The organism is Streptomyces sp. NPDC107581, assembly GCF_055657175.1.
In genome coordinates, this window is record NZ_JBVKBH010000003.1 from 1 (window position 1) to 54,864 (window position 54,864).

The 54,864-nt window shown below is 71.3% G+C and carries 52 protein-coding genes, 1 tRNA gene and 3 pseudogenes (1 of these 56 only partly in view); 31 read left to right on the forward strand and 25 right to left on the reverse strand.

Annotation, left to right across the window (positions count from 1 at the left end; genetic code table 11):
* The 6 genes and pseudogenes from ACZ7P3_RS06770 to ACZ7P3_RS06795 form a co-directional block, all read left to right on the forward strand.
* On the forward strand, positions 1-507 hold a 507-nt coding region (locus tag ACZ7P3_RS06770), incomplete at its 5' end, for an IS3 family transposase (protein ID WP_472079446.1).
* Between the two features lie 99 nt (positions 508-606).
* A tRNA-Ser gene (locus ACZ7P3_RS06775) sits at positions 607-685 on the forward strand.
* A gap of 163 nt (positions 686-848) precedes the next feature.
* Complete coding sequence (locus tag ACZ7P3_RS06780) at positions 849-1,337, forward strand: hypothetical protein (protein ID WP_472079448.1); 489 nt, start codon at positions 849-851, stop codon at positions 1,335-1,337.
* A gap of 347 nt (positions 1,338-1,684) precedes the next feature.
* Positions 1,685-2,749: an IS110 family RNA-guided transposase gene (locus ACZ7P3_RS06785; protein ID WP_472079450.1), complete on the forward strand. Its 1,065-nt coding sequence runs from the start codon at positions 1,685-1,687 to the stop codon at positions 2,747-2,749.
* Between the two features lie 98 nt (positions 2,750-2,847).
* Positions 2,848-3,438, forward strand: a pseudogene (locus tag ACZ7P3_RS06790) (site-specific integrase); the annotation flags it as partial.
* Between the two features lie 201 nt (positions 3,439-3,639).
* Positions 3,640-4,881: a hypothetical protein gene (locus tag ACZ7P3_RS06795; protein ID WP_472079452.1), complete on the forward strand. Its 1,242-nt coding sequence runs from the start codon at positions 3,640-3,642 to the stop codon at positions 4,879-4,881.
* 176 nt (positions 4,882-5,057) lie between these two features.
* Here the strand turns inward: ACZ7P3_RS06795 and glnA are convergent, their stop codons facing one another.
* Positions 5,058-6,419, reverse strand: a complete 1,362-nt coding sequence (gene glnA, locus ACZ7P3_RS06800) for a type I glutamate--ammonia ligase (RefSeq protein ID WP_472079454.1) — start codon at positions 6,417-6,419, stop codon at positions 5,058-5,060.
* Positions 6,420-6,846: 427 nt separating this feature from the next.
* The gene (locus ACZ7P3_RS06805) at positions 6,847-7,290 is read right to left on the reverse strand and encodes an Rrf2 family transcriptional regulator (RefSeq protein ID WP_472079456.1); all 444 of its coding nucleotides are present in this window, start codon (positions 7,288-7,290) and stop codon (positions 6,847-6,849) included.
* Positions 7,291-7,427: 137 nt separating this feature from the next.
* On the opposite strand from ACZ7P3_RS06805, the gene ACZ7P3_RS06810 reads away from it, so the two are divergent.
* The 3 genes from ACZ7P3_RS06810 to ACZ7P3_RS06820 all read left to right on the forward strand — a co-directional run bounded on the left by ACZ7P3_RS06810 (position 7,428) and on the right by ACZ7P3_RS06820 (position 10,891).
* Positions 7,428-8,114 carry a DUF3105 domain-containing protein gene (locus ACZ7P3_RS06810; protein WP_472079458.1) on the forward strand — a complete coding sequence of 229 codons (687 nt, stop codon included), beginning with the start codon at positions 7,428-7,430 and terminating at the stop codon, positions 8,112-8,114.
* Positions 8,111-8,740: a DUF305 domain-containing protein gene (locus tag ACZ7P3_RS06815; RefSeq protein ID WP_472079460.1), complete on the forward strand. Its 630-nt coding sequence runs from the start codon at positions 8,111-8,113 to the stop codon at positions 8,738-8,740. The genes ACZ7P3_RS06810 and ACZ7P3_RS06815 overlap by 4 nt, the downstream gene beginning before the upstream one ends.
* A gap of 207 nt (positions 8,741-8,947) precedes the next feature.
* Positions 8,948-10,891 carry a S53 family peptidase gene (locus ACZ7P3_RS06820; protein WP_472079462.1) on the forward strand — a complete coding sequence of 648 codons (1,944 nt, stop codon included), beginning with the start codon at positions 8,948-8,950 and terminating at the stop codon, positions 10,889-10,891.
* 237 nt (positions 10,892-11,128) lie between these two features.
* Here ACZ7P3_RS06820 and ACZ7P3_RS06825 read toward each other — a convergent pair whose 3' ends face one another.
* The 4 genes from ACZ7P3_RS06825 to ACZ7P3_RS06840 all read right to left on the reverse strand — a co-directional run bounded on the left by ACZ7P3_RS06825 (position 11,129) and on the right by ACZ7P3_RS06840 (position 15,962).
* The gene (locus tag ACZ7P3_RS06825) at positions 11,129-12,343 is read right to left on the reverse strand and encodes an MFS transporter (protein ID WP_472079464.1); all 1,215 of its coding nucleotides are present in this window, start codon (positions 12,341-12,343) and stop codon (positions 11,129-11,131) included.
* 91 nt (positions 12,344-12,434) lie between these two features.
* On the reverse strand, positions 12,435-13,403 hold the full coding sequence (locus tag ACZ7P3_RS06830) for an endonuclease/exonuclease/phosphatase family protein (RefSeq protein WP_472080287.1): 969 nt from the start codon (positions 13,401-13,403) through the stop codon (positions 12,435-12,437).
* A gap of 268 nt (positions 13,404-13,671) precedes the next feature.
* Positions 13,672-14,301: a TetR/AcrR family transcriptional regulator gene (locus ACZ7P3_RS06835; protein ID WP_472079466.1), complete on the reverse strand. Its 630-nt coding sequence runs from the start codon at positions 14,299-14,301 to the stop codon at positions 13,672-13,674.
* A gap of 74 nt (positions 14,302-14,375) precedes the next feature.
* A complete protein-coding gene (locus tag ACZ7P3_RS06840) occupies positions 14,376-15,962 on the reverse strand; it encodes an MFS transporter (protein WP_472079468.1) in 1,587 nt (528 codons plus the stop codon).
* Between the two features lie 199 nt (positions 15,963-16,161).
* Between ACZ7P3_RS06840 and panB the strand changes: the two genes are divergently transcribed.
* The 3 genes from panB (at position 16,162) to ACZ7P3_RS06855 (ending at position 19,112) form a co-directional block, all read left to right on the forward strand.
* The gene (panB, locus tag ACZ7P3_RS06845) at positions 16,162-17,040 is read left to right on the forward strand and encodes a 3-methyl-2-oxobutanoate hydroxymethyltransferase (RefSeq protein WP_472079470.1); all 879 of its coding nucleotides are present in this window, start codon (positions 16,162-16,164) and stop codon (positions 17,038-17,040) included.
* 228 nt (positions 17,041-17,268) lie between these two features.
* Positions 17,269-18,294: an ATP-binding cassette domain-containing protein gene (locus ACZ7P3_RS06850; protein ID WP_472079472.1), complete on the forward strand. Its 1,026-nt coding sequence runs from the start codon at positions 17,269-17,271 to the stop codon at positions 18,292-18,294.
* Positions 18,291-19,112, forward strand: a complete 822-nt coding sequence (locus ACZ7P3_RS06855; RefSeq protein ID WP_472079474.1) for an ABC transporter permease — start codon at positions 18,291-18,293, stop codon at positions 19,110-19,112. Before ACZ7P3_RS06850 ends, ACZ7P3_RS06855 begins: the two co-directional genes overlap by 4 nt.
* Positions 19,113-19,249: 137 nt before the next feature.
* On the opposite strand, the gene ACZ7P3_RS06860 is transcribed toward ACZ7P3_RS06855, so the two are convergent.
* Positions 19,250-22,513, reverse strand: coding sequence for a BTAD domain-containing putative transcriptional regulator (locus ACZ7P3_RS06860; RefSeq protein ID WP_472079476.1), 3,264 nt, complete (start codon positions 22,511-22,513; stop codon positions 19,250-19,252).
* Between the two features lie 251 nt (positions 22,514-22,764).
* Here ACZ7P3_RS06860 and ACZ7P3_RS06865 point away from each other — a divergent pair, with 251 nt between their 5' ends.
* The gene (locus tag ACZ7P3_RS06865; RefSeq protein WP_472079478.1) at positions 22,765-23,565 is read left to right on the forward strand and encodes a site-2 protease family protein; all 801 of its coding nucleotides are present in this window, start codon (positions 22,765-22,767) and stop codon (positions 23,563-23,565) included.
* Here the strand turns inward: ACZ7P3_RS06865 and ACZ7P3_RS06870 are convergent.
* Genes ACZ7P3_RS06870 through ACZ7P3_RS06880 form a run of 3 tightly spaced genes read right to left on the reverse strand, consistent with a single transcriptional unit; the run spans position 23,555 to position 25,655 of the window.
* Positions 23,555-23,773 carry a hypothetical protein gene (locus tag ACZ7P3_RS06870; RefSeq protein WP_472079480.1) on the reverse strand — a complete coding sequence of 73 codons (219 nt, stop codon included), beginning with the start codon at positions 23,771-23,773 and terminating at the stop codon, positions 23,555-23,557. The genes ACZ7P3_RS06865 and ACZ7P3_RS06870 overlap by 11 nt on opposite strands.
* Positions 23,774-23,829: 56 nt before the next feature.
* Positions 23,830-24,543 (reverse strand): NADPH-dependent F420 reductase, encoded by a 714-nt coding sequence (gene npdG, locus ACZ7P3_RS06875; protein WP_472079482.1) that lies wholly within the window; start codon positions 24,541-24,543, stop codon positions 23,830-23,832.
* A gap of 38 nt (positions 24,544-24,581) precedes the next feature.
* On the reverse strand, positions 24,582-25,655 hold the full coding sequence (locus tag ACZ7P3_RS06880) for a sialidase family protein (RefSeq protein WP_472079483.1): 1,074 nt from the start codon (positions 25,653-25,655) through the stop codon (positions 24,582-24,584).
* Between the two features lie 210 nt (positions 25,656-25,865).
* Here ACZ7P3_RS06880 and ACZ7P3_RS06885 point away from each other — a divergent pair, with 210 nt between their 5' ends.
* Together ACZ7P3_RS06885 and ACZ7P3_RS06890 are read left to right on the forward strand one after the other, a co-directional pair.
* The gene (locus ACZ7P3_RS06885; protein WP_472079485.1) at positions 25,866-26,462 is read left to right on the forward strand and encodes a hypothetical protein; all 597 of its coding nucleotides are present in this window, start codon (positions 25,866-25,868) and stop codon (positions 26,460-26,462) included.
* A gap of 422 nt (positions 26,463-26,884) precedes the next feature.
* Positions 26,885-28,198 carry an MFS transporter gene (locus tag ACZ7P3_RS06890; RefSeq protein ID WP_472079486.1) on the forward strand — a complete coding sequence of 438 codons (1,314 nt, stop codon included), beginning with the start codon at positions 26,885-26,887 and terminating at the stop codon, positions 28,196-28,198.
* Here the strand turns inward: ACZ7P3_RS06890 and ACZ7P3_RS06895 are convergent, their stop codons facing one another.
* A complete protein-coding gene (locus tag ACZ7P3_RS06895) occupies positions 28,199-28,438 on the reverse strand; it encodes a hypothetical protein (RefSeq protein ID WP_472079488.1) in 240 nt (79 codons plus the stop codon).
* Positions 28,439-28,496: 58 nt separating this feature from the next.
* Between ACZ7P3_RS06895 and map the strand changes: the two genes are divergently transcribed.
* Both map and ACZ7P3_RS06905 read left to right on the forward strand, forming a co-directional pair.
* A complete protein-coding gene (gene map / locus ACZ7P3_RS06900) occupies positions 28,497-29,354 on the forward strand; it encodes a type I methionyl aminopeptidase (protein ID WP_472079490.1) in 858 nt (285 codons plus the stop codon).
* A gap of 158 nt (positions 29,355-29,512) precedes the next feature.
* Positions 29,513-30,160 carry a biliverdin-producing heme oxygenase gene (locus ACZ7P3_RS06905; protein WP_472079492.1) on the forward strand — a complete coding sequence of 216 codons (648 nt, stop codon included), beginning with the start codon at positions 29,513-29,515 and terminating at the stop codon, positions 30,158-30,160.
* Positions 30,161-30,196: 36 nt separating this feature from the next.
* Here ACZ7P3_RS06905 and ACZ7P3_RS06910 read toward each other — a convergent pair whose 3' ends face one another.
* Positions 30,197-31,708 (reverse strand): monooxygenase, encoded by a 1,512-nt coding sequence (locus ACZ7P3_RS06910; RefSeq protein WP_472079494.1) that lies wholly within the window; start codon positions 31,706-31,708, stop codon positions 30,197-30,199.
* A 104-nt stretch (positions 31,709-31,812) separates the two neighbouring features.
* Here ACZ7P3_RS06910 and ACZ7P3_RS06915 point away from each other — a divergent pair, with 104 nt between their 5' ends.
* Entirely contained in the window at positions 31,813-32,484 is a 672-nt protein-coding gene (locus ACZ7P3_RS06915; protein ID WP_472079496.1) for a TetR/AcrR family transcriptional regulator, read from the forward strand.
* 27 nt (positions 32,485-32,511) lie between these two features.
* Here ACZ7P3_RS06915 and ACZ7P3_RS06920 read toward each other — a convergent pair whose 3' ends face one another.
* Positions 32,512-33,156: a PhzF family phenazine biosynthesis protein gene (locus tag ACZ7P3_RS06920; protein ID WP_472079498.1), complete on the reverse strand. Its 645-nt coding sequence runs from the start codon at positions 33,154-33,156 to the stop codon at positions 32,512-32,514.
* Positions 33,149-33,343, reverse strand: coding sequence for a hypothetical protein (locus tag ACZ7P3_RS06925; RefSeq protein ID WP_472079499.1), 195 nt, complete (start codon positions 33,341-33,343; stop codon positions 33,149-33,151). Before ACZ7P3_RS06925 ends, ACZ7P3_RS06920 begins: the two co-directional genes overlap by 8 nt.
* Positions 33,344-33,729: 386 nt before the next feature.
* Between ACZ7P3_RS06925 and efeO the strand changes: the two genes are divergently transcribed.
* From efeO to ACZ7P3_RS06945, 4 genes are read left to right on the forward strand one after another with little or no spacing between them, the layout of a single operon-like run.
* Positions 33,730-34,866, forward strand: coding sequence for an iron uptake system protein EfeO (gene efeO, locus ACZ7P3_RS06930; RefSeq protein ID WP_472079500.1), 1,137 nt, complete (start codon positions 33,730-33,732; stop codon positions 34,864-34,866).
* Positions 34,867-34,877: 11 nt separating this feature from the next.
* On the forward strand, positions 34,878-36,131 hold the full coding sequence (efeB, locus tag ACZ7P3_RS06935) for an iron uptake transporter deferrochelatase/peroxidase subunit (RefSeq protein WP_472079502.1): 1,254 nt from the start codon (positions 34,878-34,880) through the stop codon (positions 36,129-36,131).
* A gap of 3 nt (positions 36,132-36,134) precedes the next feature.
* On the forward strand, positions 36,135-37,007 hold the full coding sequence (gene efeU / locus ACZ7P3_RS06940; protein WP_472079504.1) for an iron uptake transporter permease EfeU: 873 nt from the start codon (positions 36,135-36,137) through the stop codon (positions 37,005-37,007).
* Positions 36,967-37,959, forward strand: a complete 993-nt coding sequence (locus tag ACZ7P3_RS06945) for an SCO2278 family lipoprotein (protein ID WP_472079506.1) — start codon at positions 36,967-36,969, stop codon at positions 37,957-37,959. The genes efeU and ACZ7P3_RS06945 overlap by 41 nt, the downstream gene beginning before the upstream one ends.
* Before the next feature lie 15 nt (positions 37,960-37,974).
* Here the strand turns inward: ACZ7P3_RS06945 and ACZ7P3_RS06950 are convergent, their stop codons facing one another.
* The 5 genes from ACZ7P3_RS06950 to ACZ7P3_RS06970 form a co-directional block, all read right to left on the reverse strand.
* Positions 37,975-38,712, reverse strand: a complete 738-nt coding sequence (locus tag ACZ7P3_RS06950) for a bifunctional DNA primase/polymerase (RefSeq protein WP_472079508.1) — start codon at positions 38,710-38,712, stop codon at positions 37,975-37,977.
* Positions 38,713-38,861: 149 nt separating this feature from the next.
* The gene (locus tag ACZ7P3_RS06955; RefSeq protein ID WP_472079510.1) at positions 38,862-39,482 is read right to left on the reverse strand and encodes a TetR/AcrR family transcriptional regulator; all 621 of its coding nucleotides are present in this window, start codon (positions 39,480-39,482) and stop codon (positions 38,862-38,864) included.
* A gap of 20 nt (positions 39,483-39,502) precedes the next feature.
* Positions 39,503-40,513: a small ribosomal subunit Rsm22 family protein gene (locus tag ACZ7P3_RS06960; RefSeq protein ID WP_472079512.1), complete on the reverse strand. Its 1,011-nt coding sequence runs from the start codon at positions 40,511-40,513 to the stop codon at positions 39,503-39,505.
* Between the two features lie 45 nt (positions 40,514-40,558).
* Positions 40,559-41,734, reverse strand: coding sequence for a serine hydrolase domain-containing protein (locus ACZ7P3_RS06965; RefSeq protein WP_472079514.1), 1,176 nt, complete (start codon positions 41,732-41,734; stop codon positions 40,559-40,561).
* Positions 41,686-42,978 (reverse strand): multidrug effflux MFS transporter, encoded by a 1,293-nt coding sequence (locus tag ACZ7P3_RS06970; RefSeq protein ID WP_472079516.1) that lies wholly within the window; start codon positions 42,976-42,978, stop codon positions 41,686-41,688. Before ACZ7P3_RS06970 ends, ACZ7P3_RS06965 begins: the two co-directional genes overlap by 49 nt.
* A 223-nt stretch (positions 42,979-43,201) precedes the next feature.
* Here ACZ7P3_RS06970 and ACZ7P3_RS06975 point away from each other — a divergent pair, with 223 nt between their 5' ends.
* Positions 43,202-43,960, forward strand: coding sequence for an SDR family oxidoreductase (locus tag ACZ7P3_RS06975; RefSeq protein WP_472079518.1), 759 nt, complete (start codon positions 43,202-43,204; stop codon positions 43,958-43,960).
* 355 nt (positions 43,961-44,315) lie between these two features.
* Here ACZ7P3_RS06975 and ACZ7P3_RS06980 read toward each other — a convergent pair whose 3' ends face one another.
* Positions 44,316-45,548: a D-alanyl-D-alanine carboxypeptidase family protein gene (locus tag ACZ7P3_RS06980; protein WP_472079520.1), complete on the reverse strand. Its 1,233-nt coding sequence runs from the start codon at positions 45,546-45,548 to the stop codon at positions 44,316-44,318.
* A gap of 200 nt (positions 45,549-45,748) precedes the next feature.
* Between ACZ7P3_RS06980 and ACZ7P3_RS06985 the strand changes: the two genes are divergently transcribed.
* Positions 45,749-47,215 carry an ABC transporter permease gene (locus ACZ7P3_RS06985; RefSeq protein ID WP_472079522.1) on the forward strand — a complete coding sequence of 489 codons (1,467 nt, stop codon included), beginning with the start codon at positions 45,749-45,751 and terminating at the stop codon, positions 47,213-47,215.
* 175 nt (positions 47,216-47,390) lie between these two features.
* A complete protein-coding gene (locus ACZ7P3_RS06990) occupies positions 47,391-48,092 on the forward strand; it encodes an ABC transporter ATP-binding protein (RefSeq protein ID WP_472079524.1) in 702 nt (233 codons plus the stop codon).
* A gap of 197 nt (positions 48,093-48,289) precedes the next feature.
* On the opposite strand, the gene ACZ7P3_RS06995 is transcribed toward ACZ7P3_RS06990, so the two are convergent.
* Positions 48,290-48,616, reverse strand: a complete 327-nt coding sequence (locus ACZ7P3_RS06995) for a nuclear transport factor 2-like protein (protein ID WP_472079526.1) — start codon at positions 48,614-48,616, stop codon at positions 48,290-48,292.
* A gap of 126 nt (positions 48,617-48,742) precedes the next feature.
* Here ACZ7P3_RS06995 and ACZ7P3_RS07000 point away from each other — a divergent pair, with 126 nt between their 5' ends.
* The 3 genes from ACZ7P3_RS07000 (at position 48,743) to ACZ7P3_RS07010 (ending at position 50,362) form a co-directional block, all read left to right on the forward strand.
* A complete protein-coding gene (locus ACZ7P3_RS07000; protein ID WP_472079528.1) occupies positions 48,743-49,288 on the forward strand; it encodes a DoxX family membrane protein in 546 nt (181 codons plus the stop codon).
* A 194-nt stretch (positions 49,289-49,482) separates the two neighbouring features.
* Positions 49,483-49,959: a hypothetical protein gene (locus ACZ7P3_RS07005; RefSeq protein ID WP_472079530.1), complete on the forward strand. Its 477-nt coding sequence runs from the start codon at positions 49,483-49,485 to the stop codon at positions 49,957-49,959.
* Between the two features lie 49 nt (positions 49,960-50,008).
* Positions 50,009-50,362 (forward strand): MazG-like family protein, encoded by a 354-nt coding sequence (locus ACZ7P3_RS07010; RefSeq protein WP_472079532.1) that lies wholly within the window; start codon positions 50,009-50,011, stop codon positions 50,360-50,362.
* Positions 50,363-50,450: 88 nt separating this feature from the next.
* Here the strand turns inward: ACZ7P3_RS07010 and ACZ7P3_RS07015 are convergent, their stop codons facing one another.
* A complete protein-coding gene (locus ACZ7P3_RS07015; RefSeq protein ID WP_472079534.1) occupies positions 50,451-50,951 on the reverse strand; it encodes a universal stress protein in 501 nt (166 codons plus the stop codon).
* Between the two features lie 4 nt (positions 50,952-50,955).
* A pseudogene (locus tag ACZ7P3_RS07020) lies at positions 50,956-51,504 on the reverse strand (ArsB/NhaD family transporter); the annotation flags it as partial.
* 119 nt (positions 51,505-51,623) lie between these two features.
* Here ACZ7P3_RS07020 and ACZ7P3_RS07025 point away from each other — a divergent pair.
* Both ACZ7P3_RS07025 and ACZ7P3_RS07030 read left to right on the forward strand, forming a co-directional pair.
* Positions 51,624-51,926, forward strand: coding sequence for a hypothetical protein (locus tag ACZ7P3_RS07025; RefSeq protein ID WP_472079536.1), 303 nt, complete (start codon positions 51,624-51,626; stop codon positions 51,924-51,926).
* A 266-nt stretch (positions 51,927-52,192) separates the two neighbouring features.
* Positions 52,193-52,576, forward strand: a complete 384-nt coding sequence (locus tag ACZ7P3_RS07030; protein WP_472079537.1) for a hypothetical protein — start codon at positions 52,193-52,195, stop codon at positions 52,574-52,576.
* 136 nt (positions 52,577-52,712) lie between these two features.
* On the opposite strand, the gene ACZ7P3_RS07035 is transcribed toward ACZ7P3_RS07030, so the two are convergent.
* Positions 52,713-53,636 carry a tyrosine-protein phosphatase gene (locus tag ACZ7P3_RS07035; protein WP_472079539.1) on the reverse strand — a complete coding sequence of 308 codons (924 nt, stop codon included), beginning with the start codon at positions 53,634-53,636 and terminating at the stop codon, positions 52,713-52,715.
* A gap of 458 nt (positions 53,637-54,094) precedes the next feature.
* Between ACZ7P3_RS07035 and ACZ7P3_RS07040 the strand changes: the two are divergent.
* Positions 54,095-54,337: pseudogene (locus ACZ7P3_RS07040) on the forward strand (helicase); the annotation flags it as partial.
* Positions 54,338-54,404: 67 nt separating this feature from the next.
* On the opposite strand, the gene ACZ7P3_RS07045 reads toward ACZ7P3_RS07040, so the two are convergent.
* On the reverse strand, positions 54,405-54,864 hold the end of the coding sequence (locus ACZ7P3_RS07045) for a DEAD/DEAH box helicase (protein WP_472079541.1). The gene runs 1,739 nt beyond the window's last position; 460 of the gene's 2,199 nt are visible here — the last part of the coding sequence; the start codon falls outside the window, past its right edge; its stop codon occupies positions 54,405-54,407.

Here is a 54,864-nt window from a genome sequence, read left to right on the forward strand (position 1 = left end):
TGCGCGAACCGGCTGTGGCTCGCCGACATCACCGAGCACGCCACCGGCGAAGGCAAGCTCTATCTCTGCGCGATCAAGGACGCCTTCAGCAACAGAATCGTGGGCTACTCCATCGACGAGCGGATGAAGTCCCGCCTGGCCGTGGCCGCCCTGGACAACGCCGTGGCCCGGCGTGGAGACGTCGACGGGTGCATTCTGCACAGCGATCGCGGATCGCAGTTCCGCTCCCGGAAGTTCGTCCGGGCGCTCGACCGCCACCGGATGGTCGGATCGATAGGGAGGGTCGGAGCTGCCGGCGACAACGCGGCCATGGAGTCGTTCTTCAGCCTGCTGCAGAAGAACGTCCTCGACCGCCGGAGCTGGGCCACCCGCGAAGAACTCCGGATCGCGATCGTGACCTGGATCGAGCGGACCTACCACCGGCGCCGCCGACAAGCCTCACTCGGCCGGCTGACACCCGTCGAATTCGAGACCGTCACGACCACACCAGCCCTCCAGGCCGCGTGACCGAACCTGTCACCCGAACCTGCAGCAGACCCGTGTGGCCATCCTCTGGCCAGGGCACTGCCAGCTAGCCTCGCGTTCTTGGAGAATGACTAGGTCACGAGCCCAGCCGGATGCGATCGTTGGGCGGTCTTGAAAACCGTCGTGGCGCAAGTCACCGTGGGTTCAAATCCCACACCCACCGCAGTGGTTGAGGGCCTCTGACCAGCAGGATCGGTCGGGGGCTCTCCTCGTTGCTCCTCGCTGTGAGCGACCGTTGTTCCCGTGGTTCCCCGCCTGATCGGGCACGGGAGGGGCACGGATATTCCGAGCATGAGCAGGTGGAGGGGTCGCATACTGGCGTCATGCTCTCGCCATCGCGGTTCCGAGACGCTCGGCACACGAAGTACCACTTCATTGACCATGTGCTCGTGCGCTGTCCGAAGTGCGCTGGGATTGCCCATGTTGCCCCGGTGGCGCCTACGGCTGATGGCTCGGCCCCCTCGGTGTTCGCGCGCCGCCGTCTCGTCTGTCGGGCGTGCGGTCTGTCGCGGGATGCGGCCGGGAAAGGGTTTCGCCTCTTCCGGGGGCATCGTGAAGCCATAGATCCCTACTTCGGGCTGCCGTTGTGGCTGCAGGCGGAGACGCGGCACGGCTGGCTGTGGGCCTACAACCCGGAGCACCTGGAGCTGCTCCGGCAGTTCGTACAGGCGCCGCTGCGTGAAAGAGCCCCATGGGATGCGCAGGTCAAGAAGATGACGGTTGTCGCGCGGCTACCAACTTGGATCAAGAGTGCAAAGAACAGAGGTGAGGTCCTGCGTGCCGTCGACCGGATCCGTTCGACGCTCGCCTGACCACCTCAACCCCACACCTACCCCAGCTCCCATCCCGTCCGCCGTCGACCCACACGTCTGTGGAGCGGGCGTGGTTCATGGCGTCCAGGTGGAGCGCGCCACTGTACGAACGACTGTGAGGATTGATCACGGCGCCGCTCGGCAGGCCTGACCCACCGAACGATTGACGCTTCGAGCTGTCCTCTCCAGGAATCGTCGGCCGGCTGAGGGGCGCCTTTGCACGCGGCCGGTCGGGCTCCTGTGACCTCATAGGAGCCCGGCCAAAGGTCCCACCACAGTCTTGTCCAGCCGCCCGGCCGGCCCGTGCGACCCCTCGCGCATCGCACGGAAGGACAGCAATACACAGCATGGCAGACCAGATCGTGGTGGTCGGCGGCGTGGACACTCACACCGACTTCCACCAGGCCGCGGTGATCGACTCCATCGGCCGACACCTTGCCACCGCACCGTTTCCCACCACTCCCGACGGCTACCGGAGCCTGTTGGAGTGGCTGCGCTCGCACGGTGATGTGCTCGCTGTCGGGGTTGAAGGGACTGGCGCCTACGGCTGCGAACTCGCCCGGTTCCTTCGGGCGAACGAGGTCACCGTCGTCGACGTTGACCGCCCCGACCGCAAGGCCCGGCGGGTCAACGGCAAGTCCGACCCCGTCGATGCCTACGCGGCCGCGACCGCCGTCCTGTCCGGCCGCGCGAACGGCCGGCCTAAAACCCGCGACGGCATCGTGGAGGCCATCCGATCCTTGCGGGTCGTGCGGCGTTCGGCCATCAAGGCCCGCACCCAGACGATCAACCAGATCCGTACGCTCATCGTCTCAGCCCCTGCCGAGGTACGTGAACGCCTACGTGGCCTGCCCACTTACCAGCTGATCTCGCAGCTCGCCCGCTCCCGCCCGGGCACCGATCTCGCCGACCCGAGCTGCGCGGTGAGAATCGCGCTGCGGCGACTGGCTCGCCGCCACCAAAACCTCACCGAGGAGATAGCCGAGGCTGACGCGGAACTCGAACCCCTGGTCGTACAGGCGGCTCCGGGGCTATTGGAACTGATCGGTGTCGGCACCGAGACGGCCGCCCAGCTCCTGATCACCGCCGGCGACAACCCCGACCGTCTGAAATCCGAAGCCTCCTTCGCTCACCTCTGCGGGGCAGCCCCAATCTCCGCAAGCTCCGGCCGGACCAACCGCCACCGCCTCAACCGCGGCGGCGACCGCCAGGCCAACCATGCCCTCCACACGATCGCCCTCGTGCGAATGCGCTACGACGCTCGCACACGGCTCTACGTCGCACGCCGCACAACCGAAGGCATGTCAAAGAAGGACATCTTCCGCTGCCTCAAACGCTTCATCGCGCGCGAGGTCTACAAACGCCTGACCAGCACGAACATCCCACAGGCACAACTCCTACAGGCTGCTTGACGATCTATAGGAGCTTCCTGGACGCCATGGGCCGCGTCTGCTCGGCTTTGCCTGGGTCGATGGCGGACGGGATGGGAGCCCACCACGTTCGCCACGGAGGTGAGATCTTCGGACTTTCTGTCGAAGAAATCGGCTTCGACTCCGGGTGGCTGAACATCGCGAATCAGGTGAAGGTGACGAAGCAGGGACTCGTGTTCGCCCCACCAAAGCGGAACAAGATCCGCGACGTCCCCATGCCGGACCGCGTGGCGCACGTCCTCAAGCAGCACATGGAGGCGTTCCTCCCGGTAGAGATCACCCTGCCCTGGCTTCGGGTGGATGGCCCGCCCGTCACGAAACGGCTGCTGTTCACCCGTCTCGACGGCTCGGGTGCGGTTCGCCGCACCGACTTCAACGACCGTGCTTGGAAGCCCGCTCTCGTCGCGGCTGAGGTGATCCCACAGCCGAAGCCAGGCGAGCGTCACCAGGCTGCCCGCGAACACGGTATGCACGCCCTCAGGCACTTCTACGCTTCCGTGCTGCTGGACGCTGGCGAGAACGTCAAAGCGCTGAGCGCCTACCTCGGACACAGCGATCCGGGATTCACGCTGAGGGTCTACACGCATCTCATGCCGAGTAGCGACGCGCGGGCTAGAAACGCCGTGGACAGCCTGTACCGGGGTGTCGTTTCGACGCCAGACACTCCTTGACTGCCTCTGCCCTCCAGGAGCAGCCGTCGCTCGGCCGACGGCTGCTCCTGGGGCAACTGAGGGCTCGGATCGCGCTGGAGCATGTGTCCGCATAGCGTGGAGATGTAGGGCAGAGTAAGCCCGGGTTGGAAGGGGCTGACAGTGTCGCTACCAAACTCAGATCTGAGCGTTCGGGCTGTCTACTACCCATTTTCTCGTAGCTTGAGCGAGCAGACGCTCAAGCGCGCAATGCTCCTTTACGACGAAGTACTTTTCATCGATCCCAAGACTCCCAAAGTGCGTGCCGGACTGTACTCGGTGGAGAACCATCAGCCATTCCTTCCCGACGATGCAGCCTATCGCTTGAGCCAGGAGTGGACAGAGGTCGCCAACCGGTATGCGCTACTAGAGAGAGAAGGAGTGGTGCGATTCGTCGACCCGACTCCTCTTTTGGAAAATGCGTCGGTCGACGCTATTGTCACTGGTGGCCTTCAAGCAGACATGGCCGATCAAAGCATCATCGATCTGTTCGCAAATCACCCCCCTACTTGGAGCATGCTCCGCAGCCGAATCCCACCCAGCGCATTTTCCTTTCTGCATCATCAGTACACTTGGCGCGTCCTGTATGAGGGAAATACGCGCCATGCCTTCCACTTCCTTGAACAGGGAGATGAGACGCCCGTCGCCCATGCGCTTTTCGCTGACGGACGCCCCGATCAACAGTACTCATCTCCGGGTTGGGGAAAGTCTGAACCGCGTACCGATGGCGAGTACGCAGCGGTAGTACCCTATTACCTCGGTTCCTCGCTGGCTACGAGTACGGCACTTGCGATAGCTCTTGAAAATCATGCCGTACCTTTGACCGACAGTGACCCTCATTTTCGCCTGCTATCGGCTCGGTTTACTCGAGCCGCCGACGAGGGCAAGCTTGCAACAGCACTGCCAGGTCTAAGGCCTCCAACATTCACCGGATCTGCCGCGCAAAAGCGACAGCTAGTCGAGCAGAGACTCGTAGACTCGATATTGCGCCCTGCAGACCTGGATGCATTGTCACTGGAGGATTGTCTACGGTATCGAGAAAGGACGGCAGAGGACCGGGCCAATTATCGGGCCCACCTGAACGCCATGGTGAGCCGGATCCGGAGCGAGCCATGGTCGCAAGAGATCGAGGCAGAGATAGCTCAAGAGATCCGTCAAGCGGAACAGGTTATCGAAGAAAATGCTGCCACGATGAAGGAAAGATACAAGGCCCTGTTCGGCAGGACGGCATTCAGCCTCAGCCTTGCGACCGCTCCAGCATTGCTGACTGCCGTATTTCCGGGCGTATCCGCACTGTGGGCCCTGCTACTTGGCGCCGGAGCACTCTCCGGAATCTTGGTGGAGCCCATTAAAGAGTTGGCCGGCCTATGGAGCGAAACGCGAGATGACGCCAACGGTCTGGCGTATCTGATGAATCTCCGATAGCCGGCTGCCGTACCGGCAGGCACTGGGACTGATCGGCAACGAGGTTGCAGCGTTCCTCACCTCGCGCCCTGACGGCCCAGACACGGCCCAGGAGCAGTAAAGATGCGATGGGGCCGACGGTCCACGACCGTCGGCCCCATCGATCCCAATCTACGGGAACCTGCCCTGACCAGCGCCTACAGCACCGGCAGGTTCTTGCGCATCTCGAACGCGGTGACCTCCGAGCGGTACTCGTGCCACTCGGCCCGCTTGTTGCGCAGGAAGAAGTCGAAGACGTGTTCGCCGAGGGTCTCGGCGACCAGGTCGCTGCGCTCCATCAGGGACAGGGCCTCGCCGAGGTTCTGCGGCAGGGGCTCGATGCCCATGGCGCGGCGCTCGGCGTCGGAGAGGGCCCAGACGTCGTCCTCGGCGCCCGGCGGGAGCTCGTAGCCCTCCTCGATGCCCTTGAGGCCCGCGGCGAGCAGGAGGGCGTAGGCCAGGTACGGGTTGGCGCCGGAGTCCAGGGAGCGGACCTCCACGCGCGCGGAGCCGGTCTTGCCGGGCTTGTACATCGGGACCCGGACGAGGGCCGAGCGGTTGTTGTGGCCCCAGCAGATGTACGAGGGGGCCTCGCCGCCGGCACCGGCCGTGCGCTCGGAGCCGCCCCAGATGCGCTTGTAGGAGTTCACCCACTGGTTGGTGACCGCGGAGATCTCCGCCGCGTGCTTGAGCAGGCCCGCGATGAAGGAGCGGCCGACCTTGGAGAGCTGGTACTCCGCGCCGGACTCGTAGAACGCGTTGCGGTCGCCCTCGAAGAGGGAGAGGTGGGTGTGCATGCCGGAGCCCGGGTGCTCGGAGAAAGGCTTCGGCATGAAGGTCGCGTGCACGCCCTGCTCCAGCGCCACCTGCTTCATGACCAGGCGGAACGTCATGATGTTGTCCGCCGTGGAGAGCGCGTCGGCATAGCGGAGGTCGATCTCCTGCTGGCCCGGGGCGCCCTCGTGGTGGGAGAACTCGACCGAGATGCCCATCGACTCCAGCATGGTGATCGCCTGACGGCGGAAGTCCATGCCGACGTTGGTCGGGGTGTGGTCGAAGTAGCCCGAGTTGTCCGCCGGGGTGGGCCGGGAGCCGTCCAGCGGGCGGTCCTTCAGCAGGAAGAACTCGATCTCGGGGTGGGTGTAGAAGGTGAAGCCCAGGTCGGAGGTGCGGGCGAGGGCGCGCTTGAGGACGTAGCGCGGGTCCGCGAAGGACGGGGAGCCGTCCGGCATGAGGATGTCGCAGAACATGCGGGCCGTGCCCGGGGTCTCCGCGCGCCACGGCAGGACCTGGAAGGTGGAGGGGTCCGGCTTGGCGATCATGTCGGACTCGTAGACCCGGGCGAAGCCCTCGATGGCGGAGCCGTCGAAGCCGATGCCCTCGTCGAAGGCCTGCTCCAGCTCGGCAGGGGCCACGGCCACGGACTTGAGGAACCCCAGCACGTCCGTGAACCAGAGGCGTACGAACCGGATGTCGCGCTCCTCCAGGGTGCGGAGCACGAACTCCTGCTGCTTGTCCATTGTCAGCTTCCCCATCCTTGCTGGTCAGGCCGCCTTTCCCCGGGTGTCCCCGGAGGCGGTCGGGCACCTGAGCATCACACCACAACACCATTTCACGCGCGTTGCGGACCTTGATCGCCCGGCCGACCTCGACCTGAACGCCTTGCGTCCGGCAGGTGTACTGCTCTGTCGCCCATCTTGCCTGCTCGCACCGACATCCGTAATGGCCGGTCCGCTTCCTCGACGAACGGGACCACGCTCCTCCGCGAGCTGGACCACGCTCCTCCGCAAGCTGGACCACGTTCTTCCCCGAGCTGGACCACGCCCATTAATTTGTATCTCAGATGCAAGTTTTCGTACGGTGCCGATCAGCCGAGCGCCGCCGCGACCCCCTGCCGGTGCCGGAGCAGGCCGCCCAGCCGCCCCCCGCCGATGCCGGAGCAGGCCCTCAGTCGCCCCGCGGCCCCCTGGCGATGCCCAGCAGCAGGGGCCCCGTCGGATCCGCCGCGATGTCCCGCACCGTCACCGGGTCCAGCGCCACGAAGAACGCCTCCTGGGCCCGGCGCAGGGCGCCCCGCAGACGGCAGGCGGAGTTCAGGGGGCAGGGGGTCGTACCCTCGCAGTCGACCACGTCGCCCTCACCCTCGAAGGTGCGCACGACGGCGCCCACGGACGCGGTGCGCCCCTGCTCGGTGAGGGCGAGTCCGCCGCCCCGGCCGCGGCGGGCGTCGACCAGGCCGAGGTGCTGGAGTTCCGCCACGACCTTCGCGGCGTGCGTGTAGGGCACGTCCATGTCCTCCGCGACCCTGCGGGTCGTGAGGGTGGTGGCGCCGGCGACGGTGAGCCGCATGAGGACCCGCAGGGCCAGGTCGGTGGAGCGCAGCAGCCGCATACCGCGAGGGTAGGTAATGCGCATCCCGGGTTCAAATTTTTCCGGATGCCGCGCCCTCCCTACGGCGGCGGGCGGCGCGGCCACTACGATCAGCGAGCCCCACCCTTCACGTCCCTTTCCCCAGAAGGACTGGCCTCATGGGTTCCGCGAAGAACAGCAGCAGTGCGGCGCGCAAGGCGCGCATAGAGGAGATGCGGCGCACCGAGCACGCCCGCGAGCGCCGCAACCGGGTGCTGACCGTCGCCGCCAGCGTGGTGGTCGTCGCCGGTCTCGTCGTGGGCGGGGTGGTCCTCGTGAACTCCCGGTCGGACAAGTCGGACAAGAAGGACTCTGCCGCGGGCGCCGACGCCAAGGGCTCCGGGGACTCCGGGCACTTCACCACCGGCAAGGACGGGGTGAAGACCTGGTCCGGCAAGCTGTCGCGGACGCATGTGACGACCGAGGTGTCGTACCCGATGCATCCGCCGGTCGGCGGCAACCACAACCCGGTGTGGCTCAACTGCAACGGCGACGTCTACACCGCGCCGGTGCAGGACGAGAACGCCGTGCACGCGCTGGAGCACGGCGCGGTCTGGGTGACGTACACGGGCAAGGCGGCCAAGGCGGACGTCGACGCCCTCGCGGCGAAGGTGAAGAAGACGCCGTACTCGCTGATGAGCCCGTACGAGAACCAGGCCGCCCCGCTGATCCTGTCGGCGTGGGGCCACCAGGTGACGGTGAAGAGCGCGAGCGACCCGGAGGTGGACAAGTTCTTCGCCACCTATGTGCAGGGTGACCAGACGCCCGAGCCGGGGGCCTCGTGCACCGGCGGGGTCATGAAGTGAGGCGCCGGCACATCGGCTGGGTGGCGGGCGCCGCCGCGGCGGCTCTCGTCGCGGCCGGGGCGATCACGTACGCGGTCGCGGAGGACGGCGGACCGGCCCCGAAGACGCCCACGGCCGAGTCCGCGGACGCCGGGTTCGCGCGGGACATGGCCGTCCATCACCAGCAGGCCGTCGAGATGTCATACATCGTGCGGGACCGCACGAAGAACGAGGAAGTGCGGCGGCTCGCCTACGACATCGCGCAGACGCAGGCCAACCAGCGCGGGATGCTGCTGGGCTGGCTGGATCTGTGGGAGCTGCCGAAGGTGTCGGCCGAGCCGCCGATGACCTGGATGGGCATGGGCGGCATGGCCTCCGGCAAGGACGGCGCGCTGATGCCGGGCATGGCGACCAATACCGAGATGAAGAAGCTCGGCACCCTGAACGGCAAGCAGGCGGAGATCTTCTATCTGCAGCTGATGACGGACCATCACAAGGGCGGTGTCCACATGGCCGAGGGGTGTGTCACCCAGTGCACCGTCGGCGTGGAGAAGCGGCTCGCGCAGGGCATGGTCGACGCGCAGCAGTCGGAGATCGAGCTGATGGCCGGGATGCTCAAGGAGCGTGGCGCGCACGCCCGTTCGTGACACCGCGGGGATCAAAGCGTCAAATCACCCCAACTGAACGTTCCTTGAGCTTCTCTTGACCTTTGCGTTCCCCTGGCATGAACGGTTCATCGACAGAGTGGCCCCCACCGTGTGATCCATTCGCTGGCCTACGCCGCCGCGGGCCCGCGCCCGGATCCACGACGTACCGACCACTACATGCATGCGAACCGCATCGCAGGGGGTTCTATGAGATCCAACCGTGCCAAGGCGCGCGCCGGTGTGAGCATGGCAGCGACACTGCCCATGATCGCCGGTGCTCTGGCGCTCGGCATACCCGCGGCGCACGCCACGGACACCCCGGCCCGTGACGCGCTGGCGGGCACCAAGCCCGCCTGGGCCACGGCCAAGGCGGACAAGGGCTCCACCGCCGACAGCGCCCGGCTCAACGCCCGGGTCTACCTGGCCGGCCGGGACCGCGCCGGACTCGCCGCCTACGCCAAGGCCGTGTCCGACCCCAGCTCGCCGCTGTACGGCAAGTACCTGAGCCCCAAGAAGGCCGAGGCCCGCTTCGGGGCCACCAAGGCCCAGGTGGCCGCCGTCAAGTCCTGGCTGAAGTCGGCCGGACTGCAGGTCACCGAGGTCACCGCGCACTACGTCGCCGTCTCCGGTGACGTGTCCGCCGTCGAGAAGGCGTTCGGCACCCAGCTGCACAACTTCACCAAGGGCGGCAAGACCTACCGCGCCCCTGCGAAGACCGCGTCCGCGCCGGCCGGTCTGAAGGGCGCCGTCCTCACCGTCACCGGCCTGGACAGCGCGCCGCACAAGTCGAACCACGACGACCAGCTGCCGCCGCCGGACGCCGTGTTCAAGAACGCCGGGCCGTTCTCCTCGTACTACGGCTCGAAGACCGCCACCACCCTCCCGGACGCCTACGGCCAGAAGATCCCGTACGCGATCAAGGGGTACACCGGCAAGCAGCTGCGCTCCGCCTACGGTGCCGGCAAGTACACCGGCCAGCACGTGCGCATCGCCATCACGGACGCGTACGCCTCGCCGACCATCGCCTTCGACGCGGGCAAGTACGCGCTGAAGAACGGTGACGCGGCCTGGAAGACCGGCCAGCTGCACCAGTCGCTGCCGAACACCTACACGAAGACCGAGGAGTGCGGCGCGGCCGGCTGGTACGGCGAGGAGACCCTCGACGTCGAGGCCGTGCACGCGGTCGCGCCGGCCGCCGACGTCACCTACGTGGGCGCCGCGTCCTGCTACGACGACGATCTGCTCGACTCGCTCAGCAAGGTCGTCGACAACCACCTGGCCGACATCGTCTCCAACTCGTGGGGCGACATCGAGGCCAACCAGACGCCGGACCTCGCGGCCGCCTACGACCAGGTCTTCCAGCTGGGCGCGGTGCAGGGCATCGGCTTCTACTTCTCCTCCGGCGACGACGGCGACCAGGCCGCCAAGTCCGGTACGAAGCAGGTCGACACCCCGGCCAACTCGGCGTGGGTGACCGCGGTCGGCGGCACCTCGCTGGCCGTCGGCAAGGGCGACAAGTACCAGTGGGAGACCGGCTGGGGCACCGAGAAGGCGACCCTGTCGGCCGACGGCAAGAGCTGGACGGGCTTCCCGGGCGCCTTCACCTCGGGCGCGGGCGGCGGCACCAGCAAGAACGTGCCGCAGCCGTACTACCAGAAGAACGTCGTGCCGAAGGCGCTGGCCACGGCCAACAACGCCGCCGGCAACCGCGTCGTCCCGGACATCGCGGCCATCGCCGACCCGAACACCGGCTTCCTGGTCGGCCAGACCCAGACCTTCCCGGACGGCTCCCAGCAGTACAGCGAGTACCGCATCGGCGGCACCTCGCTGGCCGCCCCGGTGATCGCGGCGGTCCAGGCGCTGGCCCAGGAGGCGGGCGGCGGCAAGGCGATCGGTTTCGCCAACCCGTCGATCTACTCCAAGTACGGCAAGAAGGGCGTGTTCCACGACGTCACGGACAACCCGACCGGCTCCGGCCTGGCGGTGGCCCGTATCGACTTCGTGAACGGCCTGGACGCCACCGGTGGCCTTGCGACCTCGGTCCGCAGCCTCGGCAAGGACAGCTCGCTGTCCGCGGTGAAGGGCTACGACGACGTCACCGGCGTGGGCTCGCCCGCGAACGGCTACGTCCAGTCGTACGGCCGCCACTGATCACAGCAGGCGAGTGAGGGGGCGTGGGGTGTTCTTCACCCCACGCCCCCTCGTGCGTCGTCGGACGGCGGCAACCGCCGTGCCGTTCGCACCGACCGGGTGCCCCGGCTTCGTCCCGCCCTGAACCGGATTCGGCGCGCGCCGACGACCTCACGGGGAACGCCGGGTCCCGGACTCACGGGGAACGCCGGGTCCCGGGACGGCGGATGCCCGGCCGGTCACCGGGGCCGGCCCGTATCAGCGGCGCACGGCAGCGGGCTGTTCCGGTACGTGCGCGGCGACCACCCGGCCGGCGTGGACCATCTCCCGGCGCCGGTCCACGGCGTAGGCCGCGCCCGCCACCCCGAGGCCCAGCACGGCCAGGGCCGCTCCGGCCACCGCGGGGGACGTCACGCCGAAGCCCGCCGCCAGCGCCAGCCCGCCGATCCAGGCGCCGCCGGCGTTCGCCAGGTTGAAGGCCGCCTGGTTGGCCGAGGAGGCCAGGGAGGGACCCGCGGCCGCCTTCTCCATGACCATCAGCTGGAGCGGGGAGCCGGTGACGAACGCCGCCGTGCCGAGCAGGGTCACGGCCAGGGCCGCGCTCCACCCGGCGTGCATCAGGACCGGGAACAGGAGCAGTACGGCCGCCAGCGAGGCCAGGCCGCCGAAGAGGGTGCCGCGCATCGAGTGGTCGGCGAGGCGGCCGCCCAGCAGATTGCCCGCCGTCGCGCCGACGCCGAACAGGGCGAGCAGCAGCGTCACGCTGGACTCGGCGAAACCGGCGGAGTCCGTCAGCATCGGGGTGACGTAGCTGTAGGCGGCGAAGAGGGCGCCGAAGCCGGCCACCGTCGTCCCCAGGGCCAGCCAGACGGGCAGGGACCGCAGGGCGGCCAGTTCGCCGCGCAGGCCGGTCGCGGGGGCCTGGGTGCGGTCGTGCGGGATCAGGAGGGCGAGGGAGGCTATCGCGGCCAGGCCGATCGCGCTCACCCCGAGGAAGGTGGCCCGCCAGCCGAGGTGCTGGCCCATCAGCGTGGCGACGGGGACGCCCGCGACGTTGGCGACGGTCAGGCCGAGGAACATCAGGGACACGGAGCGGGCCTTGCGCTCCGGCGCGACCATGTTCGTGGCGACGACCGCGCCCACGCCGAAGAAGGCGCCGTGCGGCAGACCGCTGAGGAAGCGGGCGGCCAGCAGCGAGTCGTAGCCGGGGGCGAGCGCGGAGAGCGCATTGCCCGCGACGAACAGGGCCATGAGAGCCATCAGGACCTTGCGGCGGGACATCCGCGCGGTCAGGGCGGCAAGGAGCGGGGCGCCGATGACGACGCCCAGCGCGTACGCCGAGACCAGGTGCCCGGCGGTGGGGAGGGAGAGGTGCAGGTCGTCCGCGACGTCGGGCAGCAGGCCCATCATCACGAACTCGGTCGTGCCGATACCGAAAGCGCCGACGGCCAGGGCGAGCAGGGCCAGGGGCATGAAGGGCCTGTGCCTTTCAGGGGAGAGGGAGTTCCGTCCAGTGTATGTTCAGCTACGGAACAAAGTCTCCCGGGCCCGGTATTCCGGCTGGTTACGAGGACGTGTCCAGCTTCACACGCGCAGCCACCGGCAGATGGTCGCTGTCGGTGCGCGGCAGGGTCCAGGAGCTCTCCGGCTCGATCCCCTTCACCATGATCTGGTCGATCCGCGCCATCGGGAACGACGCCGGCCAGCTGAACCCGAAGCCGCTGCCCGCCGCGCCCTGTGTGGAGCGCAGCTGCGAGGTGACGGCGTTGAGCGAGCGGTCGTTCATGGTGCCGTTGAGATCGCCGAGCAGCACGACCCGCTTCAGCGGCTCGTCGGCGATCGCCTCGCCGAGCGCGTCGGCGCTCCTGTCCCGCTGCCGGGCGGTGAAGCCGGCCTCCATCTTCACCCGCACCGAGGGCATGTGGGCGACATAGACCGCGAGGGGCCCCTTGGGTGTCGCCACGGTCGCGCGCATCGCGCGCTCCCAGCCGAGCTTGATGTCGACGGCCCTGACGCCGGTCATCGGGTACTTGCTCCACAGGCCGACCGTGCCGACGACCCCGTGGTACGGATACGTCGCCGCGAGCGCCTTCTCGTACACCGGCACGGCGGACGCGGGCAGCTCCTCCAGGGCCAGCACGTCCGCGCCGGAGGAGGCGACGTCACGGGCGGTCGCGGACGGGTCGGGGTTGTCCGCGTTGACGTTGTGGGTGGCCACCATGAGGTCGCCGCCGCTGCCCGTCTTGTCGGTGAGCAGCCCGCCGAACAGGTTCAGCCACACGATGGCCGGAAGGAGGACGGCGATCAGGGCGGTGGCCGACTTGCGGACCAGGCCGAGGACCAGCAGCACCGGGATGAACAGGCCCAGCCAGGGCAGGAACGTCTCGGTGAGACTGCCGAGGTTGCCGATCGCGTTGGGCACGCGCGAGTGCATCAGCATCACCAGGGCGAGCAGCAGCGCGAGGACCGCGAGGACGATCCCCCGGCGCCAGACGCGCGGATCGCCCCGCCAGCCGGCGAGCACGTGGTGCATCAGGCGTCGAAGCCGGGACCCCGGTCGCTCGGGCTCCGAGCCGCCGCTGCCCGTCTCCGTCATGTACGCCTGCTGCGCCATACCGTCTGCCTCACTGCCTGCCGTGCACACCGTCGTCCCCCCGTGCTCTTCCGACCCTAGGGGATGATCGGCTCCGTTCCCGCCGTCCCATGACGGCCGTACGGAAGACGAGGACGAACGGGGCGGGGCCAGGGGTTCCGGTCACCCCCGGACAGGCCCGGTCTGTGACGAAACGTGCACATGAGTGCTACGAGGCTGTTGAGCTGACGGGCCGTAGACCTTCCAGAACTGTGTCGACGATCTCCTCGGCCAGCCCCTCGGGCAGGTCGATGTCCGGACGCATGACGGAGCGCACGAGCATGGGGCCGACGAACATGTCGTTGGCCAGCTCCAGATCGATGTCGGCCCGCAGTTCGCCGTTGGACCGCCCTCGGCGCAGCACTTCGAGGCCGAGGTCGCGCCGGGGCTGTATGACGTTGACGTGGTACGCCGTCCAGATCTTGGGGCTGCTCTTCATCTGGGCGTACACGTTGTGCAGGATCGCCGAGGAACGGGTCAGCAGGCCCCGCTGGCGCAGGGATTCCAGCAGCACGACGAGGTCGTCGCGCATGGAGGTGCCGGGAAGTTCGGGGTCGGGGGGCTCCGCGGCGCGCAGGACGTCGACGAAGAGCTCCTCCTTGCCGCTCCAGCGGCGGTAGATGGTGGCCTTGCCGACCCCGGCCGTGCGCGCGACCCGCTCGATGGAGAGGTCGGCAAGGGGTACACCGTCCTCCAGGAGCTTCATCACGCCCTCCAGGATGGCGCGTTCCACGGCCTCGCTGCGCGGGCGGCCCCTGGCGGGTCCGTCCGGCCGCGGCCGGCTCTCGGCAAGGCTCACTCGTCCGTCCTTTCACTGTGCTGCGGGAATTCTCCCGCAGCAGCCTCCTTCCCCCGTGGACCTGCGGAACGCTCTCACTCTCCAGCCGCGACCAATTCCGGCTCGTTGTGGTCCTCCTGACCGGCCGCGGGCCTGCCCGGCAGGAACAGAGCCGTCACGACGGCGCCGATCAGCGCGACGCCCGTACCGCACAGGGCGGTGATGTGCATGGCGTGCAGGAAGGCGTCGTTGGCGGGGGTGACGAGGGCCCTGCCCGGCGCGCCGAGCCTCTCGGCGACACCCAGGGTGGCCTCGATGGACTCGCCGGCCGTGCTCCTGAGGCCGGGCGGCAGCAGGCCGAGCTTGCCCTCGATGCCGTTGCGGTACGAGGTGGACAGGACCGAACCGAGGACGGCGATACCGAGGGCGCCGCCGACCTGGCGGAAGGTGTTGCTGAGCGCCGAGGCGGAGCCCGCCTTCTCGCGCGGCAGGGCCTGCATGATCACGACAGAGGCCGGCGTCATGATGTGCGCCATGCCGGCGCCCATGAAGAAGAAGATGACCTCCAGCAGCCAGATCGGCGTGTCGGCCTCCAGGGTGGCGAACGCGGCCAGCGTGGCCGCGATCATCACCAGGCCCGCGGTGGTCGTGGCCTTGTTGCCGAACCGCTCCACGACCAGCCGGGCGCGCGGCGCGAAGATCATCTGCGCGGCGGCCAGCGGCAGCATCAGCAGACCGGACTGCAGCGGGGAGTACCCGCGCACGCTCTGGGTGTAGAAGACGGAGAAGAACGTGACGCCCATCAGCGCGAAGAAGACCAGCGCGATGGCGGCCATGGCGGCCGAGAAGACCTTGTTCTTGAAGTAGGTCACGTCCAGCGACGGGTGGTCGCTGCGCTTCTCGAAGAGGACGAAGCCGGCGAGGACGACGAGACCGGCGATGATGGTCGCCAGCACCTTGGCGTCGGTGAAGTCGGCCAGCTCACCGCCCTTGATGATGCCGTAGACCAGCAGGACCAGACCGACGACGGACAGGACGACGCCGACCGGGTCGAGGCGGCCCGGCCTGGGGTCGCGCGAGTCGGGCACCAGCCACACCATCAGGGCGAGCGCGATGATCACGATCGGCACGTTGATGAGGAAGACCGAGCCCCACCAGAAGTGGTCGAGGAGCGCGCCGCCGGTGATCGGGCCGATGGCGATGGCGAGTCCGACGCCGCCCGCCCAGATGCCGATGGCCTTGGGCTGCTCGTCGCGCTCGAAGATGTTCATCAGCACGGCGAGTGTGGCGGGCATCACGAAGGCGGCACCGAGGGCCATCACGGCGCGGTAGGCGATCAGCTGGTCCGGGGTGCCGGACTCGGCGGCGAGGGCCGAGCCGATGCCGAACACCACGATGCCGCCGAGCAGGACCTTCTTGCGGCCGAGGCGGTCACCGACGAGGCCCGCGGTGAACAGCAGGCCGGCGAAGACGAGGGTGTAGGCGTTGATCGCCCACTCGATCTGGCTCTGGGTGGCGCCGAGGCCGGTGGGCGCCGGGCTGGAGATGGTCTTGATGGCGACGTTCAGGATCGAGTTGTCGAGCACGACGATGATCAGGCTGAGCATCAGCACGCCGAGGATCGCCCAGCGGCGGCGGTGCACCGCCTCGGGTATCCGGGAGGCAGGGACGGGTGTTGTCATGTGCCCGAGACTACGGGCATTCCAATACGGCACCGTCTCGTATCTGAATTCCTTTACCGGAGCCTTACACAGCGGACCGACAGCACCCGTCGGGGATCACACGGGGGTCCCCCTGGCCGTGGCTGGCACGAAGTGCCACCATGGAGACGATCCGGGGACGCCGTCAGGGCGCCTCGAGATGACTGAAGGAGCCGTTGCCATGACGCAGCTTTCGGCTGCCCAGAACAAGCCTTCCGACGGCAGCAAGGCGCTGTACGGAAGCCTCTACGGCGGGAAGGGCACCCGCCGCATCACCGTCCGCGACATCGCCCTCGCCAAGGAGCGGGGCGAGAAGTGGCCCATGCTCACCGCCTACGACGCGATGACCGCCTCCGTCTTCGACGAGGCCGGGATCCCGGTGATCCTGGTCGGCGACTCGGCGGGCAACTGCCACCTCGGGTACGAGACGACCGTACCCGTCACCCTCGACGAGATGACCCTGCTGTCCGCGGCCGTCGTGCGCGGCACGCAGCGCTCTCTGATCGTCGGCGACCTGCCCTTCGGCTCCTACCAGGAGGGCCCGGTGCAGGCGCTGCGCTCGGCGACCCGGCTGGTCAAGGAGGCCGGGGTCGGCGCGGTCAAGCTGGAGGGCGGCGAGCGCTCGCACGAGCAGATCCGGCTGCTGGTGGAGTCCGGCATCCCGGTGATGGCCCACATCGGGCTGACCCCGCAGTCCGTGAACGCGATGGGCTACCGCGTACAGGGGCGGGGCGAGGAGGCGGCGCAGCAGCTGCTGCGGGACGCGAAGGCGGTGCAGGACGCGGGCGCGTTCGCGGTCGTGCTGGAGCTGGTGCCGGCGGAGCTGGCGGCCGAGGTGACCCGGGTGCTGCACATTCCCACCGTGGGGATCGGGGCCGGACCCGAGACCGATGCACAGGTGTTGGTGTGGACCGACATGCTGGGGCTGACGTCGGGGCGGGTGCCGAAGTTCGTCAAGAAGTACGCGAACCTGCGTGAGGTCATGGGGAACGCGGTGAAGGAGTTCGCCCAGGACGTCGTCGGCGGCACGTTCCCGCTGGAGGAGCACTCCGTCCACTAGGCCATTGCGGCACCACCCCGGTCAGCCCGCCGATCGTCCCCCGTCGGCGGGCTGACCTTTTGGTCCGGCCTTTGGGTCCGGCCTTTGGGTCCGGCCTTTGGGTCCGGTTCTTTTGTCCGGTTCTTTCCGCGTGGTTGCGGAGCCCGTCGGGGATCCGTCGGTCGCTGTCGGCCGTCCTGTCGGTCATCTGTAGGCCGTTTGTCGGTCGGCGCTGGCACCGTCTTCGGCATGACGCGAATCGATGACAACCCTGCCGGCGAACGTTCCGCCGTGACCGTACGGGGGCTGGTCAAGCATTACGGCGAGACCAAGGCGCTGGACGGTGTCGACCTCGATGTGCGGGAGGGCACCGTGATGGGGGTGCTCGGGCCGAACGGCGCCGGGAAGACCACCCTCGTACGGATCCTGTCCACTCTGATCACCCCGGACTCCGGGCAGGCCACCGTGGCCGGCTACGACGTGGTGCGCCAGCCCCGGCAGCTGCGCCGGGTGATAGGACTCACCGGTCAGTACGCCTCGGTGGACGAGAAGCTGCCCGGCTGGGAGAACCTGTACATGATCGGGCGGCTGCTCGACCTCTCCCGCAAGGACGCCCGCACCCGCGCCGACGAACTGCTGGAGCGGTTCTCGCTGACGGAGGCCGCCAGGCGGCCGGCGAGCACCTATTCCGGAGGCATGCGGCGCCGGCTCGACCTCGCCGCCTCGATGATCGGGCGCCCCGCCGTCCTGTACCTCGACGAGCCGACCACCGGGCTCGACCCGCGCACCCGGAACGAGGTGTGGGACGAGGTCAAGACGATGGTCGGGGAGGGGGTCACCGTGCTGCTCACCACCCAGTACATGGAGGAGGCGGAGCAGCTCGCCTCCGAGCTGACCGTCGTGGACCGCGGCAAGGTCATCGCGAACGGCGCCATCGAGGAGCTGAAGGCCAAGGTCGGCGGCCGCACGCTGCGGGTCCGGCCGGTGGACGCGCTCGAGCTGTCACCGCTCGCCCAGATGCTCGACGAGCTGGGCATCACCGGGCTCGCGACCACCACCGTCGACCGCGAGTCCGGCACGCTGCTGGTGCCGATCCTCAGCGACGAGCAGCTGACCGCCGTGGTCGGCGCGGTCACCGCGCGCGGCATCACGATCTCCTCCATCACCACCGAACTGCCCAGCCTGGACGAGGTGTTCCTCTCCCTCACCGGCCACCGCGCCGGTGACCCGCAGGACGCCGCGCCCGTCGAGACCCGCGAGGAGGTCGCCGTATGAGCGCCGCCACCACCACCGCCGCCGCAGGCGCCGCCGACGTCCGCATCCCGCTGCGCGGGCATGTGCGGCACACCGGCGCGCTCATCCGCCGCAACCTGCTGTGGATCCGCCAGGACCCCGAGTCCATGTTCGACGCCCTGATGATGCCGGTCGTCTTCACGCTGCTGTTCGTATACGTCTTCGGCGGCTCGATCGGGCAGGCCCTGGGCGGCGGACAGGACCAGTACGTGCAGTACGTCATCCCCGGCATGCTGGCGATGATGAGCATGACGATGTCGCAGGGCGTCGGCACCGGCTTCAGCCAGGACTTCAACAGCGGTGTCATGGACCGTTTCCGGTCGCTGCCGATCGGGCGCGGCTCGGTGCTGTTCGCGAAGATCGCGGTGGAGCTGGCCCGGATGCTGTTCGCGACGGCCATCCTGATGGTCGTCGCCGTCCTGGTCGGCTTCGACATCACCCACTGGGCCGGCCTGTTCGCGGCCGTGGGCCTGTCCGCGCTGTTCGCCTCGTCGATCATGTGGGTGTTCCTCACCCTGGGCGTCGTCCTGAAGAACGCCCAGTCGGTGCAGGCGATGGGCTTCCTGGTGCTGTTCCCGCTCCAGTTCGGCTCGTCGATCTTCGCCCCGACCAAGTCGATGCCGGGCTGGCTGCGGCACTTCACCGACTACAACCCGTTGTCCACGCTCGCGGACGCGGCGCGCGGCCTGATGACCGGCGGCCCGGTCGCCCACGACCTGTGGGTGACGGTGGGCTGGTCGGTCGCGATCACCGCGGTGATGGCGCCGGTCGCGATCCACAAGTTCCGCACCAAGGCCTGAGGCCGTAGGGCTCGGACCGGGGCGGCGGCCTCCGCAAGGGAGGAGCCGCGGGCTCGGACCGGGGCGGTGGCCTCCGCGAGGGAGAGGCCGCGGGCTCAGACCGGGGCGGTGGCCTCCGCGAGGGAGGAGCCGCGGGCTCAGACCAGGGCGGTGGCCTCCGCGAGGGAGAGGCCACCGCCCTCGGCGTACGCGGCCTCGTACGCGGGTCCGTCGAGCGTCTCCCGGATCCGGGCCTCGGTCAGGTCGCGCACCCGACGCTCCATGCCGGAGGACACGTGCCCGGCCGGGAGCAGGGCGTCGGCGGCGGCCAGGCAGCGGGCGGCGTCCGCGGCGCCTGCCTCACCGTCACGGCCGGCCAGGGCCATGGCCGCGACGGTGAGGCAGATGGAGGACAGATGCGGGCTGATGGCCTCGGACAGCGGCTCGGCGGCGCGCCGCATGGCCTGACGGGCCAGGGCCAGGGCCTCCTCGCCGTGCCGGTCCAGGGCGTCCAGCCAGGCCTCCTGGGTGAGGATCATGGCGTCGAAGAGGACGAAGTGCACGATGCTGAAATCCTCGCGGAGCAGCCGCAGTTGCTCGCGCGCCTCGCCGGTGCGGGCGGTCAGGCCGAGCCAGCAGGCGAGGAAGAGCCGGGCGGCGGGCATCGCCTCGGTGTGGGCGCCGTCCTGGCTGGCGATGACGTCGCGCAGCAACCGCTCGCCGCGCTCCATCTGGCCCGCTTCCATGAGCACGCTGCCCAGCCGTGCGTTGAGCACGGCCGTCTGGGCGTGGGCCCCGAGGCGTTCGGCGTGTTCGACGGCCGCCGTGTAGTCGAGGGCGGCCAGCTCGTAGTCGCCCTTGCGTTCGCGGGCCTCGCCGCGGGCGGACAGCGCCTCGGCGGTTCCCCACGCGTCGCCGAGGCGGCGGTAGATGTCCAGCGCCTCGTCGGCGTCCCGGGTGGCATCGCCCACCCAGGCGGTGCGGTTGGCGCGGAGGTTGGCGCGCATCTGCAGGGCGCCGGCCAGCTCCCACTCGAAACCGGGGGTGTCCCGGCAGGTCCGGACGGCGGCGTCGGCGATCGTGTTCAGCCGCTGCACGCCACCGGTCAGTATCTCGGCGAAGAACCACAGCATGCCCGGGGCCCGGCAGGTCTGCGGCAGGCCGGGCTCGTAGACCTGGGTGACGACGCGCAGCTTGGCCTGTGCCTCGGGGGTCTGCCAGACCTCCATCTCGGTGTCCATACAGGCGAGATGGGCGAGGTGGATGCCGCGCCGGGCCTCGGCGAGGACTTCCCCGGCGAGCGGGGGCGGGGTGTCGGTGCAGCGCTGCCACACCGGACGGGCGGGGCGCACCGGCTCGGTGAACGGGTCGGGGCCGAGGGCCATGACCTCCTGGCACCAGTTGCGCGCCTCGATGCGCTGGTCGCGCATCTGCCAGAACCAGACCAGGGACAGCACCAGACTGAGCCCCTCCTGCTCGTCGCCGAGGGCGACGGCGTGCCGGAAGGCGGTGCGCAGGTTCTCGTACTCCAGCTGGAGCCGGTCGATCGCGGCGCGCTGCGCGGGGCCGCGCAGCAACGGGTCGGTGGTGCGGGCGAGTTCGCGGTAGTGGGTGAGGTGGGCGCGCTCGGCGCCGGCCCGGCCCCCGCTCTCGTCGAGCCGTTCGGCCGCGTACTCGGAGACGGTCTCCAGGAGCCGGTAGCGCATTCCGCCATCGGCCGACGGGGTGGCCACGACCAGGGACTTGTCGACCAGGGAGCCGAGCGCGTCCAGGGCGGCCGGTCCGCACACGGCCTCGGCGGCGGCCAGGTCGCAGCCGCCCGCGAAGACCGACAGACGGGAGAGGACGTCCCGTTCCTCCGCGTCCAGCAGGTCCCAGGACCAGTCCACGACGGCGCGCAGGGTCTGCTGGCGGGGCAGCACGGTGCGGCTGCCGCCGCGCAGCAGCCGGAAGCGGTCGTCCAGCCGGTCGGCTATCTGGCGGGGCGTCAGCACGCGCAGCCGGGCGGCCGCCAGCTCGATCGCCAGGGGCAGCCCGTCGAGCCGGTGGCAGATCTCGGCACACGCCTCGGGGTCGTCCGCGACCTGGAATCCGGGCCGGGCCGCCGCGCCCCGGTCGGCGAGCAGCCGCACGGCGACCGGTTCGGGCAGCGGCTCCACGGGCCGCACCAGCTCCCCGGGCACTCCGAGGGGCTCGCGGCTGGTGGCCAGCACGGTCAGCTCCGGGCAGCGGGCCAAGAGGCGCTGCGTCAGCCGGGCGGCGGCCTCGATGACGTGCTCGCAGTTGTCGAGGACGATCAGCATCCGGCGCCGGGCGCAGTGTTCCACGAGCCGCTCGACGGGGTCGCCGTGCCGGTCGGCGGCCGCGCGGATGGTCTCGACGCCGGCGCCGTGCAGCACGGTCTCGCGGGCGCCGATCGCGGTCAGCACGGCCTGCGGTACGGCGTCCGGGTCGTCGACGGGTGCCAGCTCGGCCAGCCACACCCCGTCCCGTGCGGTGTGCCGTACCGCCTCGGCGGCCTCCTGGGAGAGCCGGGTCTTGCCGGCCCCGCCGGGCCCGAGCAGGGTGACCAGCCGGGCCGCCGCGAGGTCGGCGCCGATGGCCGCGATGTCGTGCTCCCGGCCGACGAACGAGGTGAGCCGGGCGGGCAGGTTGCCGGGGGCCGCCGGGGCCGCGGGCGCCGGGGCCTCGGGGGCCTCGGTCAGCAACTCGGTGTGCAGCGCGCGCAGTTCGGCGCCCGGGTCGGAGCCGAGCCGGTCCGCGAGGAGCTGTCGTACGTCCTCGTAGGCGGCCAGTGCCTGGGCGGGCCGGCCGGCGTCGCGCAGGGCGCGCAGCCGCAGCGCCTGGAGCGGCTCGTCCAGGGGGTGGGCGTCGCACAGGGCGGTCAGCTCGGGCAGGGACTGCCCGGCGTGGCCGAGGGTGAGGGCGGCCGTGTGCCGGGCGCGCAGCGCGTCCAGCCGACGGGTCTCCCAGCGGGCCGCCTCGGCCGTGTGACCGGGCAGGTCGGCGAGGGCGGGGCCGTGCCACAGGGCGAGCGCGTCGTCCAGCACGGCGGCGGCCTTGTCCGGGTCGCCGTCGCGCAGGGCGCGCTGGCCCTCGCCGGTCAGCCGGTCGAAGCGGTGGAGGTCGATCTCGTCGAAGGCGGCGGCGAGCCGGTAGCCGCCCTCGGCGGAGGCGACGGCGTCGGCGCCGAGGGCCCGGCGCAGCCGGCCGACCAGCGCCTGCAGGGCACCGGCCGCGTCGGCGGGCGGATCGGCGCCCCACACCTCGTCCACCAGCACGCCCGCCGGCACGGTCCGCCCCGCACGCAGGGCGAGGACACTGAGGAGGGAACGCAGCCGCGCTCCGCCGACCGGGACGGCCGTGCCGTCGGGGCGGAACACCTGGGTGGGGCCGAGCAGGCGATAGCGCACGGGGTCCATTGTCTCCGGGGACGACCGGGCACCGCCTCCGGGTTTCGGATGCGCACGAACCGGAAGAAGTCGAAGGTGCGACTCCGGTCGGCCACGAGGATCCCGGTCCCTTCGGGGACCGTCGTGGGCCGCCTCCCCGGCGGCCCGGTCACAGCCCGGCGACGACCGGGGAACCTCCGGCCGTCCGCGGGACGTTTCCCCCGCGTCACCGGTACGGTCGACCCGGCCCGCCCGACGCGCCCCCCGAGGAGCCCTCTGTCATGACCACCGCCACCACCCGCCGCGCCGACCGCCGGGTCAGCCCCGTGTTCCTCGGGATCCTGGCCGTCACGGCGGTGACCGGCTGGGCCACCTGGTCGGGGTTCGCGGCGCAGCCCGGCCTCGCGGTGTTCCTGTTCGTGACGGCGGCCTGGATCGTCTCCCTGTGCCTGCACGAGTACGCGCACGCGCGCACCGCCCTGCACGGCGGGGACATCACGGTCGGCGCGAAGGGCTACCTCACGCTGAACCCGCTGAAGTACACGCACGCGCTGCTGAGCATCGTGCTGCCGGTGGTGTTCCTGATCATGGGCGGGATCGGTCTGCCGGGCGGCGCGGTGTTCATCGAGCGCAGCCGGATCCGGGGCCGCTGGCGGCACAGCCTGATCTCGGCGGCGGGCCCGCTGACCAACGTGCTGTTCGCCGCGGTGTGCACGGCGCCCTTCTGGCTGCACGCCCTGGACGGGGTGCCCCGCGACTTCCGGTACGCGCTGGCGTTCCTCGCCCTGCTCCAGGTGACGGCGGCGATCCTGAACTTCCTGCCGGTGCCCGGCCTGGACGGCTACGGCGTGATCGAGCCGTGGCTGTCGTACAGCGTGAAGCGGCAGGTGGAGCCCTTCGCGCCGTTCGGGCTGCTGTTCGTGTTCGCGCTGCTGTGGGTGCCGTCGGTCAACATCGCGTTCTTCGACGCGATCGACGCGATCCTGCGCGGGCTGGGTGTCGACGACTTCTCCGGCGCCTGCGGCCACGAGCTGTACCGCTTCTGGCGCGAGACCCCGGAGATCTGCACCATCAGCCCGTGACGGACTTGCCCTGCCCCGGGGCCTCACGGTCGCGCTTGATGTAGTACCAGGTCATGTTGGACGACAGGCCCGCCAGTAGCACCCAGACGATGCCCAGCCAGCTGCCCCGGACGAACGAGACGACCGCCGCGGCGACGGCGAGGACGCAGACGGCGAGCGTGTACAGGGCGAGTCGCCGGGGCCGGGCGGGCGGGGGCGAGAGGGGCATGGGGGGTCGGCTCCTTGCGGGGGACACTGCTACGCCGACCAGTGTCCCCCATGAGCTCACACGTCGGTGACGCGGAGCCCGGCGTGTGCCTTGTACCGGCGGTTGACGGAGATCAGGTTCGCGACCAGCGACTCGACCTGGTGGGCGTTGCGCAGCCGGCCGGCGAAGACGCCGCGCATGCCGGGGATGCGCCCGGCCAGCGCCTGCACGATCTCCACGTCGGCGCGCGCCTCGCCGAGCACCATCACATCAGTGTCGATCTGCTCGATCTCCGGGTCCTCCAGCAGAACGGCCGACAGGTGGTGGAAGGCGGCGGCGACCCGGGAGTCCGGCAGCAGGGCGGCGGCCTGCTGGGCGGCGCTGCCCTCCTCGGGCTTCAGCGCGTAGGCGCCCTGCTTGTCGAAGCCGAGCGGGTTCACGCAGTCCACGACGAGCTTGCCGGCCAGCTCCGCGCGGAGGGCCTCCAGGAGCGTGCCGTGGCCCTCCCACGGTACGGCGACGATCACGATGTCACTGCGGCGCGCGGCCTCGGCGTTGTCGGCGCCCTCGATGCCGTGTCCCAGCCCCTCGGCGGCGGCCCGCGCGCGCTCGGCGGCCCGCGAGCCGATGATCACCTTCTGGCCGGCCCGGCCGAGCCGGTAGGCGAGGCCCTTGCCCTGCGGGCCGGTGCCGCCGAGCACGCCGACGACCAGCCCGGAGACGTCGGGCAGGTCCCAGGGGTCCTTGGCGGGGGCCTTCGCAGGAGTCTGTGCGCTGTCGGTAGAGGTCATGGGCCGACTCTACGTCCGTGGCGCGGGCGGCACCGGGTTCAGGTGAGCCGCGTCACGGGCACCCGGCGGAAAGTGATCGTCTCGTAGGCGCCGAAGTCCCCTGTCTCATACAGGAGTCCGACGGTGGCGTGGTCGATGCGGACCAGGTCGGAGTAGGCGGCGGGCAGTCCGTCGGCCGTGAAGACCGTGCGCCAGGTGGTGCCGCCGTCGTCCGAGGCGCGGACGCTCATCAGGGCGCGGGCGGCAGGGTCGGCCGGGCCGGAGAAGAGGAGGAGGTCGGGATCGCGGAGCTGCAGGACGCTGCCCTCGCAGATCGGGGCGGTCAGGCCGGCCTGCGGGCGGAAGGGCTTGACCAGTGTCCTTCCGCCGTCCTTGGAATGGGCGTCGGCGCGGTTGCCGGGCGAGGGCGAGTCGTTGCGGGTGTTGAAGTAGACGCGGCCGTCGGGGAGTTCCGCGGCCGTGGTCTCGTTGGCGTTGACGTAGCCGTCGGTGTTGTCGTCCAGGTAGCCGAGGTACCAGGTCTCGCCGCGGTCGTCGCTGAGCAGGCAGTGGCCGCCGTTGTACTTGGCCTCGGTGCCGGTGTCGGTGCCGGTGGGCGGCACGGTGTGGTTGCCCGGGACGAGCACGCGGCCGGTGCCGAGCTGGAGGGCGTGGCCGGGGGTGGTGGCGTACCAGCGCCAGCCGGGCTTCTTCACCCGCTGGGTGATCTCCCTCGGCGCGGACCAGGTCACCCCGTCGTCGTCGCTGTGCTGCACCCATACCCGGCGGCCGTCGGCGTCCTTGACCCGGCCGCGCAGGATGGCGTCCTCGGTGGCGGTGGCCGCGGCACGGACGTGCACGAGCAGGACGCGGCCGGTGTCGAGGACGACCGGTGCGGGGTTGCCGGCGAGGTTCTTCCCGTTGCTCGCGGCGATCTGCAGCGGGCCCCAGGTACGGCCGCCGTCCGTGGACCGCTTGAGCACGATGCCGATGTGCCCGTGGTCGGCGGCGGAGTCGACCCGCCCCTCGCAGAAGGCGAGCAGCGTGCCTTTCCGGGTGGCCACGACGGCCGGGATGCGAAAGCCGGCGTACCCCTCGTGGCCCGCACGGAAGGGGACGGACACATCGGTCATCGACGGGCTCCTCACGGAGAACACGGACGGGGGACGGGGGCTCGGAACGCGGAACAGTGAACAGCGAACAGCGAACAGCGAGTGCCGAAAGGCGAGTGCTGCACACTGAACATTGACGGGGACGGGGACGGGTCGTGACCATCCCCAGGTCGGGCGAATTCGGGGTGAACTCGGGGTCACGAGTGACCGGTTGCGGCAGGATGCGGTCGCATGGACGCCGTACGGGTCGCGCTGTTGCGCGAAGTGCTCGCCGGGACCGAGTGGTTGGGGGCCACGCGGCGGTTCGCCGGGGTGCTGCGCGGGTCGGTGGTGCGGCACGGGGGCGGTCTGCTGCTGGTGGGCACGCCCGAGTACGAGCCCTGGCACCTGGCCGCGCACCTGGTGGACGAGGCCGCGTGGTCGGGCACGCCGGAGCTGGCGCCCACGCTCGTACGACATCACGCGCGCCCCTCGGATCCCGCGCACCTGGCCGTCGGGCCGGGGCGGATCGAGGAGGCACGACGGGGTGAGACCTTGCTGGTGGTCGCGCCCGAGGAGCCGGCGCACCTGCTGGAGCGGGTGCATGCGGCGCGACGTGCCGGGGTGACGGTGCTGGCGCTCGGGGCGCGCGGGGGTGAGCTTTCCGCGATGGCCCATGACACGCTGGCCGTGCCCGAGGGGGCGGAACTGGACCTGGACAGCGTGCAGCACCTGGTGAGCGCGGCGGCGGGCGAGAACGGGGGCTCGCCGAGGGCGCGGCGGGGTTTCCGGGACCGGCTGTCGCGGGTGGCCGAAATCCTCACGGCACCGCCGGCCGCCCCTTGGTGACTCGCCCACCCGCCCGGCTCGGGCTGATTGGGCAGCGCGCCGACCCGGCTCTCCGGCAGCGCGTGGCCGTAGAACTGCCGAGGCCGGGACACCTCCTGGTCCCGCGTACTGCCACCGCCCCCGGGACCCCGGAGACCACACCGCCGCCGACCGGCAGGCGGAGTGCGGCTCACGCCGACACCGACCGACGGGCCGAGCACGGCTCACGCCGACACCGACCGGCGGGCCGAGCCGAGCGGCCGGGAAACAGACCGGGCGAAGCCACGAGCCGAGGACCGGCACGGAGGTCCAAACACACAGACAACCCGGACGACCACCTCCCAGCAGACCGAGCCGGACAGGCGGGAAACAGGCCGGGTGGAGCCTTCGGTGGGCCGTGAAAAGGAGTTGCTCCGTGCCCCGGGGCGGCAGAACATGCCCCAGTGGCCCAAGCTCTCCTCCCCGACCTCACCCCCTGGAAGGCCTCCGCCGACTTCCGCAGACTGTGGGCCTCAGGGCTGATCAGCAACTTCGGCAGCTTCCTGACCTTCGTCGCGCTCCCGGTCCAGCTGAAGGACCTCACCGGCTCGGCGGCAGCCGTGGGCGCGATCGGCGCCGTACAGCTGCTCCCGCTGATCGTCTTCGGCCTGTACGGCGGCGCCCTCGCCGACGCCCTCGACAAGCGCCGCCTGATCGTGTGGACCGAGGCCGGCCAGGGCCTGCTCAGCGCCGCCCTGCTGCTCAACGCCCTGCTCCCGCACCCCGCCGTATGGCCGCTCTACCTCATCGCCGCCGCCTCCTCCGCGCTGGTCTCCGTACAGCGCCCCGCCCTGGACTCCCTGCTCCCCCGGATCGTCGCCCATGACGACCTCGCCGCCGCGGCCTCCCTGAACGCGCTGCGCTGGACCGTGGGCGGAGTGGCGGGCCCGGCGGTCGCGGGCGTGGTCGTCGCCTACGCCGGCCTCGGCTGGGCGTACGCCGCCGACCTGCTGACCTTCGCGGTATCGCTGGTGTTCGTCGTCCGCATCGCCCCCTCCCCCGCCGCCCGCGAGGCCGCGAAGCCGGACCTGCGGGCCGTCGCGGAGGGCGCCCGCTACGCCTGGAGCCGCAAGGAACTCCTCGGCACCTACGCCGTCGACCTCGCCGCGATGTTCCTGGCCATGCCCATGGCCGTCCTGCCGTTCCTCGCCGACGACCTGGACGCCGAGTGGGCGCTCGGCCTGATGTACGCGACGTTCCCGCTGGGCGCGCTGCTGGTCAGCCTGACGAGCGGCTGGGCCTCACGGGTCCACCGGCACGGCCGCATGGTGGTGCTGTCGGCCGCGCTGTGGGGCGCTGCGGTGGCGGCGGCCGGGATCGTCGGCAACGTGTGGCTGGTGCTGCTGCTCCTGACGATCGCCGGCGGCTGCGACATGGTCAGCGGCGTCTTCCGGGCCGCGATGTGGAACCAGACGATCCCCGACGAGCTGCGCGGCCGCCTCGCCGGCATCGAACTGCTGTCCTACTCGGTGGGTCCGCAGCTGGGCCAGGTCCGCTCCGGCGGCGTCGCCGCGTGGGCGGGCGTACGGACCTCCGTATGGTCGGGCGGACTGCTGTGCGCGGGCGCGATGGGGCTGCTGGCACTGTGCCTGCCGGGGCTGATGGCCTACGACGCCCGGACCAACGAGCACGCGGTGCGGCTGCGCGAGCAGCGCGCCGCCACCACCCCCACGCAGCCCGGCACGCCCGCACAGGCCACCGCACCCACGCAGGTCTGATCAGTCCTCGTCGGCGTCCTGGTCGCCGCGCGCGGAGGCGTCGTGCCAGCGCGGGTCGGTCTCCCACTCGAGGTTGCGCTCGGCCGCGATCTCCATCGCGCGTTGCGCCTCCTGCGGGCTGGTGTAGGGCCCGAAGCGGTCCTTGCCCGGGCAGTCCGGGCCCTCCTCGACCTTCTTGTGCTCCAGGCAGTAGTACCACTCGCCCGGCTTGCCGACGGTGCGCTTCTTGAACAGGGCCATGGACAGCTCCTCTCGCCAACGACATGTTCCCCCATGCCCGCTGGTTAGACTCGCTGGCATGTCTGGCCAGTCGCTGCTCGTACCAGGGGAGCTCTCTCCCATCCGTTCGGTACCCGGGAACATCCGCCGCCCCGAGTACGTCGGCAAGCCCGCGCCGACGCCGTACACGGGACCGGAGGTGCAGACCCCGGAGACCGTCGAGGCGATGCGCGTCGCCGGCCGCATCGCCGCGCAGGCGATGGCGGAGGCCGCGAAGATCATCGCGCCCGGCGTCACCACCGACCAGCTGGACAAGGTCGCCCACGCGTACATGTGCGACCACGGCGCCTACCCGTCCACGCTCGGCTACCGCGGCTTCCCGAAGTCCCTGTGCACCTCCGTCAACGAGGTCATCTGCCACGGCATCCCGGACTCGACGGTCCTCAGGGACGGCGACATCGTCAACCTGGACGTGACGGCGTACATCGGCGGGGTGCACGGCGACAACAACGCCACCTACCTGGTCGGGGACGTGGACGAGGAGTCGCGGCTGCTGGTGGAGCGGACGCGGGAGTCCCTCGACCGGGCGATCAAGGCGGTCAAGCCGGGCCGGCAGATCAACATCATCGGCCGGGTCATCGAGTCGTACGCCAGGCGCTTCGGCTACGGGGTCGTGCGCGACTTCACCGGGCACGGCATCAACTCGTCGTTCCACTCCGGCCTGATCATCCCGCACTACGACAGCCCGCACGCGACGACCGTCATGCAGCCGGGCATGACCTTCACGATCGAGCCGATGCTGACGCTGGGCACGCACGAGTACGACATGTGGGACGACGGCTGGACCGTGGTCACCAAGGACCGCAGGCGGACGGCCCAGTTCGAGCACACGCTGGTGGTGACGGAGTCGGGTGCGGACATCCTGACCCTCCCCTGATCCCCTCCCCCCCACCGCCGGTCGGCGCCGAGCCCGCCCCCTGACAGGGGCGGGCTTCCTCTTGTACGCTTTTACCGACACACTGTCGGCAACTTTCCCGACAGCATGTCGACAACGAGCATTGACTTAGGTAAGCCTTACCTTAGAGGATCTGTTTCATGGACTCCTTCTCGGCTCTCATCCGCACCGCGTCGCACGAGCAGCACGTGGAGGCGGAGACCTCGACGTTCATGAGTGACCTGCTGGGCGGCCGGCTGGGCGTGGCCGCCTACGCCCGCTACACCGAGCAACTGTGGTTCGTGTACGAGGCCCTGGAGAGCGCGGCCGAGCGGCTGGCCGCGGACGCGGTGGCCGGGCCGTTCATCCGGACGGAGCTGCTACGACTGCCCGCGCTGGAGCGGGACCTGGCGCATCTGCGGGGCGCCGGCTGGCGCGCAGGCCTGGCCGCCCTGCCCGCGACCCGGGCGTACGCGGACCGGGTCCGGGAGTGCGCCGAGAGCTGGCCCGGCGGATACGTCGCCCACCACTACACCCGCTACCTCGGCGATCTCTCCGGCGGGCAGATCATCCGGGACCGGGCGGAGAAGGCCTGGGGCTTCGCCAAGAGGGGTGACGGGGTGCGCTTCTATGTGTTCGAGGAGATCCCCAACCCCGCCGCGTTCAAGCGGGGGTACCGGGAGCGGCTGGACGGGGTCGCCGCCGACGAGCTGGAGAAGCAGCGGATCGTGACGGAGTGCAAGCAGGCGTTCGCCTTGAACACCGGCGTCTTCCGGGCCCTGGGCGAGGAGTTCCCGCTGACCGCCTGACCCTCCCCGGGCCACCCCCGGGGCCGCCCCGCCCGCTCACCCGGCCCATTCGGCCAGTGCCGCCCGGCGCGCCTCGGCCAGGCCGGTGTCGCCGTGCCGGGACGCCCAGGCGATGTGGCCGTCCGGGCGGACCAGCACCTGCCGGACACCGGCCAGCTCCGGGTGGTCGTCATGGCCGGTGACGGTGACGGGCAGGACGCGTCCGCTCCGGCCGGCGTCGACGTCCCGGCGCAGACCCCGGTCCTCCCCGGTGAGGTCGAGCAGGACGAAGCGGCCGCCGACCAGTAGCTCGTAGACCCGTTCGGCGGCCGAGTCGGCGGCCCTCAGCCCGAGGTCGGGCATCCGGCGTCCGGCCGGCGGCCCGGCGTCCGCGCCGGCGGGCGGGTAGCCGGCGCCCAGCCCGGAGACCAGAGCGGCCAGCTGCCGGTTGGCCTGCTCGGTGCCGAGGAGGTCGTCGAGGAGTGCGCGCAGGGCCGCCACGGGCCGGGCGTACTGCTCCACCAGCGTCAGTTCCAGCAGCAGGGTCTGCGCCTCGGTGTTGCCGGTGACGGCCGCGCCGACGGGCCGGCGCTCGCGGTCGTAGCTGTCGAGCAGTCCCGGCGGCGCCCAGCCCCGCACCTCGGCGGCCAGCTTCCAGCCCAGGTTCATGGCGTCCTGGAGGCCGGTGTTGAGGCCCTGCCCGCCCGCCGGGAAGTGGATGTGGGCCGCGTCCCCCGCCAGCAGGACGCGGCCCGCGCGGTAACGGTCGGCGAGGCGGGTGGCGTTGCCGAAGCGGGACAGCCACCGGGGCCGGCCGATGCCGCAGTCGGATCCGCACAGGTCTTCCAGGGAGGTACGGAACTCCTCCAGCGTGACGGGCTCGCCGGACGGGACGCGCATCCGTGCCGGGTCGACGAGGACGAAGCGGGTGACCCGGCCGTCCTCGCCGTCCACCGGCGCGGTCAGTACCCCGCGGGCCCGCGCCCGGGCGAGCGCCGGGTCGCCCGGATCGGCGTCCGCGAAGTCTCCGAGGACCGCGGACATCGTCTCCTCGGAGCCGGGGAAGCCGATCCCCGCGGCGGTCCGCACGACGCTGCGTCCGCCGTCGCAGCCGACCACGTACGCGGCGCGCAGCGTCTCCTCGCCCCGGGGGCCGCGCACGTCCACCTCGACCCCGTCGGCGTCCTGCCGCAGCCCGAGGACCTCGGTCCCCCGGGTGATCTCGACGCCGAGTTCGGCGGCCCGCTGCGTGAGCAGGGCCTCCGTGCGGGCCTGCGGGATGACGAGGGTGTAGCCGTGGCGGCTGTCCAGGGCGGTGAAGTCCAGCTTGGTGTCCAGTCCGGCGAAGTGCCAGCCCGGGACGGTCTCGCCGCAGGCCAGGAAGCGCGGTGCGAGTCCGCGCAGGTCCATCAGCTCGATGCTGCGCGGATGCAGCGTCAGGGCGCGGGAGTCGCGCTGGGGCGCGCGGCGCCGCTCGACGACCCGCGCCCGCACTCCGGCGAGTGCCAGCTCGCAGGCGAGCATCAGGCCGGTCGGGCCGGCTCCGACGACGATCACATCACTGCTCATGAGGGTGCCTCCTCGGTGCCCGGACGCTGTCGGGGCATCTCCGGGATCGATGACCAAATTAGTGAACGACGTTCACGTGAACGCTGTTCACTATAGTGAGGCCCATGAGCGACACGTCAACCCCTGCCGAATCCGCGCCGGTCCAGGCCCGGACCGGCCGTGGCCGCCCGGCCCGGCTCGACCAGGCACAACTGGTGGAGACCGCACTGGCCCTGCTGGACGAGTCCGGGCTCGACGCGCTGACCATGCGACGGCTGGCGGATGCGGCGGGGGCACAGGCGGGGGCGCTGTACCGGTACTTCGCCACGAAGGAGGACCTGCTGACCGCGATGGCGGAGCGGATGATGGCGGGCGTGCGGGCACCCGAGGACGACGGCGACTGGGGCGAGCGCCTGTCGGACCTGGCCCGGGTCCTGCGCCGGGCTCTGCTCGCCCGCCGGGACGGGGCCCGCGTCTTCGCGGGCACCCATGCGACGGGCTCGCACACACTGGGCCTCGCCGAGAGCGGGGTCGGCGTGCTGCGGGAGGCGGGCTTCGGGGACGCGGAGGCGGCCCGCGCGCTGATGGCGGTGGTCAACTTCACCGTGGGCCACACGCTGGAGGAGCAGGCCGCGCTGCAGCCGGGCGACCCGGAACTGCTGCGGGAGGCGGTGGCGGAGGGGCCGTATCGCCATCTGGGCGCGGTGCTGCCCTTCTTCACCGCGCCGGACTTCGCGCCCCACTTCGAGTTCGGGCTGGGGCTGCTGGTGGGGGGCCTGCGGGGACTGCGGCCGTGAGCGGCCCCGCGGGGACCGGCGGTGCGGTCAGCGTTCCAGGAACACCCGGCCGCCGACCTCCACCCAGCCGTGCGGCTGCGGTGCGGTCAGGATCTGGGACCCCTTGCCCTGGGTGATGTTCAGGGCGCGGCCCAGGCGGTCGGTGAGCAGCAGCGCCGCCGCGCCGGTCGCCTCGTCCTCCTCGATGCCGTCGCCGCGGCCGGGGAAGGCACGGGCGCGGATCCGGCCGGCCGCCTCGTCCTCCCAGGCCCAGGCGTAGATCCACTCCCCCGCCGGCGGCACGTCGAGGGCGTCCACCTCGGCGGCGGTGGGGTACTGACGCAGGGTGCGCGGCGGGGCCCACTCCGCGCGGGCCTCGATCCAGCTGAACTCGCCGTCCAGGCGGGCCCCGACGACCCCGGCGGGAGTGACCAGTTCGGGGACGTCCAGCAGCCAGGCCGTGCCGACGCAGGGGTGACCGGCGAAGGGCAGCCGCAGCGTGGGGGTGTAGATGTCGATCACCCCGCGCTCGGGGTCGTCCACGAACACGGTCTCGCTGAAGCCGAGTTTCGCGGCCAGCTCCTGCCGGTCGCCCCGCTCGGGCAGGACCGAGCCGTCGCGGACGACGCCGAGCTCATTGCCGTAGCCGCCGTTCGGTCCGCAGAAGACACGGAGTACGTCGTAATCAGTCACTTGGGAATTGAAACACCGCGGCACGGGCGAGCGCTTCCCAGGCGGGGGCGCCGCCGGGCAGGGGCCAGGGGCGGGTGGCGGCCGCCTCGTAGGGCAGCGAGGACATGACGTCTCCGTACGCCCGTACCAGCGTGTCCCGTTGCCGCTCGGCGCCGGGGGCGGCGGGGCGGGCGGTCAGCCGCCGCATCCTCCGTTCGTGTCCGGTGGTCACCTCGTCGGCCGTCCGGCGCCAGTCCTCCCGCCTCCGCGGACCGGGTCGCGCTTCCGTGCGCCGGTCGTGCCCCGACCGACGGCCCGCCGGCCCGGGTGTTCACGGGGCGGCACCTGCCGGAGGTCCACGACCAGCGGGTCGAGGTGCTCCCGCACCCCCGCACGGGCGCGCCTCCGGTGACCCCGGACCGCGGCCCTTGACCATCCCTTTGTCGACCCTTGGCGCCTGATTTGAGCCGTCGAGATCAAGCCGTGCCTGTGACATTTCCGTGAGAGCTGAATCACGAACCCGAGGGGTATGGGTAAGGGAAGCCTCAGGTAAGTTAGGCCAGCCTCACCACACCGTCCCCGCTTGGAGCCTGCATGCGAGCCGTCCGACTCACCGTCACCGCCGCCGCCACGGTGGCCGCTCTGACCGCCATCACGGCCTGCACGGCGAAGAGCGACGCCAAGGACGGCGACGCGATCCAGGTGACCGCCGCCGACGCGAAGTGCGACACGTCCGCCAAGTCGGTGCCGGCCGGACACGTCACGCTGAAGATCGAGAACAAGGGCTCGAAGGCCACCGAGGTCGAGATCCTGTTCCCGGACGACCGGATCGTCTCCGAGAAGGAGAACATCGGCCCGGGCACCAAGTACACGCTGACCGCCGAGGTGAAGGCCGGTTCGTACGAGATAGCCTGCCGCCCGGGCATGAAGGGCCACGGAGTCCGGCAGAAGCTCGACGTGACCGGCGCCGGCCGGACCGCCAAGCGCGACCCGCGGCTGGACAAGGCGGTCGCCGACTACCGCGAGTACGCGCAGGAGCAGGCCGACGCCACCGTGCCGCTCGCCGAGGTCTTCGCCAAGGCGATCAAGGCCGGCGACCTGGAGGCCGCCAAGAAGGCCTACGCGCCCTCGCGGGTCGGCTGGGAGCGCACCGAGCCGGTCGCGGAGTCCTTCGGCGACATCGACCCCAAGACCGACACGCGCGCCGACGGCCTGGAGAAGGGCCAGAAGTGGACGGGCTGGCACCGGCTGGAGAAGGCCCTCTGGCAGGACAAGAAGATCGGCGCCGACGAGAAGACCCTCGCCGACCAGCTGGTGACCGATCTGACCGACTGGCAGAAGCGGGTCGGCAAGGCCGCGATCACCCCGACCTCCATGGCCAACGGCGCCAAGGAACTGCTCGACGAGGTCGCCACCGGCAAGGTCACCGGCGAGGAGGACCGCTACTCGCACACCGACATGTCCGACTTCCAGGCCAATGTCGAGGGCGCCCAGAAGGCGTACGAGCTGCTGAAGCCGGTCGCGTCGAAGAACGACCCCGCGCTCACCACCGAACTCGACAAGCAGTTCACCGCGCTGAACGCGCTGCTCGGCAAGTACCGCACCGGGAAGGGCCCGTCCGACTTCGTCTCCTACGACAAGGTGACCAAGGACCAGCGCAAGGAGCTGTCGGACGCGGTCAACGCCCTGGCGGAGCCGCTGTCCAAGCTCGCCGCCACCGTCGCCAAGTAGGAGTCGGGCACATGACCGAGACCCAGGGCAGTTCCTCCCCCTCCCGTCGCGCGCTGATCGGCTGGGGCGGCGCCGGGCTCGCGCTCGGTGCCGCCGCGGCCGGCGGTGCCGTGGCGGCGGCCAGGGCGGGCAACGACGTGGATCCGACGGCCGCCGAGGCGGGCGGCGCGGTGGAGTTCCACGGCGCCCACCAGGCCGGCATCGCCACCCCCGTGCAGGACCGGCTGCACTTCGCCGCGTTCGACGTGAAGACCGACGACCGCGCCGAGTTCGTACAGATGCTGAAGGACTGGACGGCGGCCGCGCGCCGGATGACCGCCGGGAAGCCGGTCGGCGACGGCGCCTACGGCGGGCTGGCCGAGGCGCCGCCGGACGACACCGGAGAGGCCCTGGGTCTCAAGCCCTCGCGGCTGACGCTGACGATCGGCTTCGGGCCGTCCCTCTTCGAGAGGTTCGGCCTCGCCGAGCAGCGCCCCGAGGCCCTGGTCGACCTGCCGCAGTTCCCCGGGGACAACTTCGACCGGGCCCGCACCGGCGGCGACCTGTGCATCCAGGCCTGCGCGGACGACCCGCAGGTGGCCGTGCACGCGATCCGCAACCTGGCCCGCATCGGCTTCGGCAAGGTCGCCATCCGCTGGTCCCAGCTCGGCTTCGGCAAGACCTCGTCCACGACGCCGGACGCCCAGACGCCCCGCAACCTCATGGGGTTCAAGGACGGCACCCGCAACATCGCGGGAACCGAGACGGATCGGCTGAAGAAGTTCGTGTGGGCCGGCGACGGCGACGGTCCCGGCTGGATGACGGGCGGCTCGTATCTGGTCGCCCGGCGCATCCGGATGAACATCGAGACCTGGGACCGGACCTCGCTCCAGGAGCAGGAGGACGTCTTCGGCCGCGACAAGGGCGAGGGCGCTCCGGTCGGCAGGGCCAAGGAGCGCGACGCGCCGTTCCTGAAGGCGATGAAGCCCGACGCACACGTCCGGCTCGCTCACCCCGACTCCAACAACGGGATCACGATCCTGCGCCGGGGCTACTCCTTCACCGACGGCAGCGACGGTCTCGGCCGGCTCGACGCGGGCCTGTTCTTCCTGGCCTACCAGCGCGACGTGCGCAAGGGGTTCATCCCGCTGCAGCGCAGGCTGTCGGCGCAGGACGCGCTCAACGAGTACATCCAGCACGTGGGTTCGGCGGTCTTCGCCGTACCGCCCGGCGTCCGGGACAAGGACGACTGGTGGGGCCGCACGCTGTTCTCGAAGGAGGCGTAGTCCGTGTTCTCCAACTACCTGATCGGCCTGCGTGAGGGTCTGGAGGCGTCGCTCGTCGTCTGCATCCTGATCGCCTACCTGGTCAAGACGGACCGCAGGGACGCCCTGAAGCCGATCTGGATCGGCGTGGGCATCGCCGTCGCCATCGCCATGGGCTTCGGCTGCGCGCTCGAGTTCGGCTCGCAGGAGATGACGTTCGAGGCGCAGGAGGCGCTCGGCGGCTCGCTGTCCATCGTCGCCGTGGGCCTGGTGACCTGGATGGTGTTCTGGATGCGGCGCACCGCCCGGCACCTGAGGTCCGAGCTGCACGGCAAGCTGGACGCGGCCCTCGCGATGGGCACGGGCGCGCTGGTCGCCACCGCCTTCCTGGCCGTCGGCCGGGAGGGCCTGGAGACCGCCCTGTTCGTGTGGGCCTCGGTGCACGCGGCGAGCGACGGCACCCCGCGCCCCCTGATCGGCGTGGCCCTCGGGCTCCTCACGGCCGTCCTGCTCGGCTGGCTGTTCTACCGGGGCGCCCTGAAGATCAACCTGGCCAAGTTCTTCACCTGGACCGGCGGCATGCTGGTCGTGGTCGCGGCGGGCGTGCTGGCGTACGGCTTCCACGACCTGCAGGAGGCCAACTGGATCCCGGGCATCGCCGACCTGGCCTTCGACATCAGCGGCACCATCGCGCCGGACAGCTGGTACGGCACGCTGCTGAAGGGCGTGTTCAACTTCCAGCCCGACCCGACCGTGGTCCAGGTCACGGTGTGGCTGCTGTACCTGGTCCCGACCCTCGCGGTCTTCTTCGCCCCGGTAGGGTTCGCCTCCGGGAAGGGGAAGGTGAAGTCACCTCATGACCAGGGAACGCAGCCGTCGAAGGCTTCGCAGGCGTGACCGGAACGCACTCATAGCGGCCTCGCTGACCGCTTTGTCGTTGACGGCGAGCGGATGTGTGGTGGTGCACGGGGAGCGCGAGGTGCTCCCCGCCGCCACCCGTGCCGAGGCCGCCAGGGCGCTCACGCAGTTCACGGACGCGTACAACAAGGCCGACAAGGCCTACGACAGCTCCCTGGACGAGGACTACGTCACCGGCGCCCTCGCCGACATCGACTCCGCCCGGCTGAAGGCCGGGCGGGCCAACAGCCCCGGCGGCAACACGAGTCACACCCCGCTGGAGCTGACGGACGCGAAGTTCACGATTCCCGAGAAGGCCGGCTGGCCCCGCTGGTTCGTCGCGGACGCCAAGGGCAACAAGGGCGGCAACGTCCGCTGGCTGATGGTGTTCACGCGCAGCGACCTGGGCAAGGCATGGCAGGTGGCGTATCTGACGCTGGTCGCGCCCGGTGACGTACCGCAGTTCAAGAAGAACGCGGACGGGTTCGCCGAGGCCGTGCCCGCCGGCTCCGCGCAACTGGCCGTGCCGCCGGACGACTTGAGCAAGGACTACACGGCCTATCTGCAGAACGGCGGGAAGACCTTCGCGGACGGCCGCAACACCAGCGGCTGGCGTACGGACCGCACGGCGCAGGCCAGGAAGCCGGGACTGGTGCGGCAGTACATCGACCAGCCGCTGACCCACGGCGCCTACGCGCCGCTCGCGCTGCGCACGGCGGACGGCGGGGCGCTGGTGTTCTTCACGACGCACCACTACGAGAAGCGGACCTCGGCCCCGGGCACCACGGTGCCCACCCCGAACAAGGACGTGCAGGCCCTGACGAAGGGCGAGGTCAAGCAGTCGCTGACGCTGGAGTTCATCTCCAACGAGGTCGCCGTCGACCCGGCCGGCAGCGGTCCGGTGTCGGTGCTGGGGCGGGTGCAGGGCCTGACGGCCGCTCAGGGCGAGTAGCTCTGCCGGGCGGTCTCAGTGCCGTGGGGGCCAGGCGGTCCCCACGTGCTCGGCCTCGGCTCCGGGGTGACGGGCGCAGGAGTCCGTGAGCACCTCCAGCAGGGTCAGCGGGTCGGGCAGCGCGTGCTCCGGTCCGCGCACCCAGCGCACCTGCCGGCCGTCGTCGCCGGGCAGCCGGGCGGGCGGTACGAGGACGTAGGACCCGCGGCAGTGCCAGCGCAGGCCCGGGTGCTCGTCCATGGTCTCGGGGCGGCAGTCCAGCTCGCAGGGCCACCACTCGTCCTCGTCCTCGGGGGTGCCCCGGGTGAGGGTGAAGAACAGCATGCGGCCGTCGTCGCTCTCGGCGACCGGTCCGACCTCGACACCGGAGCCGAGCAGCCGCTCCAGCGCCTCCCGGCCGGCCTCCACGGGCACGTCCAGGACGTCGTGCACCATGCCGGTGGCGGTGATGAAGTTCGCCTCCGGCTGGTGCCGGGCCCAGCGCTCGATCTGCCCGGGGTCGGTCGTGGACTGCGTCTGCCAGGCGAACGACACCGGGTGCCGGGCCGGGGTGGGGCAGCCCACGCGGTCGCAGGAACAGCGGTACCCGGGGGCGGGGTGCGCGGCGGGGGCCAGTGGCAGTCCCGCCGCTGCGGCGGCGAGCAGCAGGGCCTCACGGCCGCCGTCGCCGGCGGCCTCCTTCGGGCGGCGTCCGAGCAGCCACTGGGAGAGTTTGCCCTGCCGGCCGGACCGGCCGCCGAACGTCGCGCTCATCTGGCCCCTCTTCTGCTGCGGTCGCCGCGTCGTGGTGCGGACAGCATGCCTCATCGTCCCATCTTCCTGTGCCCCGGGGGGCACATACCCCGGACCTGGAGAAACGGGACGAGACGCACCTCACACGCGCGCCGGGCGGGCGGACGGGGTCAGCGGGGGGCCAGGCCGTGCAGGGCGTAGTCGACCAGGGTGTCCGTGTAGGCGTGCGAGATCGGGGCCGTGCGCTGGAGCCAGCGCTGGGCGAGCGGGGAGACGAAGAGCTCCAGGGCGATGCGGGGGTCGATGTCCCCGCGTACGTCGCCGGCGTCCTGTGCGGCACGCAGCCGCTGGACGTAGAGCTGGAGCGAGGGTTCGAGGAGCTTGGTCACGAACTCCCGGCCCAGCGCCTCGTTGACCACGCCCTCGGCGGCCAGGGCGCGGGACGGGACCTCGAAGCGGGGGTCGAGCATCTGGTCGACGGTCAGGCGCAGGACGAGCTTGAGGTCGGCGGCGAGGTCCCCCGTGTCCGGGATGACGTACTCGTCGCCGACGGCGCCCGCCTGCTCGGAGGCCTGGTCGCCGAGGTCGAGGAAGGCCTCCAGCAGCACGTCCGCCTTCGACGCCCACCAGCGGTAGATCGTCTGCTTGCCGACCCCGGCCCGGGCGGCGATCCCCTCGACGGTGGTCCTGGGATATCCGACCTCGCCGACCAGGGCGAGCGCCGCGGCGTAGATCGCCCGGCGGGACTTCTCACTGCGGCGGGTGGCATCGGGGGCGGGCTTCTTGACCATGGCTCGAAGCTAACAAGCCGCTACGACACCGGGTCGCCGGGCTCCGCGTTCTCCGGCGGCCACGCATCCCCCCAGTCGGCGTCCCTGGCCGCCTTGTACAGGTCTCCGTGGCGCTTGCTGACCGTCGTACGGCGCAGCTGCTCGTCCGCCTCGCACAGGTCGAGCAGCACCTGGCCCTTGCGGATCTGCGGCCGCCGCACCACCCGGGCGGGAGCCGGTGCGACGGGCAGCCGGGTGGCGGCGACGTAGCTGAACTTCTCGTCCTCGTACGCCAGGGATCCGCCCTTGACCTGGCGGTGCAGGGAGGAGCGGCTGACCCGGGCGGAGAAGTGGCACCAGTCGGTGCCGGGCACGATGGGGCAGCCGGCGCTGTGCGGACAGGGGGCGGCTACCCGGAATCCGGCGCGGATCAGGCGGTCGCGGGCCTCGATGACCCGGTCGTAGCCCGCGGGCGTGCCGGCCTCCACGATCACGACGCTCTGCGCGGTGGCCGCGGCCGTGTCGACGAGGACGGCGCGGTCGGCCGGGTCGAGTTCGTTGAGGACGTACGACACCGTGACGAGATCGGTGCTCTCCAGGGTGAGCGCGGAGCCGATGCGGGCGCGCTCCCAGCGGGCGTCGCGCAGCGCCGGGTTGGCGGCGGCGATCTCCCGGCCGAGGGCGAGCGCGGGCTCGGCCCAGTCCAGCACGGTCACCGGCCGGGTGCCCTCCCAGGCGGCGGTGACCGCCCAGGTCGCCGCGCCGGTGCCGCCGCCGATGTCCACATGGCTGCCGGGTGTCCACCCGGGCACGGCGTCCGCGAGCGCCTCCAGCGCCGAGCGCACCGCCTCGAAGGTGGCCGGCATCCGGTAGGCGGCGTACGCGGCCACGTCGGCGCGGTCGCGCAGGATCGGCGCGTGGGTCGGGGTGGCCCCGCGGTAGTGGGCGATCAGCCGCTCCACGGCTGCGGCCGTCTGCTTCGGGGGCAGTCCGTCCAGGAGTGTGGCCAGGGAGGCGCGGAGGGCGTCGGCCGGGTCGGCGGGGGCGTTCACCGGGTGATTCTCTCAGGTGCCCGGCAGGGCCGGAGCCACCCGTGGTCAGGCGCCGCGTACCGCCCTGGCCAGGTGTGTCCCCAGAGCCGCCCGCGGTCTGCTGTCCGGCGGCCGTCGGCGCGGGTGCACGGTGTTGGCCAGCAGGACGAGGAACGTGTCCGTCGCCGGGTCGAGGACCAGGGAGGTCCCGGTGAAGCCGGTGTGGCCGGCCGCGCCCCTGCCCGCCAGCTCGCCCATGAACCAGGGCTGGTCCAGGGCGAAGCCCAGACCCGGCGGGGTCAGCAGGAGTTCCACGAAGTCGGGGCCGAGGATGCGTGCGGGGCCGTACGCGCCGCCCGCGAGCAGGGCCCGGCAGAAGACGGCGAGATCGGGGGCGGTGGAGAACAGGCCCGCGTGGCCCGCCACCCCGCCGAGCGCCCAGGCGCTCTCGTCGTGGACCACGCCCCGCAGCATCCCGCGGTCCGCCTTGGCCCAGGGCCGCCGCTGGTCCTCGGTGGCGGCCCCGCCGGGGCAGGGACCGAAGCCGGTGGCCGTCATTCCGAGCGGGCGGGTGATGCCGTCCTCGATGAGGACGTCGAGGCCGCGGCCGGTGATCCGCTCCAGGACGAACTGGAGCAGGAGCATGTTCAGGTCCGAGTAGAGGTACCGGCCGGGCTCGGACGTGGGGGCCTGGGCACGGAGCAGGGCGAGGCGGGCCGTGTCGTCGGGGCAGTCGTACAGCGGGAGTTCGGGGCGCAGCCCGGAGGTGTGGGTGAGCAGCTGCCGCACGGTGATGCCGTAGGCGGCGGCCGCGCCGAACTCGGGCAGGTAGGCGCCGACCCGGGCGTCCATGCCGAGGGTGCCGCGCTCGATCTGCTGCACGGCGACGACGGCCGTGAACAGCTTGGTGAGGGAGGCCAGGTCGAAGCGGGTGTCGAGGGTGGCCGGGACCCGGGCGGCAGGGGGCAGTTCGACGCCGGTGTCGGTCTCGGGGTCGTAGGAGGCGTAGCGCACGGCCCAGCCCGCGGCCTCGGCGACGGCGATCACGGGGCCGCGGCCGGCCAGCACGACGGCACCGGCCGCCCAGGGGCGGGCTCCGGTGGTGAGGGTGTGCACCTCGGCGGCCAGGTGCCCGAGGTGCGTGGGGTCGAGCCCGGCACGTTCGGGCGTGCCGGCGCGCAGTCTCGGCGTGCTCAGTTCCGGCCTCCCTCCGACCTCGCACGTGTGTTCCAGGGACGGCACATTCCCACGAAACAGGCCGCCGCGACCAGCGCGCCCGCCAGTTGGACGAGCGCCATGGGCACGGCGGTGTGCTCCCCGGCGATCCCGACGAGCGGCGAGGCGACCGCTCCGACGAGGAAGGAGCAGGTGCCGAGCAGCGCCGAGGCGGAGCCGGCGGCGTGCCGGGTGCGCAGCAGGGCGAGGGTCTGGGCGTTGGGCAGGGTGAGACCCATCGCGGACATGAGCACGAACAGGGCGGCGGCGACCGGGGCCAGGCCGACCGCACCGAAGACGCCCGTGGTCATCAGCAGCAGGGCCGTCGCGGCGAGCACGGTCAGGGCGAGCCCGGTGGCGAGCACCTTGTCCAGGCTGACCCGGCCCACCAGCACCTTGCCGTTGACCTGCCCGGCGATCATCAGTCCGACGGAGTTGAGGCCGAAGAGCAGGCTGAAGGTCTGCGGGGAGGCGCCGTAGATCTCCTGGACGACGAACGGCGAGGCGCTTATGTAGGCGAACAGCGCGGCGAAGGCGAAGCCGCCGGCCAGCATGTAGCCGGTGAAGGGCAGGTCGGCGAGCAGGCCGCGCATCGCGTGCAGGGCCTGGCCCGCTCCCCCGTCGCTGCGTTCGGCGGGCGGCAGCGTCTCGGGCAGCCGCAGCCAGACGAGCACGGCGAGCGCGGCTCCGACGGCGGTGAGGACGACGAAGACGCCACGCCAGTCCGTCACCCTGAGGATCTGCCCGCCGATCAGCGGCGCCACGATCGGCGCGAGCCCCGAGATCAGCATCAGGGTGGAGAAGAAGCGGGCCATGGCGTCGCCGTCGTAGAGGTCGCGTACGACGGCCCGGGCGATGACGATGCCGGCCGAGCCCGCGAGCCCCTGTGCCAGGCGGAAGGCGACCAGGGTCTCGACGTTCGGCGCCACCGCGCACAGGGCGGTGGCGAGGAGGTAGACGGCGAGGCCGGTCAGCAGCGGCCGGCGGCGGCCCCAGCGGTCGCTCATCGGGCCGACGACCAGCTGCCCGAGCGCCATGCCCGCCAGGCACGCGGTGAGGGTGAGCTGGACGGTGGCGGCGGGGGCGTGCAGGGAGCGGGTGACCTCCGGCAGCGACGGCAGGTACATGTCCATCGCGATAGGGGGTGTGGCGGTGAGGCCGCCGAGGGCGAGGACGACCAGCAGGCCGGTACGACGGGTGGCGGCCGAGGGCCGCACGGTGCCCGGCTCGTGTCCCGTCGCCGGTGTCGGCGCCGCCGCATGCTCGGTCATGTGCCCCTCCCTCTGTGAAACAACCGGCACCCATGCTCTCAGCTCGCACACGCTGCCGAGACACACATGAACGAACGAGGGCGGGGGCGGGAACGGCGGAGCTGAGCATGCGGTGGGGAATCCTGGCGTCCGGCGTGATCGCGACGTCGCCCCCGGTCGCCGTTTAGCCGCATGGCGGACAGCTGATTCCGCATGGCGGACTTCCCGCCTACGCTGCGGAGCCATGACTGACAGGCAATCGAAGATCGCGGTGGTGACCGGCGCCGGTTCCGGCATCGGCCGGGCCGTCGCCGTGGAGCTGCTGGACGCCGGCTGGTCGGTGGCGCTGGCCGGCCGGCACATCGAGACGCTGGAGGAGACGGCGGCACAGGTGCCCGGGGCACCCTCGCTCGCCCTGCGCACCGACGTGTCCCGGCCCGAGGACGTGGAGGCGCTGTTCGCGGCGGCCGGGGAACTGTTCGGACGCATCGACCTGCTGTTCAACAACGCGGGGACGTTCGGCCCCGGCGGGGTGCCCGTCGAGGACCTGCCCTACGAGGCCTGGCGGCACGTGGTGGACACCAACCTCAACGGGGCGTTCCTGTGCGCCCAGGCGGCGTTCCGGCGGATGAAGGAGCAGGACCCGCAGGGCGGCCGGATCATCAACAACGGCTCCATCTCGGCACACACCCCCCGCCCCCTGTCGGTCGCCTACACCGCGACCAAGCACGCGCTGACCGGTCTGACCAAGTCGCTGTCGCTGGACGGACGGCCGTACCGCATCGCGGTCGGCCAGATCGACATCGGCAACGCGGCCACCGACATGACGGCCCGGATGCAGACCGGCGCGCTCCAGGCCAACGGGGACGTCGCGGCGGAGCCGGTGATGGACGCGGCCGACGTGGCGCGCACCGTGCGGCACATGGCCGAGCTGCCGCTGGAGGCGAACGTGCAGTTCGCGACGGTACTTGCGACGGCGATGCCGTACATCGGGCGGGGCTGAGCGCGCGGCGGAGTCCCAACTCCCCTACTCACACAAGCGGAATTCGAACATCCGCGGTATTGCGGCCGGTCCAGCTCATATGCTCAAATTTCCTCCACCAGAGCTTCACACTTGGAGCACAATGGTCCCGTAGCCACACCGAGGGGGGAGACGGCAGCCGTTCCACCGCACCGGGTTTGGGGGTGGACCTCGCGCGGGACCGCGGGGTACGCACCGGTGGGTGGAACGGCTGCCGCAGACTCCACCGGAGAGTCCAGCGCCGGCGCCAGGTCTCGGATGCGGGCCGCCCTGCCCGCCTCGCGGCTCAGCGCCGGTGCCAGGTCTCGGACGCGGGCCTCCCTGCCCGCCTCGCGGCTCAGCGCCGGTGCCGCCCTCCTGACCCGGCCTCCGGCTGCGGCTGCGGCTCCGTCTCTCCCGTGACCTCTCCCGTGGCTTCTCCCGTGGCGCGCGCCGCCCTGAGCCTGCGCCGCAGCGCCCAGGCGCCCGCTCCCAGCAGGGCCGCCGTGCCCGCGGCGCCCTCCAGCAGCCGCCACGTCGAGGGGCTCCCGGACGCCGCACCGGGGGCACCCGCCGCGGCCCGGACCGGTTTGCGCGCGGGCGCGGGGCGCGCACTCGCCCCGCCCTCGCTGAGCGGTTCGACCAGCGTGCCCACCGCCTGCGCCGAACGCCCGTGCCCGAAGCCCCAGTCGAGCAGTGCGGCGGCATGCTCGTAGACGGCGTTGCTGCCGGTGGCCGGATGCATCACCGTGACCAGCAGGGTGCGGCCGCCCCGGGTGGCCGCACCGGTGAAGGTGTTGCCCGCGTGGCTGGTGTAGCCGTTCTTCACCCCGATGAGACCCTCGTACGTCGTCAGGCCCCACGCCCCGGTCAGCAGACGGTCGGTGTTCTGGATCTGGAAGGTCTTCTTGCCGCCCGCCGGGAAGTCCGCGGTCCTGGTGCCGCAGTAGCCGCGGAAGTCGGCGTCCTTGAGGCCGTGCCGGGCGAACAGCGTGAGGTCGTAGGCCGAGGAGATCTGCCCCTTGTGGTCGAAGCCGTCGGGGCTGACCACATGGGTGTCCAGGGCCTGCAGGTCCTCGGCCTTGGCCTGCATCTCGGCGACCGTCTTCGCGACGCCGCCGTTCATGTGCGCGAGCACATGCACCGCGTCGTTGCCGGAGCGCAGGAACACCCCCTGCCACAGCTGCTCGACGGTGTAGGTGATGCCGGGCTTGACGCCGACGAGGCTGGAGCCGGACGGGACGTCGGCGAGGTCCGCGTCGGTGACCTTGTACCGCTCGGTGCGGTCGAACTTCTTCAGCACGGTGTCCGCGAACAGCATCTTCAGCGTGGACGCGGGCGCCAGGCGCTGGTGCGCGTTGAACGAGGCGAGCACCGCACCGCTCTCGCAGTCGGCGACGAGCCATGAGCGGGCGGTGAGTTTCCTGGGCAGTCCGGTGTCGTCCCGGACCTGGATCCCGTTGCGGGTCAGGCGCTCCCCACCGATGGCGGGGGCTGCGGCCGCGGAGGCGGGAGTCGCCGCGGACAGGGGGAGGGCGGCGGCCGTCAGCCCGAGGACGGCACGCCGGCTGAGCCGGGAACATTCGCGCATCCCGGGACCGTACACCGCACCCAACAGCGGTTTCCTGGCAGCAGGCCCTCCTTGACCCAGGAATTTGCTGTCTTATGAAAAGCTGTTCACTTACCCTGCTTTCTCAGCTCTTACACATCCTTTACCCAGTGGGTCGCAAAGGTTCCTCCCTACCTTGTGGGCGCGCCCACAGCGGGCGCCGACAACCTTCGAGGAACGGGATGTTTGGCATCTATCTCAAGCGCGAGCTGAGCCGGCGCAAGAAAGCGGCTCTGGTCGTCGCGATGGGTCTGGCGCTCGGTATCGCGCTGGTCATCACCGTCAACTCGGTGTCGGCCGGTATGACACAGGCACAGGACAAGGTCCTGAAGTCGCTCTACGGCCTGGGCACCGACATGACGGTCACCAAGGCCCGCTCGGCCCCGGCGGCGGGCAGCTCACAGGGCCCCGGTTTCAGGTTCGACGCCACATCGGGCGGCAAGACCTCGCAGAGCTCGGACCGGGTGATGACGCAGGGCGGTCAGGCCCTGAAGTCCTCACTGGTCGAGCAGGTCGCCGCGCAGAAGGGCGTGGCGAACGCGGTCGGCGCCCTCTCCCTGAACGTCACCAAGGTCGACGGCTCCTTCACCCGGGGCACGGCCCAGAGCACCGGTGGCGGCCGGCAGCAGGGCGGCCCCGGCGGCAGTGGCAGCAGTGGCAGCAGTGGCAGCGGTCAGCCGCAGGTGCAGGGCGGCGGCGCGGACTTCGACGTCAACAGCTACTCCGTGGCCGGCGTCGACGTCACCGACCAGGCCCTCGGCCCCCTGGCCACCATGAAGATCACCTCCGGGAAGACCTTCGCCCCGGCACAGACCGACGCGAAGGTGGCGGTGGTCAGCGCGTCGTACGCCCGGCAGAAGAAGTACCGGGCCGGCTCCGCCTTCAAGATCTCCGGCACCACGTACACGGTCATCGGCATCGCCACCCCGGACAGCGGCGAATCCACCACCGACGTCTACCTGCCGCTCAAGCAGGCCCAGTCGCTCGGTGACGCGAAGAACAAGGTCACCACGATCTACGTCAAGGCGACCGACTCGAAGCAGATCTCCGTCGTCAAGAAGACGATCCAGGGCAACATCTCCGGTACGACGGTCACCACCTCCGCCGACCTGGCCTCCACCGTCTCCGGCTCGCTGTCCACGGCCTCCGATCTGGCCGGCAGCGTCGGCAAGTGGCTCTCGCTGACCGTCCTGGTCGCCGCCTTCCTGGTGGCCGCGCTGCTCACCTCCGCGGCCGTGTCCCGGCGGGTGCGCGAGTTCGGCACGCTGAAGGCGCTCGGCTGGCCGAGCGGCAGGGTGACCCGGCAGGTCGTCGGCGAGTCGATGGTCAACGGCCTGATCGGCGGCGGCCTCGGCATCGCCCTGGGCCTCGCGGCGGCCCGCACGGTCACGGTGATCAGCCCCAAGCTGACCGCGCAGCTCGGCAGCGGCGGCGGCATGGGCGGCGGGCCGGGCGGCGGCGGGCCCGGCGGTGGCGGCCGGCAGTCGGCGCAGAACACCCTGGAGATCGCGTTGTCCGCGCCCGTCTCCTCGGCCACCATCGCCCTGGCGGTCGGCCTCGCGGTCACCGGTGGTCTGATCGCCGGCGCGATGGGCGGCTGGCGCGCCTCCCGGATGCGCCCGGCCGACGCCCTGCGCAGCGTCTCGTAGCGACCTCCGCCGTTCCCCCTCCCTGTTCCTCTCCGCCCCTCTTCCTTCCCTCCGTTGTTCCTCTCTGCCCCCCCTGCCCCCTGCCTCCCCTGTCCCCGCTCCCCGCTCCCCCTCTACTCCCTCTCTGCTCGCTTTCTCTTCCCTCTCGTCACGTCCCTCTCGTCACGGAGAACCCATGTACAGACTCACCGGCGTCACCAAGCGGTACACGCGGGGCAAGGAGACGGTGGAGGCGCTGCGCGGCGTCGACCTCACCATCGCCGACGGCGACCAGCTCGTCATCCAGGGCCCGACCGGCGGCGGCAAGTCGACGCTGCTGCAGATGATCGGCGGCCTCGACCGTCCCTCCGCCGGCAGCGTCGAGCTGGACGGCGTCGACCTCGCCACGATCGGCGAGGCCAAGCTGACCCGACTGCGCGCCGAGAAGATCGGCATCATCTTCCAGGCCTTCAACCTCATCCCCACCCTCACCGCCCAGGAGAACGTCGAGACGGCCCTGGTCCCGCTGGGCGTCCGCCCCTCCGAGCGCCGCGAGCGGGCCGCGGAGGCGCTGCGCTCGGTCGGCCTCGGCGAGCGTCTGACGCACGTCCCGTCCGAGCTGTCCGGCGGTCAGCAGCAGCGCGTCGCCATCGCCCGCGCACTGGTGAAGAACCCGAAGGTACTGCTCGCCGACGAGCCCACCGGCAACCTCGACGAGGGCACCCGTGACGACATCATGGCCCTGCTGGAGGGCCTGTGGCGCGAGCACGGGCTGACCTTCGTCATCGTCACCCACGACTCCGCCATCGCCCGCCGCGCCCCGCGGCTGGCCACGATCAGGTCGGGGCGGATCACCCTCACCGAGCAGCACGCGCCGCAGCGGGCCGGTCGGTACTGAGCGCCTGCCCCCGTGCCGGCACGCCTTCCCGGGCCGCCCGGGATCCGAACGCTGCGCGGACTCCTACAGGCGTCGCCGACTCCTCGTAGACGTCGCGGAGTCCCCGCAGGCGTCGCCGACTCCTCGCAGACGTCGCGGAGTCCCCGCAGGCGTCGAGGAGTTGAGCGGCTCGCTGCGGGCCGGCGTCGGCGAGGTGCTCAGGCCTGCCCGGTCTCGAAGCGGGAGATGTGGCCGTCCGGTGTGACGGTGAAGCGCCAGGCGGTGCGCATCTCGCCCCAGGTGTCGTTGCGGTACTGGGCGACGAGCGCACGGCCGCCGTCGGACTCGGCGTCGACGTCCATGTGACCGTGGGACGAGAAGATCTCGTTGTCGATCCACTCGGCGAGGTCACGGTCCGCGCCGTCGTCCGACATGGTCGCGTCGGGCGTGAGCAGGTCGAGGAAGGCGACGCGGTCGTGCGCGTTCACGGCGGTGACGAAGGCGCGGACGGCCGGGTCGCTGAGTCTGGCGATCTGAATCGTCATGGCAGCCAGAGTCACACCGCTCCCCCGCACCCGCCACCCGAACGGCATCCAGGGCGGGCCCGCCCAGGTGAGGGGTGCGACGGTGGGAACCCGGGAGGGCCTCTTATCTGCTCATGGGGAGTCACCGTGACCTGTTACGACCGACGTGATCTGGGTCTGCTGCTGCTCCGGCTGGGAACCGGCGGGGTACTGGCCGCACATGGCGCGCAGAAGCTGTTCGGCTGGTTCGGCGGGCACGGTCTGGAGGGAACCGGCCAGTTCATGGAGTCCGTCGGCTACACGCCCGGACGGGCCAGCGCAACGGCGGCGGGACTCGCGGAGGCGGGCGGCGGCACGCTGCTGGCGCTCGGCCTGGCGACTCCGGCGGCGGGCGCGGCGGCGGCCGGAGCGATGGCCGGGGCCTCGGCGGTCCACAAGCCCAACGGGTTCTTCGCCCAGGCGGGCGGCTACGAGTACGCGGCGACCCTGGGCCTGGCCGCGGCCGGTCTCGCCGTCGCGGGACCCGGCCGCCTCTCCCTCGACCATGCGCTTGGGCATGTGTTCGATCGCGGCTGGATGGTTCCCGTGGCCCTGGGAGTGACGGCGGTGGCGACGGCGGTCGTGGTGGGCACGCGGAACAAGCGGGTGCGGGAGAAGACGGAGGGGGAACAGGAGGTGCTGTTCGAGGACTAAGTGCCGCATCAGGCGGCGTTTGCCCCCTTGTGATGTGACCCCCCGCCTGGATCCCGTCCTGGGTGGCGCGGGGCCGTCAGGCTGTTCGGGTGGCAGAACGAGTACGCGTTCGTGCACGGCGGTTCGACCAAGGAGTTGAACGCGTTCAAAAATGGTGGGAGCATGCTGGTCGACCGGTTCCAGGAGGAGAGGCGATGGAAGGCGGACCAGTGCGTTCGGAGGAGACAGCAGGGTGGCGGGCCCCTGCCCGGCACATGGCGGCACCCGCGGTGTGGGTGGTGGTGATCGGCGTCAGTCCATGGCTTCCGGCCGCAGCCGGCGTCGAGGAGGACCTGAGTGGCGTGTCCGTCGCGTTGTCCATGGTGGCCTGCGGCCTTGTGGCCTCCCTGCTGCTGGGGGCGTCCCTCGGACGTGCTCGCTCCTGGTCGTTGCTGGCGGCGTGCGCCGTCCTGGGCCCCGCTGTCTGGGTCTTCGACTTCACCGCTCTCGGGGACCCCGACGTCCATTCCGACCCCGCTTTCGCCGTCCTCGGGATGGGGTTCCTCGGCTTCTGGGCCCTGGACGCCCCTCTGCTGGCGGGCGCGCTGGCCGGCCGCTTCTGCCGGTCGGCCAGGCGCGGACCGGTCGCTCGGACGGGGAGGGCCGCTCAGGCGGAGGCCGGGCGGGCGTGATGAGGGCCGCAGGGATAGCGCCCGGTGCCGGACGGGCAGGCTGCGGGGTATGACCGATCAGGACACTGACTCCTCCGGCCCCGCCGCACCCGGCCCCGCCGACCTCTGGACGGCCATCGACACGCTCTGGTCGCGCCTGGAGGCGGCACGCAAGCACGCCGGGCAGGAGGGCGTACTGCTGCGCATCCTCAAACTCTCGGAGGAGGTCGGCGAGGTCGCCGAGGCGGTGATCGGCGCGACCGGCCAGAACCCCCGCAAGGGCGTCACCCACACCTGGGAGGACGTCGAGTCCGAACTGTGCGACGTGGCCCTCACCGCCCTGGTGGCGCTGCGCACGCTGACACCGCAGGCGCAGGAGGTGTTCGCCCGCCATCTGGCGCGGGTCGCCCGCCGCACCTACTGACGGACGGAAAGGGCCGGAGGGACCGCGCGCGCGGCGCCGGCTCCGCCGTCCGGGCGACGCCGTGGGCATCGTCAGGACGGGCCCGCGCTCACCTGTGGTGCGGCGGACGGGGCGGCGGGGGCGGCAGGGTGGTGAGCCCGGGGGCGGGTTCGGGCCAGACCAGCAGGACGGGGCAGGGGGCGTGGTCGACGACGAAGCGGCTGGCCGGGCCGAGGCTGTGCGGGCCGAGATGGGTGCGGTCGCCGTCGCGGGCCAGGACGAGCAGATCGGCGTCCTTCGCCGCGGCGACGACCTCGCGTTCGACACGGCCGGTTCGCTCGACACGGGCACAGGTGCGGTTCAGGCGCTCGGCAGCGGCCTGCAGGAGCTGCCGGGCGGAGGCGGCGGCCAGGTGTTCCAGGCGGGTGCCGGGGTCCCGTTCGGGGTGGCCGCGGCCCAGCAGCCCGGCGAAGGCGCCGTGCGCGGCGTCCGCGATGTCATGGGCCGTGACGTGGAGCACGACGATGTCGGCGTCCGCCGGGGCGTGGGTGCGGGCGGCGTCCACGCACGCGGGCCAGGTGCCCTCGACGATCCAGACGACCACGGTCATGGGGTCAGCCTCCTCCGAGCGCGGTCAGTGAAGCCCACAGTGCCAGGACGGCGGCGCACAGGCTCGCCGGTACGGCATACAGGCCGAGCCGGGTGAACTCCCAGAGTTCCACCTCGGCGTCGTGCTCGTGGACGATGCGGCGCCAGAGCAGGGTGGCGAGCGAGCCGGCGTAGGTGAGGTTGGGGCCGATGTTCACCCCGAGCAGCACGGCGAGGACGGCGCCGGGCCCCGACGGGACGGTCAGGGGAACCAGTACCAGGACCGCGGGCAGGTTGTTGATCACATTCGCGAGGACGGCGGCCAGCGCGGCGATGCCGAACAGGGCGGGCAGCCCCGTTCCGCCGGGGATCAGATGGCCCAGCGCCGAGTCGAGCCCGTTGTCCACGACCGCGCGCACCACGATCCCGAGCGCCGGCACGAAGGCGAGGAACGGCACCGAGGCGGAGCGCAGCAGTGCCACCGGGGTGGTACGGCGGTGCAGCAGGGCCCGCGCGGCGAGGGCCAGGGCGCCGGCCAGGGCCGCCCATGCCGGGTCGATCCCGACGCCGAACGCTGCCGCTCCCGGAGGGCTCGGGACGCCGGGGGAAACCTGGCCGCGCGCCCTTGCATCTACCGGGTGGACCGGGCGGTGATCATCGCGCCGCCGTGACAGCGAAGGGGAGCGCGAAGACCATGCCGGACAGGGCAGAGCAGAAGGGCGGGCCGGAAGTGGTGCCGCTCGTGTCGTACATCCGGGCTACCGCCATGACGGGGGTCGGCACGTTCGCACTGCTGGTGGTCGACAACTCGGGCTGGCACCTCTTGGTCCACCTCCTGGTGTTCGTGGCCGGCCTGGCCGGGGTGGGCGAGTGCCTGAAGAAGGCGCGGGACGCCCAGCAGGCGGGGCTCTCCCAGCCCTGGCTGCCACCGGCCCTTCTGGTGGCCTACGCCGGGGCTCTGGTGATATTGCTCGTCACGGCGTCGGCACGGCGGTAGGCGAACACCTGTCCCGAAGGCGGACACCTCCCCCGAGGCGGACGCCCGTCCCGAAGAAGGCGTCGGCGCAGAAGGGGACTTCCCGCCGCATCGCCCGGCTTGGACCGACCGCAGGAAAGGCATCCGTTGGACTTCGACCGGTACGAGGGCACGTGCGCTCCGCACGAGCAGCCCGCGAGGCGGGGCGGCTTCGGCGATGTGTCCCGGTACTTCTCCGGCTTCCGGTAGGTACCCCAGGAGAGCCCTGGGGCGCCGCCGGAGGCCTCATGTCCCGCACTGCCCATCACATTCCCCACGACCGCACGCCCTTCGGCCGGGACGAGCGTGCGCATCGACGTCTGCCCCGGCACGACCGCCGCTTCGATCGTCCGTGGCGCCGGCACGAACTGTTCGACCTGCGGTACTCCGCCGAGGAGCTGAGGAGGGCCGCGCAGGAGGGCCGTCGTCCGCAGCCCCGTCAGGTGCGGCGGTTCTTCGAGGTGTACCGCTACTGCTGTGCGTTCCGGGACGACTCGCTCGGCCGGGACGCCGGCCTGCGGGAACGGGCCGCCCGGGCCCGGGCCCGTGTCGCGTGTGCCGCTGCCCGCCACGATCCCGGGATCGACATCGAGCCGGTCCGTCACCGCCACGGGGCTCATTGGGACTCGTGACGGTCCGCACCGGAGCCCCCGCCCGCAACCGGAGTGGTCCGGACGAAGGCGGGGTCCTTGTCGGTCCCGGTCAGCCGACGAGGCGGGGCCCCGGCGGTCCCGGTCAGCCGACGAAGCGGGGCCCCGGCGGTCCCGGTCAGCCGACGAGGCGGGTCCGCAGCCGGATCAGCGTGGAGGCGTCCAGGCCGAGGCCGCCGGTCAGGAACGCCCCGAAGCTGCCGTAGTCCCGCACCGCCTGGTCCCGGAAGGCGGCGAGGTAGTCGCCGCCGACCTGCTGAAGCGGAATCAGCAGATCGGGATTCTGCATGTAGCCGGCCGCCTTGAGCTGGTCCCGCAACGCCTGGTCGGAGGCGGCCCGCAGCTGGTTGGACAGGAGGTAGTCCTGCTCGCTGGTGGCGGCGGGAACGCCGACCGCACGAAGGATCGTGTCGGCGAGGACTCCGGTGCGGTCCTTGCCTGCCGAGCAGTGGAACAGCACCGGCTTCTTGGAGTCCGCCACGGTGCGGATCGCGGCACCGAGCGCGGCCCTGTTCGCCGGGTCGGTGACGAAGCCCCGGTACAGGGAGAGCATCCGCTCCCGGGCCTTGCCGTCCCCGAGCTGGGCCTGCTGGTAGGCGGGATCCTTGCTCCGCACCACCTGCCCGATGAAGGCGTACAGGCTGGTGTCGTCGATGGGGTCGGGAACGGAGACGGTCCCGGCGGGGAGCCGGTCGGTTCCGTCGGCCTGTATCTCCGGCGACGTCCGCAGGTCGATGACGCTGCCGAGCCGCAGGTTCGCCAGCGCGGTGACACCCTCCGGAGGGATCTGGGACAGACTCTCGGACCGGTACACCGTTCCCCACCGGGTGGTCCTGCCGTCGTAGGTGCGATAGCCCCCGATGTCACGGGCGTTGACGGTGCCGGGAACCCCGACGACGCGACTGGGCGAGCCGGCGGGCAGAGAGCTGTACGCGGGAGTTTCGTGGTCCGCCGGCATGGCGTGCGCGGCGACGGGAGCGAGCGGGCCGGCGAGGGCCAGCGTGAGGGCGATCGCGCCGGCAGCGCGTGCTCTGGATCGCATGCAGATGCCCCTTCCTGGAAGCAGGGGCGGGAAGCTAGCGCGTGGATCTTGGGAGTGGAAGACAGACGCCGACGGGACGCAGGAGGGCATGGGGCCGTCGGGAAGGAACGCTGTCCAGGCTGTCCAGTCGCCGCACGGGCCCGCGAAGGCGGCGGCAGACGAGAAGAGAGCGGCAGACGAGTCGGGCTGTACGCCGGGGAGAATCACCGCGGCGCTATGACCTGCGCAAACGTGGTGGGAGGGCGGTTGTGTGGCTATTTTGATGACTACGCAAGACGGCATTCCGCCCGGGAGCGTTTCAGACGGGGGCTTCGTCACTATTGGGGTCAGGCGGTCTGCTCGGTGCACTCTCGGCGTCCGGGTCCGTCTCCGTTCGGCTGCCTTCGCATACTGCAGGCGAACCCGACGGGTGGTCGCGTAGACCGCGAGCCCGTCGACGCCTGGGTGGTGCGGTACCTGCGCGATGGCGGCAGGCGGACGCGTCCCGATCCCGACTCGCCGCACGCGGCCTCAAGGCCACCACGGTGGACACGGCCAACCGTCTCCAGGGCAGCGAGTTCGACGTAACCCTCGTTCGACACTCCCTCTCCGGCCGCCAAGACGCCTCCGCCTGAGCGGAAGATCGGCGCCTGCACGTCCTGCTTTCCTGCCACCGCATCGCCTGCGCCGTGGTGACTCGCTCGGGCTTCACACGCCTACTGGGCAGCGTGCGCATCAAGAGGTGACGGAGCAGTTGGGGCGGGCATGGCCCTTGGCGGCGGTTCCGGTTCAGCCGTCGTACTGAAAGCGCGCCGGCTCACCGAGCACCAAGCGGGCGCTCTCGAAGTCGGCCGAGCGGGCCGCCACCGTGGCTATGGCGAGGCGTTCAGGGAGGGCGGCGGAGAACTTCAGGCCGCGCACGGCCCGGCGGTCCACCTCGGGCAGGACGAGGTTCTCTCCGACGTTTTCACGGGCCACACGCCAAGCGGCCGGGGTGAGTTCCTCGCGCAGGCGCAGCCAGCTGTCGGTGGGCCGTTGCAGAGGGTCGGTGACCGACTGGAGGGTGGCCGCCAGGGTGGCGTTGGCGCGGTAGCCGGCCCAGGTCCACCAACGGACGTCGGAGCCGACGCGCGTGATCAACGTGCCGCCCGGGTGGACGGTGTCAGGTGCGTCGGTTTCCCGCTGTTCGGCCAGGCACGCTTCCGCACGCCGGGTGAGGGAGACGGGCGGGTTCGTGCCGAGCAGCACC

Coding starts and splice junctions, on each gene's coding strand:
- ACZ7P3_RS06820 (WP_472079462.1), top strand. CDS start 8,948: ATGAGATCCAACCGTGCCAAGGCGCGCGCCGGTGTGAGCATGGCAGCG.
- ACZ7P3_RS06945 (WP_472079506.1), top strand. CDS start 36,967: ATGACCAGGGAACGCAGCCGTCGAAGGCTTCGCAGGCGTGACCGGAAC.
- ACZ7P3_RS06865 (WP_472079478.1), top strand. CDS start 22,765: ATGACCACCGCCACCACCCGCCGCGCCGACCGCCGGGTCAGCCCCGTG.
- npdG (WP_472079482.1), bottom strand. CDS start 24,543: ATGACCTCTACCGACAGCGCACAGACTCCTGCGAAGGCCCCCGCCAAG.
- ACZ7P3_RS06825 (WP_472079464.1), bottom strand. CDS start 12,343: ATGCCCCTGGCCCTGCTCGCCCTGGCCGTCGGCGCTTTCGGTATCGGC.
- map (WP_472079490.1), top strand. CDS start 28,497: ATGTCTGGCCAGTCGCTGCTCGTACCAGGGGAGCTCTCTCCCATCCGT.
- ACZ7P3_RS06915 (WP_472079496.1), top strand. CDS start 31,813: ATGAGCGACACGTCAACCCCTGCCGAATCCGCGCCGGTCCAGGCCCGG.
- ACZ7P3_RS07005 (WP_472079530.1), top strand. CDS start 49,483: ATGGAAGGCGGACCAGTGCGTTCGGAGGAGACAGCAGGGTGGCGGGCC.
- ACZ7P3_RS06970 (WP_472079516.1), bottom strand. CDS start 42,978: ATGACCGAGCATGCGGCGGCGCCGACACCGGCGACGGGACACGAGCCG.
- ACZ7P3_RS06895 (WP_472079488.1), bottom strand. CDS start 28,438: ATGGCCCTGTTCAAGAAGCGCACCGTCGGCAAGCCGGGCGAGTGGTAC.
- ACZ7P3_RS06810 (WP_472079458.1), top strand. CDS start 7,428: ATGGGTTCCGCGAAGAACAGCAGCAGTGCGGCGCGCAAGGCGCGCATA.
- ACZ7P3_RS06830 (WP_472080287.1), bottom strand. CDS start 13,403: ATGCACCACGTGCTCGCCGGCTGGCGGGGCGATCCGCGCGTCTGGCGC.
- ACZ7P3_RS06805 (WP_472079456.1), bottom strand. CDS start 7,290: ATGCGGCTGCTGCGCTCCACCGACCTGGCCCTGCGGGTCCTCATGCGG.
- efeB (WP_472079502.1), top strand. CDS start 34,878: ATGACCGAGACCCAGGGCAGTTCCTCCCCCTCCCGTCGCGCGCTGATC.
- ACZ7P3_RS07015 (WP_472079534.1), bottom strand. CDS start 50,951: ATGACCGTGGTCGTCTGGATCGTCGAGGGCACCTGGCCCGCGTGCGTG.
- ACZ7P3_RS06855 (WP_472079474.1), top strand. CDS start 18,291: ATGAGCGCCGCCACCACCACCGCCGCCGCAGGCGCCGCCGACGTCCGC.
- ACZ7P3_RS06955 (WP_472079510.1), bottom strand. CDS start 39,482: ATGGTCAAGAAGCCCGCCCCCGATGCCACCCGCCGCAGTGAGAAGTCC.
- ACZ7P3_RS06975 (WP_472079518.1), top strand. CDS start 43,202: ATGACTGACAGGCAATCGAAGATCGCGGTGGTGACCGGCGCCGGTTCC.
- efeO (WP_472079500.1), top strand. CDS start 33,730: ATGCGAGCCGTCCGACTCACCGTCACCGCCGCCGCCACGGTGGCCGCT.
- ACZ7P3_RS06980 (WP_472079520.1), bottom strand. CDS start 45,548: ATGCGCGAATGTTCCCGGCTCAGCCGGCGTGCCGTCCTCGGGCTGACG.
- ACZ7P3_RS06990 (WP_472079524.1), top strand. CDS start 47,391: ATGTACAGACTCACCGGCGTCACCAAGCGGTACACGCGGGGCAAGGAG.
- ACZ7P3_RS06780 (WP_472079448.1), top strand. CDS start 849: ATGCTCTCGCCATCGCGGTTCCGAGACGCTCGGCACACGAAGTACCAC.
- ACZ7P3_RS07025 (WP_472079536.1), top strand. CDS start 51,624: ATGCCGGACAGGGCAGAGCAGAAGGGCGGGCCGGAAGTGGTGCCGCTC.
- glnA (WP_472079454.1), bottom strand. CDS start 6,419: ATGGACAAGCAGCAGGAGTTCGTGCTCCGCACCCTGGAGGAGCGCGAC.
- ACZ7P3_RS06985 (WP_472079522.1), top strand. CDS start 45,749: ATGTTTGGCATCTATCTCAAGCGCGAGCTGAGCCGGCGCAAGAAAGCG.
- ACZ7P3_RS06905 (WP_472079492.1), top strand. CDS start 29,513: ATGGACTCCTTCTCGGCTCTCATCCGCACCGCGTCGCACGAGCAGCAC.
- ACZ7P3_RS06870 (WP_472079480.1), bottom strand. CDS start 23,773: ATGCCCCTCTCGCCCCCGCCCGCCCGGCCCCGGCGACTCGCCCTGTAC.
- ACZ7P3_RS07010 (WP_472079532.1), top strand. CDS start 50,009: ATGACCGATCAGGACACTGACTCCTCCGGCCCCGCCGCACCCGGCCCC.
- ACZ7P3_RS06840 (WP_472079468.1), bottom strand. CDS start 15,962: ATGACAACACCCGTCCCTGCCTCCCGGATACCCGAGGCGGTGCACCGC.
- ACZ7P3_RS06860 (WP_472079476.1), bottom strand. CDS start 22,513: ATGGACCCCGTGCGCTATCGCCTGCTCGGCCCCACCCAGGTGTTCCGC.
- ACZ7P3_RS06950 (WP_472079508.1), bottom strand. CDS start 38,712: ATGAGCGCGACGTTCGGCGGCCGGTCCGGCCGGCAGGGCAAACTCTCC.
- ACZ7P3_RS06850 (WP_472079472.1), top strand. CDS start 17,269: ATGACGCGAATCGATGACAACCCTGCCGGCGAACGTTCCGCCGTGACC.
- panB (WP_472079470.1), top strand. CDS start 16,162: ATGACGCAGCTTTCGGCTGCCCAGAACAAGCCTTCCGACGGCAGCAAG.
- ACZ7P3_RS06880 (WP_472079483.1), bottom strand. CDS start 25,655: ATGACCGATGTGTCCGTCCCCTTCCGTGCGGGCCACGAGGGGTACGCC.
- ACZ7P3_RS06785 (WP_472079450.1), top strand. CDS start 1,685: ATGGCAGACCAGATCGTGGTGGTCGGCGGCGTGGACACTCACACCGAC.
- ACZ7P3_RS07035 (WP_472079539.1), bottom strand. CDS start 53,636: ATGCGATCCAGAGCACGCGCTGCCGGCGCGATCGCCCTCACGCTGGCC.
- ACZ7P3_RS07030 (WP_472079537.1), top strand. CDS start 52,193: ATGTCCCGCACTGCCCATCACATTCCCCACGACCGCACGCCCTTCGGC.
- ACZ7P3_RS06885 (WP_472079485.1), top strand. CDS start 25,866: ATGGACGCCGTACGGGTCGCGCTGTTGCGCGAAGTGCTCGCCGGGACC.
- ACZ7P3_RS06995 (WP_472079526.1), bottom strand. CDS start 48,616: ATGACGATTCAGATCGCCAGACTCAGCGACCCGGCCGTCCGCGCCTTC.
- ACZ7P3_RS06910 (WP_472079494.1), bottom strand. CDS start 31,708: ATGAGCAGTGATGTGATCGTCGTCGGAGCCGGCCCGACCGGCCTGATG.
- ACZ7P3_RS06925 (WP_472079499.1), bottom strand. CDS start 33,343: ATGCGGCGGCTGACCGCCCGCCCCGCCGCCCCCGGCGCCGAGCGGCAA.